Source organism: Desulfobacter curvatus DSM 3379 (assembly GCF_000373985.1).
GTDB lineage: Bacteria > Desulfobacterota > Desulfobacteria > Desulfobacterales > Desulfobacteraceae > Desulfobacter > Desulfobacter curvatus.
Genome location: NZ_KB893061.1, coordinates 1 through 53,546 on the forward strand (window position 1 = coordinate 1; position 53,546 = coordinate 53,546).

At 48.2% G+C, this 53,546-nt stretch carries 50 protein-coding genes, 2 tRNA genes and 1 pseudogene; 20 read left to right on the plus strand and 33 right to left on the minus strand.

The genetic code is table 11. The features are described from left to right. Positions 1–377: 377 nt before the first annotated feature. Together B147_RS0113650 and B147_RS0113655 are read left to right on the plus strand one after the other, a co-directional pair. Positions 378–707 carry a DUF4258 domain-containing protein gene (locus B147_RS0113650; RefSeq protein WP_020587763.1) on the plus strand — a complete coding sequence of 110 codons (330 nt, stop codon included), beginning with the start codon at positions 378–380 and terminating at the stop codon, positions 705–707. Continuing rightward, the gene (locus tag B147_RS0113655; protein ID WP_020587764.1) at positions 704–919 is read left to right on the plus strand and encodes a hypothetical protein; all 216 of its coding nucleotides are present in this window, start codon (positions 704–706) and stop codon (positions 917–919) included. Before B147_RS0113650 ends, B147_RS0113655 begins: the two co-directional genes overlap by 4 nt. Before the next feature lie 124 nt (positions 920–1,043). Here B147_RS0113655 and B147_RS32915 read toward each other — a convergent pair. Then, a pseudogene (locus B147_RS32915) lies at positions 1,044–1,235 on the minus strand (ISLre2 family transposase); the annotation flags it as partial. A gap of 72 nt (positions 1,236–1,307) precedes the next feature. Here B147_RS32915 and B147_RS0113660 point away from each other — a divergent pair. From B147_RS0113660 to B147_RS0113690, 6 genes are all read left to right on the plus strand, one after another. Further along, positions 1,308–1,970: a transposase gene (locus tag B147_RS0113660; RefSeq protein WP_020587765.1), complete on the plus strand. Its 663-nt coding sequence runs from the start codon at positions 1,308–1,310 to the stop codon at positions 1,968–1,970. A 126-nt stretch (positions 1,971–2,096) separates the two neighbouring features. After that, a complete protein-coding gene (locus B147_RS0113665; RefSeq protein WP_020587766.1) occupies positions 2,097–2,315 on the plus strand; it encodes a hypothetical protein in 219 nt (72 codons plus the stop codon). Positions 2,316–2,616: 301 nt separating this feature from the next. Further along, positions 2,617–3,117 (plus strand): thiol peroxidase, encoded by a 501-nt coding sequence (tpx, locus tag B147_RS0113675; protein WP_020587768.1) that lies wholly within the window; start codon positions 2,617–2,619, stop codon positions 3,115–3,117. Positions 3,118–3,311: 194 nt separating this feature from the next. Beyond that, a complete protein-coding gene (locus tag B147_RS0113680) occupies positions 3,312–5,360 on the plus strand; it encodes an AsmA family protein (RefSeq protein WP_020587769.1) in 2,049 nt (682 codons plus the stop codon). 20 nt (positions 5,361–5,380) lie between these two features. Continuing rightward, entirely contained in the window at positions 5,381–6,151 is a 771-nt protein-coding gene (locus B147_RS0113685; protein ID WP_020587770.1) for a DUF4197 domain-containing protein, read from the plus strand. Between the two features lie 40 nt (positions 6,152–6,191). Then, a complete protein-coding gene (locus tag B147_RS0113690) occupies positions 6,192–7,775 on the plus strand; it encodes an MBL fold metallo-hydrolase RNA specificity domain-containing protein (RefSeq protein WP_020587771.1) in 1,584 nt (527 codons plus the stop codon). 67 nt (positions 7,776–7,842) lie between these two features. Here the strand turns inward: B147_RS0113690 and B147_RS0113695 are convergent, their stop codons facing one another. The 17 genes from B147_RS0113695 to B147_RS0113780 form a co-directional block, all read right to left on the minus strand. After that, entirely contained in the window at positions 7,843–8,145 is a 303-nt protein-coding gene (locus B147_RS0113695; protein ID WP_020587772.1) for an antibiotic biosynthesis monooxygenase family protein, read from the minus strand. A gap of 295 nt (positions 8,146–8,440) precedes the next feature. Then, the gene (locus B147_RS0113700; protein ID WP_020587773.1) at positions 8,441–9,070 is read right to left on the minus strand and encodes a MotE family protein; all 630 of its coding nucleotides are present in this window, start codon (positions 9,068–9,070) and stop codon (positions 8,441–8,443) included. Continuing rightward, on the minus strand, positions 9,057–9,515 hold the full coding sequence (gene fliJ / locus B147_RS0113705) for a flagellar export protein FliJ (protein WP_020587774.1): 459 nt from the start codon (positions 9,513–9,515) through the stop codon (positions 9,057–9,059). The genes B147_RS0113700 and fliJ overlap by 14 nt, the downstream gene beginning before the upstream one ends. A 3-nt stretch (positions 9,516–9,518) precedes the next feature. After that, complete coding sequence (locus tag B147_RS0113710) at positions 9,519–10,886, minus strand: FliI/YscN family ATPase (protein WP_026259653.1); 1,368 nt, start codon at positions 10,884–10,886, stop codon at positions 9,519–9,521. A gap of 8 nt (positions 10,887–10,894) precedes the next feature. Beyond that, complete coding sequence (locus B147_RS0113715; protein WP_020587776.1) at positions 10,895–11,899, minus strand: FliH/SctL family protein; 1,005 nt, start codon at positions 11,897–11,899, stop codon at positions 10,895–10,897. Further along, entirely contained in the window at positions 11,886–12,899 is a 1,014-nt protein-coding gene (gene fliG, locus B147_RS0113720) for a flagellar motor switch protein FliG (protein ID WP_020587777.1), read from the minus strand. The genes B147_RS0113715 and fliG overlap by 14 nt, the downstream gene beginning before the upstream one ends. Before the next feature lie 4 nt (positions 12,900–12,903). Continuing rightward, the gene (gene fliF, locus B147_RS0113725; protein WP_020587778.1) at positions 12,904–14,619 is read right to left on the minus strand and encodes a flagellar basal-body MS-ring/collar protein FliF; all 1,716 of its coding nucleotides are present in this window, start codon (positions 14,617–14,619) and stop codon (positions 12,904–12,906) included. Positions 14,620–14,639: 20 nt separating this feature from the next. Beyond that, a complete protein-coding gene (fliE, locus tag B147_RS0113730; protein WP_020587779.1) occupies positions 14,640–14,936 on the minus strand; it encodes a flagellar hook-basal body complex protein FliE in 297 nt (98 codons plus the stop codon). A gap of 23 nt (positions 14,937–14,959) precedes the next feature. Then, positions 14,960–15,457: a flagellar basal body rod protein FlgC gene (gene flgC / locus B147_RS0113735; protein WP_020587780.1), complete on the minus strand. Its 498-nt coding sequence runs from the start codon at positions 15,455–15,457 to the stop codon at positions 14,960–14,962. A gap of 3 nt (positions 15,458–15,460) precedes the next feature. Further along, the gene (gene flgB / locus B147_RS0113740) at positions 15,461–15,874 is read right to left on the minus strand and encodes a flagellar basal body rod protein FlgB (RefSeq protein ID WP_020587781.1); all 414 of its coding nucleotides are present in this window, start codon (positions 15,872–15,874) and stop codon (positions 15,461–15,463) included. Positions 15,875–16,019: 145 nt separating this feature from the next. Further along, positions 16,020–17,393, minus strand: coding sequence for a sigma-54-dependent transcriptional regulator (locus B147_RS0113745; RefSeq protein WP_020587782.1), 1,374 nt, complete (start codon positions 17,391–17,393; stop codon positions 16,020–16,022). A 15-nt stretch (positions 17,394–17,408) separates the two neighbouring features. Then, a complete protein-coding gene (locus B147_RS0113750) occupies positions 17,409–20,087 on the minus strand; it encodes a tetratricopeptide repeat protein (RefSeq protein WP_020587783.1) in 2,679 nt (892 codons plus the stop codon). Between the two features lie 220 nt (positions 20,088–20,307). Next, positions 20,308–21,363 (minus strand): sigma-54 interaction domain-containing protein, encoded by a 1,056-nt coding sequence (locus B147_RS28380; protein ID WP_020587785.1) that lies wholly within the window; start codon positions 21,361–21,363, stop codon positions 20,308–20,310. 9 nt (positions 21,364–21,372) lie between these two features. Further along, the gene (locus tag B147_RS0113765; RefSeq protein WP_033397397.1) at positions 21,373–21,747 is read right to left on the minus strand and encodes a response regulator; all 375 of its coding nucleotides are present in this window, start codon (positions 21,745–21,747) and stop codon (positions 21,373–21,375) included. 39 nt (positions 21,748–21,786) lie between these two features. Further along, positions 21,787–22,248 carry a chemotaxis protein CheX gene (locus B147_RS0113770; RefSeq protein WP_020587787.1) on the minus strand — a complete coding sequence of 154 codons (462 nt, stop codon included), beginning with the start codon at positions 22,246–22,248 and terminating at the stop codon, positions 21,787–21,789. A 64-nt stretch (positions 22,249–22,312) separates the two neighbouring features. Continuing rightward, positions 22,313–22,666 (minus strand): PilZ domain-containing protein, encoded by a 354-nt coding sequence (locus B147_RS0113775; RefSeq protein WP_020587788.1) that lies wholly within the window; start codon positions 22,664–22,666, stop codon positions 22,313–22,315. 92 nt (positions 22,667–22,758) lie between these two features. Then, complete coding sequence (locus B147_RS0113780; protein ID WP_020587789.1) at positions 22,759–24,285, minus strand: HD domain-containing phosphohydrolase; 1,527 nt, start codon at positions 24,283–24,285, stop codon at positions 22,759–22,761. 239 nt (positions 24,286–24,524) lie between these two features. Between B147_RS0113780 and B147_RS0113785 the strand changes: the two genes are divergently transcribed. The 3 genes from B147_RS0113785 (at position 24,525) to B147_RS0113800 (ending at position 28,281) form a co-directional block, all read left to right on the plus strand. After that, positions 24,525–24,983 (plus strand): Lrp/AsnC family transcriptional regulator, encoded by a 459-nt coding sequence (locus tag B147_RS0113785; protein WP_020587790.1) that lies wholly within the window; start codon positions 24,525–24,527, stop codon positions 24,981–24,983. Positions 24,984–25,007: 24 nt separating this feature from the next. Next, a complete protein-coding gene (locus B147_RS0113790) occupies positions 25,008–26,276 on the plus strand; it encodes a diaminopimelate decarboxylase family protein (protein ID WP_020587791.1) in 1,269 nt (422 codons plus the stop codon). A gap of 106 nt (positions 26,277–26,382) precedes the next feature. After that, positions 26,383–28,281 (plus strand): bifunctional acetyl-CoA hydrolase/transferase family protein/GNAT family N-acetyltransferase, encoded by a 1,899-nt coding sequence (locus B147_RS0113800; protein WP_020587793.1) that lies wholly within the window; start codon positions 26,383–26,385, stop codon positions 28,279–28,281. Between the two features lie 4 nt (positions 28,282–28,285). Here B147_RS0113800 and B147_RS0113805 read toward each other — a convergent pair whose 3' ends face one another. Beyond that, positions 28,286–30,052, minus strand: coding sequence for an acetate--CoA ligase (locus tag B147_RS0113805; RefSeq protein ID WP_020587794.1), 1,767 nt, complete (start codon positions 30,050–30,052; stop codon positions 28,286–28,288). Between the two features lie 175 nt (positions 30,053–30,227). Here B147_RS0113805 and B147_RS0113810 point away from each other — a divergent pair, with 175 nt between their 5' ends. Continuing rightward, entirely contained in the window at positions 30,228–31,217 is a 990-nt protein-coding gene (locus B147_RS0113810; protein ID WP_020587795.1) for a tRNA dihydrouridine synthase, read from the plus strand. Positions 31,218–31,522: 305 nt separating this feature from the next. Next, entirely contained in the window at positions 31,523–31,879 is a 357-nt protein-coding gene (locus tag B147_RS0113815) for a hypothetical protein (RefSeq protein WP_020587796.1), read from the plus strand. A gap of 111 nt (positions 31,880–31,990) precedes the next feature. On the opposite strand, the gene B147_RS0113820 is transcribed toward B147_RS0113815, so the two are convergent. Genes B147_RS0113820 through B147_RS0113830 form a run of 3 tightly spaced genes read right to left on the minus strand, consistent with a single transcriptional unit; the run spans position 31,991 to position 36,364 of the window. Then, positions 31,991–32,908 carry a formate dehydrogenase accessory protein FdhE gene (locus B147_RS0113820; RefSeq protein ID WP_020587797.1) on the minus strand — a complete coding sequence of 306 codons (918 nt, stop codon included), beginning with the start codon at positions 32,906–32,908 and terminating at the stop codon, positions 31,991–31,993. Positions 32,909–32,936: 28 nt separating this feature from the next. Then, positions 32,937–34,937, minus strand: coding sequence for an oxidoreductase (locus B147_RS0113825; RefSeq protein WP_020587798.1), 2,001 nt, complete (start codon positions 34,935–34,937; stop codon positions 32,937–32,939). Then, complete coding sequence (locus B147_RS0113830) at positions 34,934–36,364, minus strand: sigma-54 interaction domain-containing protein (RefSeq protein WP_020587799.1); 1,431 nt, start codon at positions 36,362–36,364, stop codon at positions 34,934–34,936. Before B147_RS0113830 ends, B147_RS0113825 begins: the two co-directional genes overlap by 4 nt. A gap of 349 nt (positions 36,365–36,713) precedes the next feature. On the opposite strand from B147_RS0113830, the gene B147_RS0113840 reads away from it, so the two are divergent. From B147_RS0113840 to dusB, 3 genes are read left to right on the plus strand one after another with little or no spacing between them, the layout of a single operon-like run. Then, a complete protein-coding gene (locus B147_RS0113840; protein WP_020587800.1) occupies positions 36,714–37,100 on the plus strand; it encodes a hypothetical protein in 387 nt (128 codons plus the stop codon). Between the two features lies 1 nt (position 37,101). Then, a complete protein-coding gene (locus B147_RS0113845) occupies positions 37,102–38,007 on the plus strand; it encodes a DUF1848 domain-containing protein (RefSeq protein WP_020587801.1) in 906 nt (301 codons plus the stop codon). Between the two features lie 38 nt (positions 38,008–38,045). Beyond that, a complete protein-coding gene (dusB, locus tag B147_RS0113850) occupies positions 38,046–39,014 on the plus strand; it encodes a tRNA dihydrouridine synthase DusB (protein WP_020587802.1) in 969 nt (322 codons plus the stop codon). Here the strand turns inward: dusB and queF are convergent. Next, positions 39,004–39,405 (minus strand): preQ(1) synthase, encoded by a 402-nt coding sequence (queF, locus tag B147_RS0113855; protein WP_020587803.1) that lies wholly within the window; start codon positions 39,403–39,405, stop codon positions 39,004–39,006. The genes dusB and queF overlap by 11 nt on opposite strands. A gap of 385 nt (positions 39,406–39,790) precedes the next feature. Between queF and B147_RS0113860 the strand changes: the two genes are divergently transcribed. Beyond that, complete coding sequence (locus B147_RS0113860) at positions 39,791–40,588, plus strand: hypothetical protein (RefSeq protein ID WP_020587804.1); 798 nt, start codon at positions 39,791–39,793, stop codon at positions 40,586–40,588. 43 nt (positions 40,589–40,631) lie between these two features. On the opposite strand, the gene B147_RS0113865 is transcribed toward B147_RS0113860, so the two are convergent. The 9 genes from B147_RS0113865 to B147_RS0113905 form a co-directional block, all read right to left on the minus strand. Continuing rightward, entirely contained in the window at positions 40,632–40,952 is a 321-nt protein-coding gene (locus tag B147_RS0113865; RefSeq protein WP_020587805.1) for an HNH endonuclease, read from the minus strand. Positions 40,953–41,039: 87 nt separating this feature from the next. Next, entirely contained in the window at positions 41,040–41,924 is an 885-nt protein-coding gene (gene era, locus B147_RS0113870; protein WP_020587806.1) for a GTPase Era, read from the minus strand. Beyond that, the gene (yihA, locus tag B147_RS0113875; protein ID WP_020587807.1) at positions 41,925–42,554 is read right to left on the minus strand and encodes a ribosome biogenesis GTP-binding protein YihA/YsxC; all 630 of its coding nucleotides are present in this window, start codon (positions 42,552–42,554) and stop codon (positions 41,925–41,927) included. It abuts the gene before it with no gap. Next, positions 42,551–43,708, minus strand: coding sequence for a pyridoxal phosphate-dependent aminotransferase (locus tag B147_RS0113880; protein ID WP_020587808.1), 1,158 nt, complete (start codon positions 43,706–43,708; stop codon positions 42,551–42,553). The genes yihA and B147_RS0113880 overlap by 4 nt, the downstream gene beginning before the upstream one ends. Before the next feature lie 2 nt (positions 43,709–43,710). Beyond that, a complete protein-coding gene (hisG, locus tag B147_RS0113885; RefSeq protein WP_020587809.1) occupies positions 43,711–44,586 on the minus strand; it encodes an ATP phosphoribosyltransferase in 876 nt (291 codons plus the stop codon). Then, a complete protein-coding gene (hisI, locus tag B147_RS0113890; protein WP_020587810.1) occupies positions 44,586–44,960 on the minus strand; it encodes a phosphoribosyl-AMP cyclohydrolase in 375 nt (124 codons plus the stop codon). The genes hisG and hisI overlap by 1 nt, the downstream gene beginning before the upstream one ends. Positions 44,961–45,182: 222 nt before the next feature. Further along, positions 45,183–46,232 carry an ATP-binding cassette domain-containing protein gene (locus B147_RS0113895; RefSeq protein WP_020587811.1) on the minus strand — a complete coding sequence of 350 codons (1,050 nt, stop codon included), beginning with the start codon at positions 46,230–46,232 and terminating at the stop codon, positions 45,183–45,185. Next, positions 46,232–46,951 (minus strand): GTP-binding protein, encoded by a 720-nt coding sequence (locus B147_RS0113900; RefSeq protein ID WP_020587812.1) that lies wholly within the window; start codon positions 46,949–46,951, stop codon positions 46,232–46,234. Before B147_RS0113900 ends, B147_RS0113895 begins: the two co-directional genes overlap by 1 nt. 6 nt (positions 46,952–46,957) lie before the next feature. Further along, the gene (locus B147_RS0113905; RefSeq protein WP_020587813.1) at positions 46,958–48,166 is read right to left on the minus strand and encodes an ABC transporter substrate-binding protein; all 1,209 of its coding nucleotides are present in this window, start codon (positions 48,164–48,166) and stop codon (positions 46,958–46,960) included. Between the two features lie 570 nt (positions 48,167–48,736). Between B147_RS0113905 and B147_RS0113910 the strand changes: the two genes are divergently transcribed. From B147_RS0113910 to B147_RS0113920, 3 genes are all read left to right on the plus strand, one after another. Beyond that, entirely contained in the window at positions 48,737–51,142 is a 2,406-nt protein-coding gene (locus B147_RS0113910) for a penicillin-binding protein 1A (protein WP_026259656.1), read from the plus strand. Positions 51,143–51,365: 223 nt separating this feature from the next. Beyond that, positions 51,366–51,441 (plus strand) — tRNA-Lys (locus B147_RS0113915). A 25-nt stretch (positions 51,442–51,466) separates the two neighbouring features. Continuing rightward, a tRNA-Glu gene (locus tag B147_RS0113920) sits at positions 51,467–51,544 on the plus strand. Here B147_RS0113920 and B147_RS33520 read toward each other — a convergent pair. After that, positions 51,504–53,117, minus strand: a complete 1,614-nt coding sequence (locus tag B147_RS33520) for a recombinase family protein (RefSeq protein ID WP_425387028.1) — start codon at positions 53,115–53,117, stop codon at positions 51,504–51,506. The genes B147_RS0113920 and B147_RS33520 overlap by 41 nt on opposite strands. Between the last annotated feature and the right edge of the window lie 429 nt (positions 53,118–53,546).

Here is a 53,546-nt window from a genome sequence, read left to right on the forward strand (position 1 = left end):
AAGCCTGGATACAAGCGTAGATGGACTCACCCAATTGAAAGAGCAGTCAAAAGGATATCGAACAAGATGGGTTAAGCGTAGGCAGAGAATTCTGTAGGCCGCAGGGGAGACCGCGCTCCCTGAAGTGCTGGTACAGCTTCGAAAGAGCAACTTGTGGACGCCGAGGGTTTTAGCGGTCACCGAAGGCAAAACTGAAGCATCCGTTAAAGGCAAGGATGTGAAGGTCCGCGCGGAAGCGAGTCTAACCGAAGAACCGGATGCGGGAAAACCGCACGTCCGGGACTGTGCGGGAGGCGCTGGGTGACCGGCGTTCCTACCGCGAGATCTGAAAAAAATAACGCTCCGTTGCCGATGTAACTTAAAGGAATTATGGTATAATGGAAAATAGCAAGACACTTGAGCAGATTATGGCTTTAGTCAAGCGTAGAGAAGTGATGATATCAGACCATGGATATGATGAGCTTGCTGAAGATTCAATTTCTGTTAAGGATATTATATCAGGTGTCATGAATGGTATTATCGTTGAAGATTATCCCGATTATTTTAAGGGGCCTTGTGTTTTGGTTTTACAAAAAGACAGTCAAGGTAATCCCATCCATGCAGTATGGGGAATACCGAAAGACTCTTCATCGCCTGCTGTTTTAGTTACTGCATACAGACCCGATCCAAACAGGTGGTTAAATGATTTTATGAGGAGAAAACAATGAAAAAAAGACATCATCAAAAACTAATCCATGAAGGACAGTATGTCGCTAAGGTCAACATTGAACTGGTTGACACTGACGATGGTTGGTCTCCCTATTTATCACTTGATGACGCACTAAAATTGGATGATGTTCGAGATGCTTTAAGACGAGGGGATGTAAAAACTGCCACGCAACTTGCAGATGTTTTTACTCTTACCCCAGTAGCTGTTTAATCATGACAGAGAATCGGGATAGGACTCCCCATCACTGAGGAGCCCTCCCACACCACCCGGCATATGGATCACGTACCAAGGCGGTTCGGCTGATTTAAGGAAGGGCGCATTCCCATTTTCACGGTTATGCAGCTAACAATGAAATATGTGAATTGGCCATTTGTTTCAGACAGTTCCATCGTCCCGATTTATAGTATGAGCGCAGCATGAGCATTTTCTCCGCATTTTCTTTATACCAAAAAATGCAGGGACCCTTGAGCCTCAAATTGACAACTCTTCGAATCGAACTTTCAATCGCACCACTGCCAATCGGCAAATTCAAGGGGGAATCTGGGGACACCATACTTATTTATTGACAGGAATTAGACTACATGCTTAACTCCATTTCATGGCACGAATGGCAAGGGCAGTGGCGCCGGGTTTTCCCCATCACATTACACAAAGGGGGAATAGACGGCAGCAGACATTTTTCAGCGATCAGGACTTTAAAGCCTATCTGGCTTTGATGGCGGAATGGTGTTTGAATTATAAGGTTGATATATGGGCCTATTGCCTGATGCCCAATCACATTCACCTTATTGCAGTTCCTGAAACCAAGGATGGATTAAATCTGGCCGTCGGGGAGGCACACCGGCGATATACGAGAATGATCAATTTCAGGGAAGGCTGGCGCGGTCATTTATGGCAGGGGAGGTTCGCATCATTTATCATGGAAGAAAGTTACTTGTTGGCATGCACGCGGTATATTGAGTATAACCCCGTCCGTGCCGGTCTTGTAAAACGTCCTGAGGATTGGAAATGGAGCAGCGCCGGGGCACATATGGATGGGAAGGATGACATTCTTGTCAAAACAAGACCCTTGCTTGAGATTGTTAATGCGCCGTGGGGAGATTTTTTATCTTCTGACATTAAAGAGTCTGAAATCGAATTGTTCAGAAAGCATGAACGTAACGGCCGACCGTTGGGAAAAACGACTTTTGTAAAGAAATTGGAGACTATTTTAGACAGACGACTCAGGCCAAAGAAGCCAGGTCGAAAGAAAAATGTGTAAAGTGTCCCCAGATTAATGTCCCCAGATTAATAAGTAGGTTATCTCAACGATTTTATGAGAGTTTTTGAGCTTTAAAAGCTTGACCTCAGATCCCCGTTCCGTTGGACTTACACGTAAGGAGATAACATGGGAACACAAAGTACTGAAAGCATCCCTGGGAAGGCTGGAAAATGGCTTGCCATGATTTCAGCAATATTAACGATAGCTTTGACGATACTTAATTCATATTGGTCCCGCGAGATTAGCAAAGTTGACCAAAATCTAAAAATAAGGGAATCTGAACTAAAGGAGCAGCAATTACTGTTAGATGCAGAGATCGTAGTTCACGCGGAATTGCTGCGATAGGTGATCAGACCGAAGAGGCTTTAACGAGGCTCTCAGCATTCTTAAGCAATGTACAAAAATAGGTGCCCATATGATTGCATTTCTTGAAATGTCAAACCGGCGTTGTTTTACGTGGCAAGGCCGGGAAAGCTTTATGGCATTGGCGGTGACTTTTTTTGGGACTTCGGAAAACTTGAAATATCAGATATAGCCATTATTCTTTACAAAATACAGGCATGGAAGATATTATGGTGCATAATTTTTCCAAACCGACCACGATTATCCAAACCGAAACGTATGAAAACAAAAAAGGAGAACTTTCATGGGATCTATTACACTTGGCGGCAACCCGGTAACTTTGGCTGGTGATTTTCCTAAGACAGGTGACAAAGCAAAGGATTTTACCCTTGTGGGGCAGGATCTGTCAGAAGTCAAACTGTCTGCGTATGCCGGTAAACAGGTGGTGCTCAACATTTTTCCAAGCCTTGATACCCCCGTTTGTGCCACAGGCGTTCGTAAATTCAATGAAACAGCAGGCACCAAGGAGAATACGGTTGTGCTCTGCATCTCAGGGGATCTGCCCTTTGCCCACAAACGGTTCTGTGTCGCCGAAGGCATTGAGAATGTTGTGACGGCCTCTGCCTTCCGTAGTCCCCAGTTCGCCCTTGACTATGGTGTGGCCATGCAGGATGGTCCGCTGGCAGGCCTTACGGCCCGGGCCGTTGTTGTTCTCAATACATCCGGTGAGGTGGCTTATACCGAGCTTGTGCCGGAAATCAAACAGGAACCTGATTATGACTCTGCGTTGGCTGCATTGTCCTGATAAGTCAACTATAGGGACTTGGTAAACAAAAAAATACAGCCCATTCGGAAACCGGCTGAAAAGATTATTTTCGGATGGGCATGCCTAAGGAATGAGTCCGAAACCACTTAACCTGGGGACGCCCGCGCTCCCGGATATAGCAAAAGGGGCAATTTATTTAAGAGGCGTTCCTAAATACCTCAAGGGGGGTTGGTATGGTCAGATTCTTAAAGTGGGTCATCGTAACAACAGGCATTCTCGCCGGTCTGATTGTCGGGGCTGCTGTACTGGTTCCCATGTTTGTGGATGTCAAAAAGTATCTGCCGGATATCGAAACCATGGTAACCCGGCAGACCGGACGCAGTTTTTCCATGGGGGATGATGTTAAACTCTCCCTGTTTCCCTGGGCGGGAATCCGGCTGTCTGACTTAACCCTGGACAATCCTGAAGGATTTGAAAAAGAGCCCATGATTTCGGTGAAAAGCTTTGAAGTCAGGGTAAAAGTCCTGCCCCTTTTGTTCAAGCACATTCAAGTAGAAAAATTCATTGTGGAGTCGCCCAGTATTGCGCTGGTAAGAAACAAGGCAGGGTTAGGAAACTGGGAACATATAGGCCCCCAGGATACTAACGGTTCGGATCAGGGTAATGAGGCCCAATCCACCCCCCAGGATACTGCTTCAAAACCACAAACAGACAGTACGGACCTTCCCATTGAGTCGCTTCTCGTTGACCGGTTTGCCGTCCTCAACGGGTCCCTTTCCTATGTGGACAAAGGCAGCAGCCTGTCCAAAAAGATTTCAGATATTAATTTAGATCTGTCCGGCATCACCCTTGATAAAGCCATTGACATCAACTTAGGTGCCAAATTGGACGGAAATCCCGTCTCTTTGACCGGAACAGCCGGGCCTGTGGGGCAAAACCCCGGTGCTGCGGATATTGATTTTGACTTGATGGTCAAGGCGGTGGACCAGTTGGCTTTTTCCCTTAAAGGCCGGGTGATTAAACCCATGACCGAACAGACCTTTAACCTGGCCGTTGATCTGGCACCATTTTCGCCCAAAAAGCTGTTTGACTCTTTGGGGCGTCCGTTTCCAATTAAGACCAATGATGCCTCAGCACTGGAAAAGCTTTCCCTGAAGGCTGCCGTCAAAGGGTCAGCCCAGGCTGTGGAGGTTTCAGACGGGGTCCTGGTGCTGGATGATTCTACCATGAATTTCAGGGGCCAGGCCCAGGCGTTTGAAAAACCGGACCTCAAATTTGTACTTACCCTGGATAAAATTGATGTGGACCGGTATCTGCCTTCGGCAACAAAAAATGATTCGGAAGGGGGGGCTTCACCCAAGATCGAGTCCTCTGCCATGGGTTCAAATAAGGGCAATGGAAAAGCCGGCACCGTTGATTATGCCCCTTTGCGCAGGCTGGTACTGGATGCAAAGGTGAACATCGGCAGCCTTAAGGCTGCGGGATTAAGCATGGCCAATATGACAGTTGCTTTGGTAGGCGAAAACGGGGTATTTACCCTGGATCCGCTTTCCATGGATCTGTACCAGGGAAAGGCGGGGGCAAAGGCCAGGATTGATGTGCGCAAAAAGAACCCGATGACAACCCTGCACCTGACAACCAGTAACGTTCAGGCGGGCCCTGTCATCCGGGACAGTATGGGCAAGGATATGATTGAAGGGGCATTGACCTCGGATATCTCCCTTTCCATGACCGGAGACACGCCGGATATGATTAAAGAGAGCCTGGGCGGCAAAGGGCAGCTTAAATTTATTGATGGTGCTGTTGTGGGTGTTGATATTGCCAGAACCATTCGTAATCTTGGCGCAGGCCTTGGGCTGGGCGAAGCCACCGCGGAAAAACAGAGGACCGATTTTGTCGAACTAAATATTCCATATACGGCTGCTAAAGGCCTTGTGAAAATTTCGGAAGCCACCCTTGTCTCTCCCCTGTTAAGGCTTGTTGCCAAGGGCCAGACCCGTCTGTCAAAAGAAAGTCTGGATTTCAGGATTGAACCGAAACTGGTTGCCACAATTAAGGGGCAGGGGGATACAAATGACCGTTCGGGGATATTGATTCCCTTTGATGTGACAGGGACGTGGGAAAATCCAAAGGTACGGCCGGATCTTGACGCCATATTAAAAAACCAGCTGCCCGACACCGATACGCTTAAACAACTCATTAACGGTGACAAATCGGACTCTGGTGAGAAACCGGATATGAAGGATACAGCCAAGGAGCTGATAAAGGGTTTATTGAATTAATTATAGGAGAATCGTTTAAAATGTGTAAAAAAAGAATCAGCGTTGCAGCAGTCGCTTTTGTTTTTACCTTTATTCTGGGGGGACTGGTGCCTGTTTGGGCCGGAAATTCCCTGCTGGATCAGGGCGCTTCATTGATTAACTCCCTAAACAAAAACGGCAGTGGTGAAAGCAGTAACAGTTCAGCCGACAGCCTGACCAACAGCGAAATTATTTCCGGTCTCAAGGAGGCGCTGGAAATCGGCGCAGAGAACGTTGTCGGCCAGTTGGGTGCTGAAAACGGATTTAATTCCGACTCCAGTATCCATATCCCCTTGCCTTCCTATCTTTCCAAGGCCAAGATGTTGATGGAAAAAGCCGGCCTGGGATCCTATGCCGAGGATCTGGAACTGAAGCTGAACCGGGCTGCCGAAGCGGCCACACCCAAGGCCAAGGCGTTGTTTGTAGATGCCATTTCCCAGATGTCCTTTGATGATGCCAAAAGCGTTCTCAATGGCGGGGATGATGCTGCTACTCAGTATTTCAAGGAAAAAACGTCTGACGATCTCACCGAAACTTTTACACCGGTGGTGGAGAAAACCCTGGAAGAAATCGGGGTAGTGAAATCCTATGACCAAATGATTGAAAAATACAAATCCCTGCCCCTGGTTCCCGATGTAAAGGGCAATCTGACGGACTATGCTGTTGAAGAAGCCCTGAACGGCATTTTTTATTATCTGGCAAAAGAAGAAAAGGCTATCCGGGAAAATCCGGCAAAGCAGACGACGGCATTGTTAAAAAAATTATTTAACTGATGTTTGAGCTCAAACTTTTTTTTAAGAAGAGGACGCACCTATGGTTGAAGTTGGATTTTTCGGAGCAACAGGAGAGGTGACCGGATCCATGCATGTGCTGGATACAGGCGTTGATAAGATTTTAATGGACTGCGGCATGTTCCAGGGCAGAAGAAAGGAGAGCCGGGAGAAAAATGAGAACTTTCCCATAAACCGGTCTGAAATTACGACCATGATTCTTTCCCACGCCCATATTGATCATTCCGGCCGGATTCCGCTGTTAACAAAAGATGGCTTTGCCGGTCGGATTGTCACCACCCGCCCCACCAAAGACGCACTGAATTACATGCTTCTGGATTCAGGGCATATCCAGGAATCTGATGCCCTGTACCTGAACTATAAGGCCCTGCGTGCGTTTCTGTATCAGGCTGAACAGTCCAAAACCAAACAGCAGATTTCCAACAAGGAAAAAGCCAAGATTAAAAAGCTGCTGAAAAAAGGCCCCCATGAACTGGATGTGGATGCCATTGCCGCACTTCACAAGGAGCACGGCCTTGACATGGTGACGCCGTTGTATACCCAGGAAGATGCATTGGAATCCCTCTCCTTTGTTGACGGATACCCATTTGATTCACAAGTGACCATCGGCCAGGGAGTCACTGTGAAATTTTATGTGGCCGGCCATATTCTCGGGTCCGCCTTTTCTTTGATCACGGTGAAGCCCGAACACGGCGGTAAACCTCTTAAAATCCTTTTTACCGGAGATATCGGCCGGTTTGAAAAGCCCATTTTAAAAGACCCCACCCTGGAATTTGATGAAGAGGACAGGGACATTGATCTGATGATTATAGAGAGTACCTACGGGGACCGTGAGCATGCGCCGGTGGCCGATCTTGCGGGCAGCCTGAAAGAGACCCTGATCCGGGCAATTGAACGGGGTGGCTCCCTTTTGATTCCTTCTTTTGCCTTTGGCAGAACCCAGGAGCTTATTTATGTGCTTCACCAGTTGTATGAATCCGGTACTGTTCCCAAAGTGCCCGTTTATGTGGATAGTCCTCTGGCGTCAAATATCACAAAGGTCTTTGGGGAGCATCCTGAAACCTATGATAGAGAAACCCATAAGATATTCCTGGAAAAGGGCATCAACCCCTTTTATTTTAAAAACATCAAGTTTGTTGAGTCTGTTGAGGAATCCATGCGTGTCACCCAGGACGATACCCCGCATATTGTGATCTCGGCATCCGGCATGTGTGAGGCAGGCCGGATTCTCCATCACCTGCGTTATAAGATCCATAACCCCAAACATACCATCCTTACCGTGGGGTATATGGCCCAGCACACCCTGGGCCGGCGTATTGAAGAACTCGGGTTGCAGGAAAATCAGGATGCAGACAAGGCACCGGAAGTTAAAATTTTGGGGAAATCCTATCCCCTGAGAGCCCATGTGGAAAAAATCGGGGGGTTTTCCGCCCATGCAGACCGCCATGAATTGATGCGGGTGGTTGCCGACTCCAATCTCCGGATAAAAGATATTGCCGTTGTCCACGGTGAAGCTGAACAGAGCGCGGCATTTGCCCGGCGGCTTAACGAGAAAGGATATAATGCCTTTATCCCCAAACCTGGAGACCGGTTTAAATTGCGGTGACTCACTCCTGCATTTTTGGATAGGCCGGCAGCAAAATAAACGGTTCCCTGCCGGCCGCCATAACTATTTATATATCTGTTTTTGCGTCCTCATAGATTTCATATACTGTTTTAACACCTGGAATTGCATCAATTTTAGATTGCACGTCACTCCTTTCTTCACTTTCGTACCATTTCTGCCAATCTTCCAAAGAGTCCCAGGTGCTGATAGCAACAATGTCTTTTGGTGGGTCTATTTTTTTTACATATCTGCTTGAAAGATAGCCTGGTTGCAGAGGAACAATAGTTCTAATTTTTCGTACCAGAGAGATCAGTTCTTTTTCCTTACCGGCATCTTCACAGATTCGTTTGATAAAAACTTTAATTGCCATGTCAATCTTCCTTTCGTGGTTTTTAAATTTCACTGCATAAATAAATTGTTCGACCTGAGCAGAATGATTTTTTTTCAACGTTTACTGACAATTTGAAATTTTTGAAATTACAGGTTTTGATTCTGTTGCCCAATGGGGTGCGCACAAAAATTATGATTACAGGATATTACCGAATAGACCGCAAATCTATATTATCAGACTACGAGAACCGCTAACAAAGATCAAGAAATATTTCAAAACCCTCTCTGCGATATTGGGAAGACGGCAGTATGGTTCAATTAAAAATCGGAATCTATCAGCGTTTTCTAAAGGCCAGCCGTTCGCTGATTTTTGCGGCCTTTTCGGACTCCACAAAAGCCAGAATCTGGGAGGCGGAAACCTCGCGCATTCTTAAAAATATTTCATAGGCAACGGAAAGTTCCATCTTGTTTACAATTTCTGCCGCCGCTTTGGGTTTCATGCTGGCATACATTTTAACCAGACGGTTCATCTTTGCCTCAAATGCGGCCGTCTCTTGCCGTTCTTTTGCGCTTTTCTTTTCTTCAAGCCGGGCCATATCCGCTTCGATCTGCTTTTTGAGGGCCGTCAGCGACTCTATTTTTTCATCAATCTGTGCCTCATAGGTTTCCAGTTCTTTTTTTTCCTTGGCAAGCTTTTCACTGGCTTCGGCCACGGCTTTTTTTTTATCTTCAAGGCCCTGGAGAACAACCTTGGCAGGATCGGGGCACTCGGGGCATTCCGGACAGGGAGCAGGCGCACCTTCTGTGTTTTCGCCTTCAGCCGATGCCGTTTCTGGTTTCTCCGGATCTGCTGCCAAAACCGGTGCAGGCTGACCGGAATGCATATATGAAACACCGACAAAGGCGATTGTAACGATAATCAAATTGACCAAAAGACCCACCACCCAGCGTTTAAGTGTGTTCATTGTTCACCTCCCTGGCCGTTTTCAAGGATGCAATTTCATCCAGACCCTTCTGCTCTTCCCGTAGCATTTCATGGGTATATTCCCGGTCTTGTTTTTCCCGCAGCCGCTCCAGTGATTTTTTGTCAATGGTTCTTTGTTTAAGAGCGTTTCGCTTTTCATCCAGAATTTTTTCAAGTTCGATTTTTTTGTTACGTTCAAGAATGATCGTCTGGTCTATGGCCGTAATAAATTGTCTGTACCGGTTGAACTGGCCTGCCCCCATCCCTTTTTCCACCAGGGTATCAAGCTGTTCCGTCGCCGAGATTCTGTCGTTTTGCAACCCTGTGATTCGCTGCTCACAGGCCAGGACATTGGCTACGGCTTGGGCCATTTCCTGCTTGGCAACCTGCTCAAGATGGCGTTTGTATTTTAAAAGGCTTTCCAGTCTGAACCGAAATTTTTTCATATATTAGGCCTTGTTCTTTTTGGGTTCAGTCGGGGCGCCCTTGATTCCCAGCGCTCTTTTCAGCCCGGCGACACTGGCCTGCATATCCATTTTCTGGCCAATATTCTGGCGCAGCAGCCGGTTGATGCCGGGCATCAGTTTTCTGGCCTGGTCCACATCGGGATCTGATCCGTCCACATAAGCACCGATGGTGATCATGTCCTCTGCATTTCGATATGACGCCATGATATTGACGGCTTTGTCCCGCATGGCCATATGTTCGGGTTTGCTGACATCCCGCATGACCCTGGAAACACTGGCCATGACATCAATGGCCGGGTAGTGTCCGCGATTGGCAAGATCCCTGGACAGGACAATATGGCCGTCCGTTATGGAACGGACCGTATCGCCCACCGGGTCGTTCATGTCGTCACCTTCCACCAGGACCGTGTAAATGCCGGTGATTGAACCGCCGTTTTCAAGGACGCCGGGGCGCTCTAAAAGGATGGGGATCTGCACAAAGAATGAGGGCGTATATCCGCGGGTAGTCGGTGGTTCACCGGCAGCCAATCCCACATCCCTGGAGGACATGGCAAACCGGGTAATGGAATCCAGCATGAGCAGCACATCCTTTCCCTGATCCCTGAAGTACTCGGCAATGGTGGTGGCCAGATAGGCCCCCCGCATACGGGTCAACGGCGGGGAGTCCGATGTGGCCGCCACGAGGACAGCCCGCTTGAGCCCCTCTTCTCCCAGGGTTTCCTCCACAAAATCCTTGACCTCCCGGCCCCGTTCCCCAATCAGCCCGATCACCACCACATCCGCATTGGTATGTTTGGTCATCATGCCCATGAGTACACTTTTTCCCACGCCTGAACCGGCCATGATGGCCACCCGTTGCCCCCGCCCCAGAGTGATCATGGAGTTAATGGCCCCGATGCCCACATCAAGAGGCTCTTTGATCATTTTTCGTTCCAGGGGCCCCAGGGGCTTTCCATACAGATAATAGGAGGTTGAACCTGAAATCGGCCCCTTATTATCAATGGGATTTCCCATGCCGTCCAGCACGCGCCCAAGCATGTCGTCACCCACCGGCACCATGGGGGAGGAGGCCACCGGTACAATCCGGCTTCCCATGCTGATGCCCCTGATATCACCAAAGGGCATGAATAATGCTTTTTCCTGCCGGAAGCCCACCACTTCAGCCATCACGGCCATGCCATGGTCATTGATAATGCGGCATACACCGCCCACGCCAAGGCCCAGGCTGTCCCCTTCGGCAATCAGCCCGATCACCTGGGAGACACGGCCTTCGGGGATCACGGTCCTGACCTTTTCCACGGCATTGGCATAAATGCTGAAATCCACTTTTTCAAAAAGATCGCTCATCATATCTCCATTTAGCTCCCCGCCTGGGCAATGGCGTCGTAAACCGCCTTGAGTTTAGACTCGGGATCTGTCGCAATGGTGGCACCGGCGCTTTCAATGCGGCACCCCCCTTTGGGAATCATGGCGTCGGTATTCACCGTGATATGGGTCAGGGAGCGTACAGATTCAAAAAAGGTCTCTTTAACCATTTCTACATATTCATAATCTTCTGCAGCTACATTCAGGGTGATTTCCTCCGGGGAGGCAAGCTGGGACAATGCGTCCAGGATTGTGTTCTTGATCACGGCATCGTCCGAGTCCAGTTTGGCCAGTACCACTTTTCCGGCAATTTGACAGACAAGTTCAACCAACTGGGTTTCATATCTTGCCAGCATGTTTTCCAGCATCTGATCTGCGGTTTCCAATGCCTGCCGGAAAGGGTCCAGGACCTGCGGCATTTCCTGAATAATCTCCTGTTTGCCGGCATCACGCCCCTCTGCCATCCCCTTTTCAAACCCTTCGGCCTCGCCTTTGGCAAACCCGTCGGTCTCGCCTTGTTTAAATCCCTCTTCCCTGCCTTTTTCCAACCCCTCTTCATAGCCTTTGGCATGGCCGGCAGCCTCTCCTTCTTCAAGCCCCTGGGCCATCCCCTGTTCATAACCTGCGGCAAAGCCCTGTTCTTCAGGTGTGGGGCCATCTTCGGGCTCATCCTCTTCTTCAGTTTCCGCCATGGGATCCGGGTCATTCTTTTTATCACTGTCGGCATCCACATCCGCGCCCTGGATCAAGGGTTCGAACAGTTCCTCTTTAAGCTGCTTGGTTACTTTATAAACGGCCTCAAATCCGCCTTCTTCCCTTTGAACTTCCAAAGGATCAAATAGAAGCTTAAACCGGTCAAAATCAGGCTCGGTATCCGGCGTCTTAAGTGAGATCTCTTCATTAAAACTGTCAAGGGCGCCCACATCAATGGCCTTGAATTCATCATCTTGTGACGACAAAGATCCCTCTTTATGTTCATCTTGATCAGACAAGGACATCATCCTTTCCTTTACCCAGGGTTATGGTGCCGTCGGCCTCAAGCTCTTTGGCTGCCCTGACTACGGCCTGCTGGGCTTCTTCAACCTCTGCAAGGCGAACAGGACCCATGGCATCCAGATCATCCTTGAGCATTTCACCGGCCCGCTGGGACAGGTTGGCGAAAATTTTGGACTTCATATCTTCGGTGGCGGTCTTCAAGGCGTAGGTCAGCTGCTGGCCTTCAACCTTCTTGAGAATTTCCCTCATGGCCGTATCATCCACATTGGTCAAATCCTCAAATACAAACATGAGTTTGCGTATTTCATTGGCCATTTCCGCATCATCTTCCTCAACATATTCCATAACCGCATCTTCGGTGGATTTGTCCACACCATTGATAATATCCACCAAAACTTCCAAGCCGCCGGCCTTGCCTCCGGGGCCGACTGCGCCACTGAGCTCATATTTCAACGCCTTATCCACGTCCCTGACAACGTCTTCGGAGATCTGGCCCAGCCGGGCGATTCTCATGGAGATATCGCCTTTGAGTTCATCCGGCAGATTCATCAAAATTTCCGCTGAAATCTCTGCAGGCATATGGGCCAGGATCATGGCGATGGTCTGGGGATGTTCTCCTTCAATATATGTAGATAACGTGTTCGTATTTACATTCCGGCTCCATATAAAGGGTTTGGCCTGTTTCTTTTTTTCCAAATCGTCCAGGATGGCTTTGGCTTCCTTGTCCTTCAGTGTCTTGGTGACCACATTCTTGATAAAGGAGTCCCCTTCAACAATCATCTTGGACTCTCCTTCAAATTTGACATTGAAATCAGCACACACAACCTTGAGTATATCCGGTGTAATCTGATCAACCTTGGACATTTCAAAGGCGATTTCTCCAATCTCCTGCTCTTTCATTCTTGAAAATACCTGGGTTGTATATTCTTCTCCCATGTACATGAGAAATATTGCTGCCTTTTGACAACCATTTAGGTTTTCCGGATCAATTGCTTTGGGCATGGAATTATTCCTCCTCTTCTTCCTCTACTTCACTGAGCCATCCCTTGATGATATTCACGGTCCTGAACAGGTCTTTTTCCGCATAATACCGGGCCCTTTCCTGGGCACTCATATTGGCTATATATGCGTTCCGCTCAGCTGCAGTCATTTTCTGGATGAAATCTTCTTTCTGCTCCTCGCTCATCATTTCAAAGAATTCACGCTGCTGATCCGCATCCATCTCAATAAAGGTAGGTTCTTTCTTTTCTGTTTCAAGCTGGGCAAGTTCTTCCGGTGAAGGCAATGCTTCTTGTTCCACCGTCACCTTGATATCGCGAACCGTTTTTATAATCGGCCGAATGATGAACAGGAACAATACAAAGACCAGCAGCAAATTGGCAATGAGACGCCCGTATTCCTTCTGAACCATGCGCCAGCCAGTAAGTTTTACCTGGGTGCCCTGCATATCGTCAATGGAAGCAAAGGGAAAGCACTCCATGGAAACCTGATCGTTGCGCTCCTCGTTATACCCCATGGCTCTGGTTACAATGCTTTGGAACTGCTGCATCTCTTCGGCAGATCTGGGCATATACACCCGTTTGGTGTCGCCGTTGTCATCTGTCTGGAATTCGTATTTACCGTCAATCACAGCTGCGACGGAAAGCCTTGTGAGTTCTGCCATGGGTTTCTGGGTTTCCCTGACCCGCCGGCTGATTTCGTAATTAACCGTATCATCATGCTTATTGACCCGCTCCTGGTTTTTATTCGCGGCCTGGTTTTCGTCTGTGATGGGGTTGACCGATGACGGGATACCGACCTGTTCATCAAGCTGAACCACCTTTTCAGCTCTGTTTTTCCGGCTGCGTATGAATTCCCCGCCCCGCTCAAACGGATCATAAATTTCTTCATTCATGTTATTTTTGGAAAAATCCATTTCCGAGGTAACCCGGACAATGGCTTTATCCGTACCCACGATGCGCTCAAGCATGGTCTGAATTCTGTGTGTCAGGTTCTCTTCAAACCGAACTTTATACTGATACTGGGCATCTGCAAGATTTTCTGCATCAATCCGGGCCTGTTCTGCTTCGGATTTCCCCTCAAACAGAATCCGGCCGGCAGTATCCACAATGGTGACAAGTTTCGGGGTCAGATCCTGGACCGAAGACGCCACCAGATGTGCAATGGCCGCCACTTCCTCTTTCTGAAGATCAGCGACCAGCTCCAGCAGAATGGATGCCGAAGGCTGTTTGGTCTCCTCCACAAAAACAGATTCCTTGGGCAGTACAATCATGACCTTGGCATCCTTAACCGCCTCAAATGCCGCAATGGTGCGTGCCAGTTCCCCCTGAAGCGCGCGTTTTTTATTGATTTTCTGAACAAACTCGGTGGTGCCGAACTCGCTTTTATCAAAAATCTCGTATCCAACTCCTGCGCCTTTGGGAATGCCTTCTTTGGCCATGGTCAGCCGGACATCATACACCATGGGTTCCGGCACCAGAATAGTGGTCCCGTCACCGGTCAGGCGATAGGATGTCTTGGAGGATTTTAACATTTCCACGACAGCGGCGGCATCTTCCTGGCTCAACCCTGAATATGCAGCTTTATAAGTGGTTTGATTGGCCCATACAAACATGGTGATAAACCCAGCCACCACCACCAGGACCAGTCCGCCCAGGAGAATTTTTCGGGCCATGCTCATCTCTTTGAACATGGTAATGATTTTTTGAATTACCGGATTCATTTAGCGGCTCCTGACAGAAATTATACTTGCATACGCATGATTTCTTCATAGGCACTCATGGCCTTGTTCCGGACCTGTGCCAGCACTTTAAGGGAGGTGGAGGCTTTGCCCAGCGCCATCATGCCTTCATGGATACCAAGCCTGCCTTCAATGACGGCCTCAACAGAATCATCTGCCACATGCTGATTATTATTCACTTCCAGGACGGCTGATTCCAGACGTTCCATGAATTCTGGGCTTCGCTTGGCTGCCCGGTTTGCCACAGATTCCCTGTACAAGGAGAGTTTGCCGGGGACTTGAGTGTTTATTTCATCCATTGGTTCACTCCTTTATCCTAAAATTATTTGCCGATCTCAAGGGCTTTGCTGATCATATTTTTTGTGGTGGAAAGCGCCGTGACGCTCGCCTCATAACTGCGCCGGGCCACCATCATGTCTGAGATTTCGGTTAAATGATCCACGTTAGGCATTTTTACATAGCCTGTATCCGGATCTGCATCGGGGTGGGCCGGGTTATACACCAGATGAAAATCTTCCTGGGACCTGACAATCTGATCCACTCTGACACCTGTGCCGTTATCCGGTTTTTTTTCATCCTCAAACTCAATGGCGGATAATTCAATGTTGCCGGACTGCTCCTTTCGAATTTTTTGCTGCACCACACTCTCAAAAGAGTCGATATCGTCACCTTTGAAGACCACCATTTTTCTGCGATAGGGTCCGCCGTCTTCGCTTCTGGTGGTATCCACGTTGGCCAGGTTTTCAGCAATGACGTTGAGTTTCATACGATGGGCGGCAAGGGCCGTTCCGCTGATTTTTGATGCATTCATTAAATCCATGGATTATTTTCCTCCCTCATCAATGGCATAGTTGAGTATGGTCATTTTACGCAACAGCATCTCGGCCGTGGATCTGAATTTCACATTGTTCTCCATCAGATTCATCATTTCCGTATCAATGTTCACCGAATCCAGGTGATAGATATCCACATCCTCGCTGTCCATACCGTTAATCTGCCCGGCAGACCCGTCAATATTGCCGGGTAGATGTTTTTCATTGGTTTTGTCCAGATAATCGGGTTCCGGTTCCGTCATGGCCCGTTTGAGCGCACTTTGAAAATCTATATCGCTGGGCGTATACCCGATGGTGTCCATGTTGGCGATATTGCCTGCGATCAGGTTATGCCGCCGGGTTGAGATGTCCATACTCTTTCCGATCATCTCATAAGTGTGCCCGAAAATTCTTGAATCGGCCATGTTAACCTCCGTGTTTTAAATTTACGCTCCGGGTCATTCAAAGGTGATATTTTTCTTTGGATATCCGGACAAGAGAGCCTGAATATCAACATTATAAACGGGAAAATGCAAATTACATGCCTGAAATAATAAACAGCGGGGATAATCAGAGGGGTTCTTTGTATTCGTTCAGTTTATTACGAAGGGTTCTGACACTGATTCCCAGAATTTTTGCCGCATGGGTCCGGTTTCCTTCGGTTTGATCCAGTGTCCTGAAAATCATTTTCTGTTCCATCTCTTTGAGGGAGCCTGCGGAAAAGTCCTCATTGGCAATGGATTCTAAGCCGGTATCATCATCGCCAAGGGGTATGTTTGCGCCATCATCCATGAGCAAATCCGAAGGGGTGATCATATCGCTCTCAGCAAGAAGTACGGCACGATGGATCACATTTTCAAGTTCCCGGACATTGCCGGGAAAGGCATGGGTTTGGAGCACGGAAAGGGCCTGATCTGTCAATCCTTTGACAGACCTTGCGTCAATCCTGCAGTATTTTTCTATGAAAAAATCGCATAAGGGTTGAATGTCCCGACGACGCTCCCGCAAGGGTGGGATAATCAGGGGAATGGTATTGAGACGGTAAAACAGATCCTCCCTGAACTCCTGGTTCTCTACGGCAGCTTTGGCATCCCGGTTGGTGGTGGCGATGACCCGGACATCCACATCCACGGGCTGGGTCCCCCCCACCCGGTCCACCACCTTTTCCTGGAGTACCCGCAGGAGTTTGGATTGAAGGTGAAACTGCATCTCGGTGATTTCGTCCAGAAACAAAGTGCCCTTATCAGCCAGTTCAAACTTTCCGGCTTTTTTTGCCAATGCGCCGGTAAACGCCCCTTTTTCATGGCCGAACAATTCGCTTTCCAAAAGATTTTCCGGCAGGGCTGCGCAGTTGATGGCGATAAACGGCTGATGCCGGCGGGCACTTTTTTCATGCAGAAACCTTGCAAGCAGTTCCTTGCCGGTGCCGCTTTCGCCCTGGATGAGCACCGATGCCGACGAATCCGCCACCCGGGCGGCAAGTTTGAGCATACGCGCCATTCCGGGGTCTTTCGTAATGATTTGAACCGCTTTATGCTTGATTGTTTTCTCTTTCTCCGGGGGCAAGGGCGCAACGGCAGTGGCCAAAGATTTTTTAACGCTCAGTTCCAGCTGTCTTGGGTCAATGGGCTTGATCAGGTAATCCAAGGCACCGTGCCGTATCAGGCTGACAGCATAATCCATCACAGGATCCGGAGTAAGGATAATGGTCTTTGGCACTCCGGTATCGGAATCAGCCGCCTGTTTGAGAAAATCCAAAGCGGAGAATCCCGGCGTACTATCGTCGGCCACAACCACCGCAGGTTTTTGGGAAAGCAGGTGGGTGAGCGCATCCGAGCCTTCGGGCACGGCATCAACCAGAAAACCCATTCCCTCGAACAGGTCGGTATAGGTCATGCGCTCTTTGGGGTTTTCAATGATGAGGAATAATCGTTGTCCAGACACGTTGGCAAAGCATCCTTATGAATTTATCATTTTTTCAGCCAGTCCTATCGTACTCAGCCGCTGCCGGGCAAGCCGGGCCCAGACCGAGTCGTAGGACTGTGCTACCTGCTCAAAAGTTTCTTTTGCCTTATCCAGTGCATTGCCTTTCTGGTAGGCGTCCCCCAGCAGGAAACCGATATTGGCCTTGGCCCGGTCTCCTTCTGAAAAATCCAGGGCTTTGGCAAAGGCATTGGCTGCCTGGCCATAGGATTTCATTTCCAGGTAAGTTGCCCCCAGCGATTTGTATGCGCTTGCCAGTATCTCGTAATTTTCGCCGGGAGATGCGGCGAACGCCTTCACTGCACGGGCCTGGAGTTCGGACGCCGTTTTTAAGTCTGATTTTTTCCGGTAAACGCCTGCGCGAAGCATGAGGATCTGCCCCTTCTCCAGTGCGTCTCCCCCCGCCTTATATGCCGAGACCAAAGTATCATTTGCCTTTGAAAAATTACCTTTTTCCAGATAGATTTGTCCGATTCGGGTAAGGGCCTCTACCCGGTTTTTATCCTTTGGGAATCTTTTTGTAAAAGCATACAATAGTTTTAACGCATCGTCATCTCTGCCGGACTCATCCATGGCTTTGCCCAGTCCAAACAGAAGTGCCGCCGGCCGCTCTGCTCTTTTATAAAGTTTATAGGCGGAAATCAACTGATTAAATGCCTCTTCATAAAGCCCGGCCCGTAAATATGCCCTGCCTACATAAAAGGGAATCAGTCGGCCCCCCATTTTATTTAACTTGACCTGTTCTCTTTCATACCTCATCAATACGGAGGTATATTCATCGGCCTTCAATTGTTCTTTGAACAACGCCTCGTAGGCTTTTTGCATGAGCTTAACCGCCTCGTAGCGCAACCCCCTGGGATGGGTGGACAACAGATCCTCAATTTCCTTGATGCACTTATCATACTCTCCATTTTTCTGATAAATTTCAGCCAGGCGCATCATGGCAATCCGGGCATAGGTATTTTCAGGAAACCGGGACTTGATCATTTCGTAAATATCAATCTTTTCAGCATCCGTTTTTAAATACCTGGCAATTCCAATGGAGGCATTGATATATCCCGGGGAGTCAGGATATTTTTCCCGGACCAGTTCGTACAGTTTGATCGCCTTTTCTTCCTGATTCTCCATGCCGTAAGCATCGCCGGCCTTACTTAAGGCCATATCAGGATCTTTGATATCGGGATAAAGATTCAACAGCCGGATGTAATTTTCCCGGGCGCCTTTACTTAAGCCCAATTCAAAACTGGCATCTGCCGTGTATCTAAGCAGGTCAGAAGATTCATAAACCTTTTTCACATCGTTTTTTATGACATAATTAAGAACACTCAACGCGTCATAATACCGCAGGTTTCCAAAAAGGGCCTTACCATACCCCACGCCTGCATCCGCTATATAGCCGTTGCTTATTTTGGACTCAAATACCTTTTTATACAGATTTAATGCTTTGTCGTTATATCCTCTGTCATTATAAATTTCAGCAAGATGATACTCCACCTCAGGCATACCGGAATAGTCGGGAAAGTCTTTGGTGATGATATCAAAATACCCTTCGGCGGTTGCGCTGTTGTGCAAACGGGTATGAATCAATCCCATGGCGGCATAAGCATAGGGAAGATAGCTTGATTTGGGAAAGGCGACCATGGCGTCCTGAAACATGCGTTCTGCAGTCAAAAGCCCTGCCGGGTCATTGTTCTCAACACCCATAAAATTGACATAGGCCCTTAAATAGTAGACCTGTTCCCGGCAAAAGGGGTTTTCTTCAAACAAATATTGCTCCAGAATGGCGCCGGCTTCTTTGTACAACTGTTTTTTAACCAGAAGCATCGCATTTTCGACTGCATTGGCCTGGCAACCCTGCAACGGATCATCGCCCCGGTACATATCGCTGATATCGCCCTTAAAACGGCTGGCCTGGCGGGTTGGCGGTATATAAAGCGGTGGTTCCTTTAGTCTCTTTTGGGCTTTAGCCGGGCCGGAATCTTTTTGGGTGGCAGTGTCGGTTTTTTGGACAGTATCGGGGGGCTGTGCTTTTGCTGCCGGTCCGGCTTGGGGCTCGGGCGCAGGGACTTGTATTGCCGGATCACCAGTGGCCTGGGCAAGGGCTTGTTTCTCCCCGGGCTCTGTTGCCGGAACTACCGCCTGTTTCTCAGGTTGGGAAACAGCAGGAACTGCCGTTGCTGAAGGTTTCATGACAGTCTCCGGCTGGGGCGGCGGGGTAGATTGGGGAACGGAAGGCGTAAGCATTTGGGTTTTGTTTAACACCACCGTCAACTGGTTATTGGTGGCATCAAAAGAGAATTTAATTGTTTCTTCACTGGCGTGCTTGCCCGTCACCATCAGGGCGACCACGTTGCCTTCAAGGGTTTCCACATGGACGGATTCAAGATTGGGATTATCCTTTCCGCCAATGACAAGTCCTCTCGTAAGCGTTGCATTTTTAATGGCCACCAGGACTTCCCGCTCTCCGACACGGATAACTTTTACAGGCGCTTTTCCGGTCATATCAACCGTCACTGAAAAGGGATGATCCTTGACATGGATTGCTTTGACAACGGGGTGTGCGGCCATGGTTGTTGCTGTTTGAATGAACACGCAGAAAAATACGGTCCAGGCCGATGATAAAACCTTCAGGTATGTAGGGATTAATTCTCTCATGGCATATTAATATCCAAAAGGGTTCATGGTTGGAGAATTAAACAGCAAGTAATGTGCCATACCCAGACTTATTGTGACTTTCATATAAACAGCCATGGGCTGATCTGACATATCAGCTGCCAGGCATAGTCCACAACAAAGCTTGAAAGATCTGAGTAACTTACCCAGACTTTCTTATAAAAAAACCTGGACAGGATGTGGGGATTTCCGGCGGCAGGTGTCAAAAAACCGGCATCTCATCTTCCGGTTCAATATCCATTTTTTTTATCTTCTCAACCAGGGTTGTCCTGTTCATTTTCAGCATTTCGGCGGCCTTGGCTTTTACCCATCCGGTTTTATTCAAGGCATGGGTAATCAACGCCTTTTGATACGATTCCACTGCCTCATTAAAACCGATGTCGTTCCGGAATACGCCAGCCACACATATCGGGGTGGCATCTGTCCCGGCATCGGTCATACAGCCCGGCAGATCAGCTATGCTGACGGTATCTGTTTCCACCAGGACCGACAGCCGTTCCACCAGATTTTCCAGTTCCCTGATATTGCCGGGCCATTCATAGGTCTGAAGCACCTGTTTTACCGAATCTGGAAATATTTTGGGCTTGTATTCGGTATTGCGCCGTGCGAAACCGGACTGGAAATGGTCCACCAGGGGCATGATATCTTCAGGGCGTTCCCGCAGGGGCAGGATTTTGATGGGAATCACATTAAGGCGGTAATACAGATCTTCCCTGAATTCGTTATCCTCTATGGCGGCGGTCAGGTTTTTGTTGGTGGCGGATATTACCCTGATATCCACCGATATGGTCTGGGAGCCGCCCACCCGCTCGAACCGTCTTTCCTGCAAAGCACGTAATAGTTTTACCTGCAGATCCGGGCTCATGTCTCCGATCTCATCCAGGAAAATCGTCCCTTTATCGGCAATTTCAAATCGTCCGGTCCGTGCCCGGTGGGCGCCGGTAAATGCGCCTTTCTCATGACCGAACAACTCACTTTCGAGAAGTTCGCTGGGAATGGCCCCGCAATTGATTACCACCATGGGGCCGTCTTTTCTTGCTGAATTTTTGTGGATGGCCCGGGCAATAAGTTCCTTGCCTGTACCGCTTTCTCCCGTGATAAGCACTGATGCGTCAGAGCGCGCAACTTTACGCACCCGTTCGAGCACGGCCATCAGTCCTTTACTCACGCCGGCAATGCCGTTGCGGTTAAAACCCGATGCATTTCTCGGCGATACATCAACAGCGCCTGTTGTTTTTTCGGCAGTTGCTTGGACCATAGGGCTTTATTACTTAAGGATCTTTTTGAGTTTGTCGGAAATCGCCTCTGCCGTAAACGGCTTGACCACGTAATTGGAGACACCGGCTTGTACGGCTTCTATGACGTTTTGTTTCTGGGCCTCTGCCGTGACCATCAAGAAAGGTGCTTTTTGGTACTGGGTGCTTGCCCGCACCTTTTTGAGCAGTTCCAGGCCTGTCATTTTGGGCATGTTCCAGTCGGAAATAATCAGATCAATCTCCTGGCTTTCAAGGACGTCCCACGCCGTTGTTCCATCATCGGCCTCCACCAGATTTTTAAAACCAAGCTGTTTTAAAATATTCTTCAGAATACGGCGCATGGTCGCAAAATCGTCAACTATCAAAATCTTGATGGATGTGTCCATTGCCACATTTTCCTCCTTAATTGGATTGAAACCCATCTTCTATCTTTCAAAACATACCTCAATTGTAAATTCTCCACCATCGGTCTGGAAAGGGATCGCGATTTTAGGGCCATTCCCATAGTGCCTGATGGTATGTCTTCTCCCCGTGATCACTGATGGTATGGCAGCCTTGAACACCTTGCCTATTTCATCAAGTTCCCGCCGGGCCTGTCCTGAAATCATATTTGTCAATTCCCCAACGGCATCGGCGATATCATCGTTGAGCGTGTCTATTTTTTCTCCGAACATGTTGGAGACAACCGTTAAAATACATTTTTCTTCAAAGGTTACGGCAATGGTGCCTTGGGCGACGCCGGTCAGTCCCATGACGCCGGTCACATCACCCACGGCGATATTATCTTTTTTTAAATAGGGTTTTCCCGCCGAAACCGTTATAAAAGCCATTGTTTCCAATACGTTAATGGTTGCATTGATGAATGGATTTATCAGTGTAACATCCAATGAACAACACCTCCAGCCAGTTTAAATTTCACCCGACAACCTGATTTATATGACGTCAGGGCAATTAATCAGAGCCTTCAATATTATACAAAACCAACGTTTTCAGATGGGTATACGTATCTACGTCCATGGACTCAAACTCTACAGCGAATCCGGCGTCCGTGTGCCTGACGATTCGTCCCTGAATTTCCAGTTTGAGATCGTCTAATCCTCCGGACAGATAAACATTCACCTGGCACACCGTGTCCAAGGATGGTCGCTTGTCTGTCTTGACAAACACGCCCCTCTGGCTCAAATCCTTTGAATGGGCCTCAAACTGTACTTTTTGTTCGGACTCATCAAGCATATGGATTTCGATTTTGGTTGTAAAAAGTACCCTGGAATATTTTCGCCTGTCGTCTTTGTCTGAAATGCTCAATGCAATTTAACTCCACGCTGAAAGATATAAATTGTTTTAACTCAATAAATTTCTAGGTTAGATTAGCATATTTCATTTTCAGGCTCAAGCCATTAAAAATCATCCGGCAGGTCTTGATTTGCCACCTGCAGGAAAACATCTACCACATCAGGGTCAAACTGGGTACCTGAATTTTTAATTATAATGTCGATGACGACATTCTTATCTATTTTTTTCCGGTAGGCCCTGTCCGAGGCCATGGCGTCATAACTGTCGGCAACCGATAATATCCTAGCAAGCTTAGGAATCTGTCCGCCTTTAAGGCCGTCGGGATATCCCCTGCCGTCAAAACGTTCGTGGTGATGCCGGATAATCTGCGCTTCTCTGCCCCACAGCCCCAGCTTGCTTATAATATCAGCGCCGATGGCAGGATGCTCTTTTATTTTTTCGTATTCATCTCCGGTAAGGCGTCCGGGCTTTAAAAGAATATCATCCCTGATACCTATTTTACCGATGTCATGAAGGCTGCCTGCCACATTGATCATGTCCAGTTCTTCTTCAGTACATCCCATTTCCTCGGCAATGATATGGGCGACTTTGGCTACTCTGGTGGAGTGCTTGCGGGTGTAAAGATCCCGGACCTCAAGGGCCGTAACAAACGCAAACAGGGTTGAAAACAAATTTTCATATATATTTTCATATAAAGCGATATTCTCAATTCCCGAGGCGGCTTTCTGGGTGATAAAGTTTAAATAGTAAATATCCTGCTCTCCAAAAAAACGCGGTCCTTGGAAAATATACGCCGAAACAACACCGAAAATTTTATCCCGGATTTTCAATGGCGCAACCATAAAGGAGCCCACCTGACCTTCCATTGATGGGATGCCTGTCGCATTTGTGATAAGACAGGGCGTGTAAACGCTTCCCAGCGACTCTATGATAAATGTTTTTTCCTGTTCGGGAATATCTATGGAATGGGATACCGGGCATTTTTTATTTTTCGCACCGGCTTTGTCTACAAGGACCAGGGAACTGTCCTGTTCTGAATAAACATGAAAGAAGACCCGGTCCGCCTTGAGTTCTTCGACGCCTAACCGGACGACCTTGTTAAAAATTTCGTAACTGGAATCAATGGCGGCAAAATCCTCCATGATCCGGTTTAAGGTGTTGACTTCCGCTACTTTTTTGACCAGCTCGTTGTTGAGCCGGCGCAGGCGTTCCTGACGTTCCACCTCTTCCTTTAGGATCAGATTTTCAACAAAAAGCCCGCGTTCCCGCAATATCCTGCGCAGAGTCAGCTCCATCTGTTCGAGGTTCACCGGCTTGATCAGGTAATCCACAACGCCGTTTTTCAGGGTCTGGATGGTATTTTCAAGGGAAGGATACCCGGTCATCACCACAACCGGCAGCGTACTGTCAATATGGCGGATTTGTTCGGCCAGTTCGAGTCCGTCCATCACAGGCATATTGATATCGGTGAAAACGCAATCTATTCTTTCCCGGTTAACAATATCCAGGGCGTTTTCCCCGTTTCCTGCAGTATATATCTGGTAGCCTTTTCTTTCAAAAAATCCTTCGGTGACATCCAGAATGCCGCTTTCGTCATCCACCACTAGGATTTTAATATTGTCCTTGTCCATCCATCTCGACCTGTTGTTAATCGGAATTCACCTAAAATTTACATGTATACGAAACCCCATCTTTTATCAACCAAAATCAAATTGTCTAAGATTCCAACGAAGTCTGCGCAAAGAGAATTTAATTTGCATTTTTTGTATTTGCTAAGAATAATATTCTTGACTTTGTGTAAAACAGAGAATATCCTTTCACAAACATAAAACTTATGTGATAAATTTAACATAAATTGAATATTATTGGTATGGATAAAACTGACCTGGAAATTCTTAAAATCTTGCAGAAAAAAGCCAGGATCCCCAATGTTGAGGTTGCCAGAGCCATTGGTATGGCCCCGTCTGCAGTGCTTGAGCGAATTAAAAAACTGGAGGCAAAAAAGATTATCCAGGGCTATGAGGTGCGCCTGAACCCGGATATGTTCGGCGGTGCCATGACCGCCTTTGTCAGCATCCAGGTGACCCGACCGTCCAAGATCCGGGAAACCGGCGAACAGTTGGCAACCATTGAACAGGTCCAGGAAGTCCATTATCTGGCAGGTGGAGACGCCTTGATGATTAAAATAAAAGTGTCCGGCAACAATGAGCTGGACGAACTGATACAAACCCGGATCGCCGATGTGAGCAGCGTAAAGGCGACCAAGACATCTATTGTGCTTTCCACATTTAAAGAAAGCGCCAAGATTAAACTGCCGGATGACGTCTAATTTAAAAATAAAGGAATTATTATCATGCCCATGTCACCTGAATTCAAAGAGAGGCTATCAAAGGTGGTTCTGGATGCCGTAGCAGCCTTTGGCAGCCCTTTTCACATCTACGATGAAACCGGGATCGTTCAAACATGCCGGGCCCTGAACAACGCATTTGCCCCTATTGACGGATTCAAGGAGTATTTTGCCGTAAAAGGACTGCCGAACCCCACGGTGATGGCGCTTCTCAAAGCCCAGGGGTTTGGGTTTGACTGCTCTTCTGTGCCGGAAATAGAGCTGGCTCGTAAAGTCGGAAGCAATGCCGACGATATCATGTTTACCTCTAACAACACCACCCGGGCACAGCTGGAAGCGGCCATGGACAATGGCGGCAGCATCATAAACCTGGATGATATCTCCTTGATTGCAAAACTGCCGGCTGTACCTGATTTGCTTTGTTTCAGATACAATCCCGGCGCGACACGGCAGGGGAACGACATTATCGGTAAACCTGAAGAAGCCAAATACGGTCTGACCCGGGACCAGATTTTTTCAGCCTATGGCCAGGCCCTGGACCTTGGCGTCAGGCGTTTTGGTCTGCATACCATGATGGCCTCCAATGAACTTAATTACCAATACATGATTGACACGGCGGACATGCTGCTGGAGCTGGTGGAAGATGTAAGCAGTGCCCTTGATATCCGGTTTGAATTCATTAATATCGGCGGCGGGTTAGGCATTCCCTACACCCCGGATGCCAAACCATTCAATCTGGAAGGTATGGCCGGCGGCATTATCGCTTCCTTTGAGGCTTTTAAAGCGAAAAACGGCTGGGTACCCAAATTGTATATGGAAAGTGCCCGGTATATCACCGGTCCTCACGGTGTCCTTGTCACCTCGGTGATCAATCATAAAAATACCTACCGCAACTATGTGGGTGTGGATGCATCCATGTCGGCATTGATGCGCCCCGGGATGTATGGGGCATACCATCACATTCACATCCATGACAAACCGGAATCAGCCCCCTTAAAAACAGTGGATGTCGTTGGTGCACTATGTGAGAATAATGACAAGTTTTCCATTCAAAGGCAATTGCCCGAAACCCGTGAAGGCGACATCCTGATTATCCATGACACCGGGGCCCACGGACATGCCATGGGATTTAACTACAACGGCCAGCTTCGTCCCAAGGAACTTCTGCTTAAAACCGACGGCAGCATTGAACTGATCCGGCGGGCAGAGACCATGGATGATTATTTTGCCACATTAAATTTTGAGCCCAGAGCCATCACACCGAACCAAGGCTGATGATCAAAATAAAAATAATTGATTATCAATCCAAATTGTGGTTTGCTTTAGCCTGTATATGGCCTAAAAATTTCGACTCTGGCATTGACCCGGCAGGAGAAATAGCATGGATTTAAAACAAGTCTGTCCTGATAAGCTACTCACCGCACAAGCAAGTGTAAAAAAGATTCGCAATGGTTCACGGGTATTCATCGGTACAGGATGCGGAGAGCCCCAGCACCTGATCCGGACCATGGTAGAAGACCGGTCCCTCCAGGATATTGTTGTATATCAGATGCTGTCAACCACCCTGGCGGAATATCTCAATGACGACAATTTTTCGTCCCGGTTTTCCATTAAGCTGTTTTTTATTTCCGTTCTGATGCGTAAATTTGCATTTGAAGGAAAAATTGACTATATCCCGGCCTACTTGTCCCAGATTCCAAAGGTTTTCCGGAACAATGAAATCGGCCTGGATGTTGCCCTGGTTCAGGTGAGCCCTCCGGATGCCCATGGGTACTGTTCTTTAGGCATTTCCGTTGACATCACCCTTTCTGGGATGAAAAGTGCCCAGGTAACCATCGCCCAGGTCAATCCCCAAATGCCCAGAACCTGGGGAGATTCTTTGGTGCACATCGACGATATCGATTATTTGGTGGAATACGAAGAAGAGCTTCTGGAATCCCTGCCCAGGACCAAAAATAAAACCGTGGTCGAACGTATCGGACATTATGTCAGCCAGCTGGTGGATGACGGTGCTACACTGCAGATCGGTTTTGGGCATCTGCCCCATGCCATCATGCCCTATCTGGCCGGCAAAAAGGATCTTGGTATCCATACCCAGGTGATCACGGACGGCCTTCTGCCTCTATTCAAACAGAAGGTAATCACCAACCGCAAAAAAAATTTTCTCCCCGAACGGGCTGTTGCCTCCCTGTGCATGGGGTCAAAGGAATTATATAATTATATATCCGACAACCCCATGTTCTATTTCAGATCCTCTGAATTTGTGAACGATCCAAATGTTATTGCCAGAAATGATAACCTGATCTCCATCAGTTCTGCACTGGAGGTGGATCTGACAGGCCAGATATGCACGGACTCAAAAGGGTATCTGTTTTATTCGGGCATCGGTGACCAGGTGGATTTTATCAGGGGATCTGCCATGTCCAAAGGCGGGTTTTCCATTGTTATCATCCCGTCTACGGCCCAGAACGGCCAGGTCTCCAGGATTGTGACGCATTTAAGTGAAGGTGCCGGAGTCGCCACCACCCGGGGTGACATTGACCTTGTGGTCACTGAGTACGGCATTGCAGAAATCCGGCGGAAAAGCATTTTCCAACGGGTTATGGAACTGGCCCAGATTGCCCATCCCAAATTCCGCAAGGAGCTTATTGAACAAGCCAAACAGCGCCATTATATTTTCAGCGACCAGCTGCCGCCCACAAACCAGGATCTGCTGTTCCTGGTTGCATATAAATACAACATGCTTTTGCCCAGCGGAAAACAGTTGGAAGTCAGGCCGCTTCAGCCCTCGGATGAATTCGAATCAAGAAATTTTTACTATTCCCTCCAGGAAGATTCCATCTATTTTCGCTTTTTTAACCGGCGCAAAGTATTCTCAAGGCGCATGCTCCAGCAAATGTGGGCCCAGGTGGATTACAGCCGGAATATGACCCTTATCGCCCTGATGCAGCAGGGCAAACGCAAACAGATTGTGGCAGTGGCGTCTTATGCGGAAGTGGACCCCAAGAATGCGGAAGTGGCATTTCTGGTGCAGGAGGAACTGCATGGTCAGGGGATTGCCACCTTTATGCTGAACTGCCTTGAAAAGATTGCCCGTAAGAACAATTATTCCGGTTTCACAGCCCTTGTCCTGGCCGAAAACCGGAAAATGATCAGTGTGTTTAAAAACACTTACCCCCATGCAGAATTTATACGGGGGGAAAGTGGTGAAATTGAAGTGACCATGCCCTTTGACATGAATAGAAAACCGGATATGGATGATGATCAGTCCCTGGAATAAATATTTATTTGTTTTTTGCGCTTAATTCGGGAAAATCCCAGTAAAAATACTCTTTGACAGGCGCTTTTTCAACCCCTTCGCTTCCCCGCCGGTCAGCTTCGGCATCCCGCAAGTCAATACGGCGAATTTTTCCGGAAATGGTTTTTGGCACTTTATCAACAAATTCAATTATCCTCGGAATCTTAAACTTGGCAAGAATATTCATGGTGTGCCTGAACAACGCCAGGGCCAATTCCCTGTTGCCGGTTTCACCCGGACTGAGAATAACATAGGCTTTGACCAGTTGGTACCTGTTGGGATCAGGCGTTCCCACAACTGCGGCCTCGTCTACGGCAGGGTGTTCTATAAGCGCACTCTCCACTTCAAAGGGGCCGATGCGGTAATCGCTGGATTTAATGACATCATCTGCCCGCCCCACAAACCACCAATACCCATCGGCATCAAAGGACGCCCTGTCTCCGGTGTAATAATACGGGTCTACAAATACGGCATCCATCTTTTCCGGATTGCCGATATACTCCTTAAAAAGTCCCACCGGCATCCATTTGTTTATTTTTACAACAATGTGCCCCACCTGATCCGGTTGCGTAATTTCGTTGCCGTCATCATCTGCCAAGGCCACATCATACATGGAAGACGGCATACCAAAAGATCCTGCCCGCATATTTTCGGCCATCCATGGCGGATTGCCGATCATGGCCGTGGATTCTGTCTGCCCGTAAAAATCCCGGATACGGGTGGCGGTGAAGCCATGCCAGCGTGTAATGACTTCCGGATTTAAAGGTTCTCCGGCAGACACGGATTGACGCAGACAGCGCAGGTCAATACCGTCAAGGTCTGCATTTACAAACATGCGCCAGGCCGTAGGCGGCGCACAAAGGGTTGTGACCTTTTGTTTTGCAACTGCGTCAAGGTAAGTTTTTGCATCCAGAGAATCAAACCGGAAGGCCGTTACTGTGGCCCCGACATTAAAGGGCGCAAAAAAAGAGGACCAGGCCCATTTACCCCATCCGGGCGCACTGAGATTATGATGGGTGTCATCGGGTGTCAGCCCAAGCATGACCGTGGTTGACAGATGCCCCACAGGATAGGAGACTGCCGTATGCCCCACCCGTTTCGGCAGGCCGGTGGTGCCGGAGGTAAAAAAGCAGAACAAGATATCATCGGATGCTGTGTCTACGGCATCCGCCGTGTCAGATTCACTTTCCACCTCGTCGTAGGAGATCCAGCCCGGGGCCTTCCCAAGCACCAGTTTAACCTTGGGGACAATACCGGTTTCCCGGATAGCGTTTTCAATAATGTCAACATTGGCCATGTCTGCCAGAATTACATCCGGTTTATAGGTGCCAAACCGGAATTCCAGTTCCCTTGCGGTCATGGTGGTGGCTGTGGGCACACTGACAATACCGGCCTTGATGCAGGCAAGGCTGGCAAACCATATCTCAGGACACAGGGGCACCATCATATACATATTATCTTTTATGCCAACGCCCCTGTTTGCCAGAAAATTGATCAGCCTGTTGGCCCGGCATGACAGGTCAAAATAGGAAAACCGGCTGGATTCAAGGGTGGTCAGATCTTCATACACCAACGCTGTTTTATCCGGTGTCCGGGCCACATGAATCCCTTCAAATACCTGGCTTGCCCAGTTGAATGAATCCGGCATTGTCATGCTGTTCAAAGAATCAAAAAATGCCTTTACCCGGGCCTGTTTTTCAGAATCATCCGGCATCCGGTTGATATGGATGATCTGTTTGTAAAGTTCTCTCATGCTCTGGGAAACACTCCTTGCAATCCAAATTAATCTTATGTATAGCTGAGCAAAAAATATTGATTCTATAATGGATCATCCACGGGTTTGTCAAAATATTTTGCGCAACAGGCTATTACAGAACGTCACTTTTTGCAGCAGCCTGCCAAGGCCTGTAAATCAAGGAGCCCTCCTCATGACAGATAATCCTCCCGTTTTGATACTGGCCCCTTTGCAGGGGGTCACCGATGTGGTGTTCAGACAGGCGTATGTCCGGCATTTTTCCGGCATTGACCAGGCCATGGCCCCGTTTATCTCCACCATGAGCAGCAGGCGCCTGAAACCCTCCCGACTGAAAGACGTGGATCCGGCCCTGAACACAGCCCTGCCTGTCATCCCCCAGATTCTGGGTAATAATCCGGATGATTTTATCTATCTTGGGAATTACCTTTTTGACATGGGCTATGCCCAGGTGAACTGGAACCTTGGATGCCCCCATTCAAAGATTGCAAAAAAACTGCGGGGCTCGGGCCTTTTATCCCACCCGGATAAAATAGACGCCTTCCTTTCCCGGGTCATCCCGGCCATGAAGCCCACGCTAAGTGTTAAAATCCGCCTGGGCCGTAAAGCTAAGGAAGAGATCCGGGACCTGATTGCAATGTTTAATACCCACAAGCTTGACGAAATCATCCTGCATCCCAGAACCGGGGAGCAAATGTATACAGGCGCTGCTGATGTTGACGCATTTGAACAGGCCATGAACGACTGTGGCCATCCCATGGTATATAACGGTGATATTGTGGATTTGGTATCATGGGAAAGAATCCGTCAGCGTTTTCCGGAAATCAATCGTTTCATGATCGGCAGGGGCATTCTTTCCAACCCATTTTTGCCCGAGCAGATCAAAGGGGTGAACATTGATTCCAAACACACCGACGCCCCAATACATGAACGATTAAAAAATTTTCATGCGGATCTTTTTAACAGTTATAAACAAGTCTTTTCTGGTCCGGGGCACCTTATTGGACGCATGAAGGGATTCTGGAGCTATCTGGGGCCTTCCTTTGAAAACAGCAAAAAATCTTTGAAAAAATTGCTCAAATCAAATTCGGAGCAGGGTTACTTAGACCGGGTCAATGAATTTTGGGACATGAGCTTAAACTTCGGCCCGGGCAGGATAGAATGACACGTCGGCCCGGATACCTAGTGCCCGACCGAAAATCGTAAATGTTGCCCCCGCCTTGTACTCGTGACATTTTGATGTTGATGCCGTTCTTAAAAAACTTGGGGCTTGCTTCTAACTGGGGCAACCATAACTATCATAAAAGCTTAGGAAACCATGTAACAAATTGAAGAAAAAATTTGCAAGCCTTCCCAGATGATGTTAACAATTTTATTGTTGATTCTCTAAATAGTTATCCAGAGCTGGTCATTTTTATTTTTTAGAGGGTATCCTGTTAAATAGTGGTTAAAAAAAAATCAGGAGGAATAATGACTCAATCCGATCCGAATAAACTGTATATTGATGCAGACAATAGAGTCAGTGCCGCAGGTGAGCAACCACGACCGAAAAATGCTGCAGCTTTTTTACAGATTCCGGCAGCGTTGGAAGATGAAGTGAATGCTTATGTTAATAATTTAGCCAAGGAAAAGAATATAGAATGGGAAGATGAAGAGGGTGGAGACAAATCTCTTTTTCAATCACAAGGATGTTTTCTCGTTATATCTTTGGAAAAAATTGAAGCGGTAATGAATGCAATCAATAATTGTTTTTCTTTGAATGAAGGTGATATGGATGAAATAAAAAAAAATTTAAGACAAGCCATGAATATTATTAATGGTATGTAATTTAAAATGAACGCGTCATTAAGTGATGATACCGGGGTTTGGGGACATGTTGGATTTTTCAACTTAGTCTTGTTAAAAATGGCATCCATGTCCCCGGGATTCCAAAACGTGCTATTCCATTAAATTCCAGAGCATTGCAGCTTGCGGCGAAAACCCCTTTCCCCGGGCCTGGTTTTCCAGTCCGATCATACCCATGGCCGCAACATCCATGTTCACCGGACCAGTAGGCTGACGCAGGGCTATGGTCAGAAGATAGGTGTTGCATAGCTTGCAGACGCTCACCCGTTCTTCGTCCTTGGCAGGGCTGTCCTGGTCGAAAAAATATTCAAGACTACTCTGTTCATTATTTTCGCATCGGGGGCAGGTGTGGCGGCTAAATCGCCATTCATGGGCGCATACAGAACACTGCAGCCAACGCGCCTCCCCTTCACCGATGAGCCCTGCAACAGCCGGGAATGATCCGCACATCGGGCAGTGCCCGTGCGGCCACTGATGGCCCTCTATCAGAGGGGAGAAGGCCCGGGCCTGAATCTCCTTGAACGGTTCGGCAATCTGGGCCAGGGCAAACCTGAAAATGTCAGGACTGGTTCCTGCCCGGGCAGCAAATGCGGTTATGTTTCGGGTGTAGTTCTTCACAAACGCCTGGACGCAGTCGTCGGCATCAAGGCTGTCGTCCGCAATGTTGCGTTCAATTGCTTCAATGTCCGCCCCAATGCCTGAAAATGCCTCTGCAATGGGCGGTAGAATCATGTGGGCTGCCTGTTTAAACTCCTTTTGGAAATCCATAAGACCTGTGATGGCAAACAAATGCACCCCTTTGGAAAAACGGATCCAATCAGATTCAGGAATATCTGGTTTGTTTATCTCATCTTCAGACAGACGTTCCGTCAATTCAGCTTTTGCCACAAGCACGGGACCAAATGCAGAAACAAGTGAGGATAACCCAGGTTTGCGCACCGCCAGGTCGTCAAGGGCTGTTTGAATGCCTTTGGGCGTTTTTTCATGGCAGATACGTTCATTTTGATTCATAATGTTTGACCTCCTTGTGTTTTGGATATTAAATAGAAAGAGCCGCCTCATAGCCCCCATGCACCGCATCGAACGCCGTACCCACCTTTAAGGCATCACCCGCGACACGGTACTCAATGCCGAGTTGTTCAGCGATTTGCGCCAATGGATTGTACGACACCGCGCCGGCAGCCACCACAACTGTGTCAACGTCCAGGGCAGTGATTTCGCCATCTTTTTCTATTTTAATGCCTGCTTCCGTGATTCGCAACACTTTAGCGGCGATGACGGTTTCCACATTAAAACGCTTAAGATCCTGCATCATTCCCCACCGTGTTGATTTACCTATATCCTTTCCAATTCGATTTGTCATCTCAATGAGATACACTTTTTTGCTGCCTCGGGTGGCCATGTCAAAAAGTGCTTCCGGAGGTTCGGCCTTGTTCACCAGCAGAAACTTGATGGTTTCCGCCGACACGGTGCCTTTTTCCGCAAGGAACAATGCCGTTTCAACCCCCACAGCCCCGCCGCCGATGATGGCCACATGTTTGCCGGTTCCCACCTTGCCTTCAAGGACATCCCAGGCCCCTGCCACATGGGGGAAATTCATGCCGGGGATGGGCAGTTCAAGGGGCATCGCACCAGTGGCAAGGATCAGGGTATCGGGTTTTTCCTTTGAGATGCGAGTCTTGCCGACCCTGCAATTTAATACAACTGGAACTTTTTCCACAGAGAGCTGGGTTTCAAGGTCATCTGAAAACCGGGCAAAGGACTTTCGGCCCGGTGGAGCGGCCGCCAGGTGGAGTTGACCGCCCAGGCGCCCGGAATGCTCATACAGGGTTACATCATGTCCACGCCGGGCACAGGTCAGCGCGGCAGTCATACCGGCAGCCCCGCCGCCGACCACCATTACTTTTTTGGCCGCCCCAGCGTTATCTGCCTTGCCCCGGTACTCATGCCCGGCCAAAGGGTTGCAAAGGCACTCCACATGTCTTAGCCTGAACAGATTGTCAAGACAGCCCTGGGCACAGGCAAGACAATGGACAATCTCCTTTTCTCTACCCTCACGAGCTTTTTTCGGCAGATCCGGGTCTGCGATCAGGCTGCGCCCCATGGCAACCATGTCGCAAAATTTTTGATCAATCATCTCCCTGGCGGTTTCAGGATCATTTATCCTGTGACTTGCGATCACAGGGACATCTACAGCGGCCCGGATATCCCGGGCAAGATAACCGAATGCGCCTCTGGGCACCTGGGCCACAATCTGGGGCACCCGGGCTTCATGCCATCCCACATTGATGCATAGGGCATCCACAGGCCCTTTGGACAGTTGCTTTGCATATTCAATAAGATCCGACCGTTCATTGCCTCCCGGCATAAAATCATTGCCGTTCATTCTTACGATCAAGGGATAGTCCGGCCCCACGGCATCCCGAACCGCCTGGGCCGCTTCCATTCCAAATCGCATGCGGTTTTGAAGGCTGCCGCCATATTCGTCGGTGCGTTGATTGGTCAGCGGAGACAAAAATTCGGAGATAAGATACCCCGTGCCCGACAGAATTTCCACCGCATCAAACCCTGCCTTTTTCACCCGGGTGGCGGCATTTGCAAAGGATTCGATGGTCTGCTGTATCTCACTGATTTCAAGGGCTCTGGGTGTCTCCCTTGTCATCTTGGACGCAACGGCAGACGGGGCTACAGGCTGTTTGCCATTAATCAGAAATGAAAAATTATACCGGCCGGCATGGTTGATCTGCACGGCACAACGGCTTCCATTTTCCCGGATGGTATCTGCCAGCCGGGTCAGTCCCGGGATAAATTTATCATCATGGGCACCAATGTTCCGGGTGTTGCCGGACAGTTCGTCCACCGTTGCATACCCGACACAGACCATGCCCGGCCCTCCCTTGGCCCGTCTTTTGTAAAATGCTACGATTTGATCCGTTACTTCATAATTCTGTGCCATGCCCAGGTGCATGGCCGGCATGTAAATTCTGTTGGGAATGTTTAATTGATTGATTTGAATGGGAGTAAACAGGGGATCTTTCATTGGGCTTCCTTTATCGTTTGGGATTCACCTCGCTTAAGTGGAATATCCCATTTTTTCATGTGCTTCCACACAAGAGTCCTGCTTTTCCCAAGTTGTCTTGCCACCTCAGCCTTATTCCAGTTGCAGGCATCCAAAAGCGATACCAGACGTTCCCGGGTCAAGGGTGCCGGAGAAAAGGATGGCTGATTTGAGAGTGAGGCGCTTTGTGGCGGCATCGCATAAGATTGATTCTGGCTGTGAATCTCGTCAGGTAGATCGGCACACGTTATTTCCCGGGTACGGCAGAGCACAAAGCCATGGGCAATGGCGTTTTCCAGTTCCCGCACATTTCCCGGCCAGGGATAGGCCATCAGCGCTTTCATGGCCTCCGGGGTTACATTCCGGATGTCCATGCCCTCGTGTTTATTTCCTTTTTCAATGAAGCTGCGGACCAGCAAAGGAATATCCTCCAAACGCTGACGTAACGGCGGAAGCCGGATGGGAAAGACCTTAAGCCGGTAATACAAATCTTCACGAAACGCGCCCTCCCGGGTCAGGGTGCTTAAATCTTTGTGGGTGGCAGCAATAATTCGGATGTCAATTTTCTTTTTCCGGGTGTCTCCCACCCGCTCAATTTCCCTCTCCTGGAGTACCCGCAGCAGCTTTACCTGCATATAGGGCGTCAGTTCCCCGATTTCATCAAGAAATATGGTGCCGGTGTCTGCCTGTTCAAATCGCCCGATCCGGTCTTTATGCGCACCGGTAAACGCGCCCTTGACATGACCGAACAATTCACTTTCCAACAGCGTTTCGGACAATGCCGAGCAGTTTACCGTTACCAGGGGGCGCTGCTGTCCTCCGGTCGCTTCATAATGTATGGCCCGGGCCACAAGCTCTTTGCCGGTGCCGCTCTCCCCCTGGATCAGGATGGTGGCCCGGCTGTCTGCTGCCGCCCGGATGGCATGGAACACCTTTTCCATGGCCGCTGATTTTCCAATGATATTGCCAAGGGCGTAACGCTTTTCAAGTTCTTGCTTGGCAGAGGCTTCCCGGGCCTTGATGGCTTTGATTTCCGTTAAATCGGTCAAGGTTTCCACAATGCCCAGCACATTATCTTTTTCATCCCGGACCAGTCTGGCGTTCTTGATCACCGGCACATCATAACCGTCCTTGTGCCGGATAAAACACTCCTTGGCTTCTGTTTTGCCGTGCGTCAGTACCTTGCATTGGGATATATCCGCCGGGTTTGTTTGATCATAACACCGGCTGCACTTGATCAGGCAACACTTTTGCCCTACTGCCTGTTCGGCGGTGTAGCCGCTGATCTTCTCCATGGCCCGGTTCCAGGCTGTAATTTTACCGTCCTGGTCCAAAGTAAACAGTCCTTCAGCCATGGCATCTAAAATATGGTTTAAAAAATTAAGGTTCCAGATCCCGTGGTTATTCATATTTCATCCGTATAGTTACTGTTCGACACCGGGTAATGATAAAGTAACGTTACTTAACAATCAATTGTTATCCTCAAACCGATTGTTTTTTTTCTTTTTGTCTGTCACCTGACAGGCATCGCGCATTCAGGTGGATACACCCATTTTAGGAAGAATATAAATTTGAAGCAGCAGATAAACTGCAACAAACCCGATCATAATCAAAAATTCCATTCACTATCTCCTTCCGAGTTACAATGTTTGATAATTTTACGTCTGTGGTATATGGTTCTGGTCGGACGCTCTTTAATATTTAAAGTTCGACCGGAAATAAAATTTTAACATACCAACGCCTGATTATGGAGGCCTCATGGCTGAAATACAAGATATTGTACTGATTTACATGGAAGACGCCCCTCTCAGTTTTGCCAGAATTGAAGATATTGTGCCGGACCATAAAAAAGACTGGTATCAGATCAGATTGCTGATGCTTCAGGTTCCAGTGCAGGTCGTTACCTGGATTTTAAAAGCGGAATACATCAATGGAGAGGTCTTTTCCATGAACGGCAAAAGCATGCGGCTGGAAAAAGTGGTTGCCCCTGTCCTGCCCGGTGAACATGACGACGAACCTGAAACATTACCTGAAAACGGCAAAAAGCCTGAATCACTTGAATCGGGTGATCCGCCCGAAAAAAATAAGGGCAACATCATCTCCTTTTCCAAACGAAAAAACCATAAAAACGGGCAGGAGCCATAGATTGACCGGCCCGACCGGCATTTTGTCCGCCTCCAGGCGTACGGATATTCCAGGATGGTATACCTCCTGGTTTCTGGATAGAATTGAAAAAGGCTATTTTATTGTGACCAATCCATTTAACAGGCAGTCCAGAAGGATTGGCGCAACCGCCAAAGACATTCATACCATTGTTTTCTGGTCCAAAAACTATGGCCCGTTCCTGGACTTGAGCGCCCATAAAATTTTAGCCCATAAAGGATTCAATCTGTTCTTCAATTTTACCATCAATACACCTCTAAAAGAGCTTGAACCCGGTTTGCCTGATCTGTCAGCACGTTTGGAGCAGGCACGGCGTATTGCCCGGGACTTCAGTCCCGTACAGATTGCCTGGCGCTTTGACCCCATCTGTTTTTATGAGAAGGGCGGCAAGGTGTTCGACAATCTTGATGCCTTTGAATATATTGCAGGGCAATTGTCACAAATGGGTATCAAAAAATGTATTACCAGTTTTTATGATCCGTACAAAAAAGTAGCGGCAAGAATCAAACGCATGGCTGAGCCGGGCAGCCCCATAATCAAATTCATAGATCCCGGCATGGAGCGCAGGGCAAATATTATCCGCAGTATGGCCAAATTCCTAAAACCCCTTGGCATGGGCCTTTTTTTATGCTGTGAAAAAGAATTGATGGACGCAGCAGGATTAGACACATATGCATCCCCGAGCGCCTGCATCAATGGGCGCCTTTATAAAACCTTATTTGGGGGGAATCCGGAAACCCGCGGCGATTATGGACAACGGCGTAAAAAGGGCTGTCAATGCACAAAATCGTTTGATATCGGTTCCTATGAAGACCATCCTTGTTTCCACAACTGCCTTTTCTGCTATGCCAGAACGGGCCTTGACATCACAAAACCGTCCATGGATTGACCCGCCCTGTCAATCCCCCAATTAGCCTACAATAAAATATGAAAATAAAAGACTTGGAAATTAACGGCATCACCTTTCTGGCGCCTCTGGCAGGGATTACCAATCTGCCCTTCAGGCAGCTGATAAAAGATTGCGGGTGCGCTGTGGTATGCTCGGAGATGATCAGTGCCAAAGGCATATTTTACAACTCGGGAAAAACGGTAACCCTGCTTAAGTCACAGGAAAGCGAGCGGCCTTTGTCCGTCCAGATTTTTGGGTCGGAGCCGGTGTCCATGGGGCAGGCTGCCGCATTTATCACTGATCTTGGCGTAGCGGATATTATTGACATCAATTTTGGGTGCAGTGTCAAAAAAGTTATTAAGCAAGGCGCCGGTGTCGCGCTGATGAAGGAGCCCGTCCTTGCCCAAAAAATTTTAAAGGCTGTCAGGGACGCTACACCTCTTCCCTTTACCATAAAAATACGCAGCGGGTGGGATGCGTCCGGGGATCAGGCCGTGAATTTGGCAAAAATCGCCGAAGACCAGGGGGTCGACGCCATTGCCTTTCACCCGAGAACCGCAACGCAGGGATTCAAGGGGAAGGCGGACCGGCACCTGATTGCACGGCTTAAACAGGCTATCCGGATTCCCGTGATTGGAAACGGCGATATCATTACCCCCCAGGACGCAGGCGAAATGCTTTCTCAAACAGGCTGTGACGCCGTCATGGTGGGAAGGGCGGCCATGGCCAATCCGTTCGTCCTTTCACAGATCGAACAGTATGTGGCCCATGGCACATTCACCCGACCTGAGCCTTGGGCCATCTTCAGGAAAATGGAAGCGCTGACCCAGGGGTATGTATCCTATTTCGGGGAAACCACGGCATGCAGAATGCTCCGGGGAAGGCTTGCATGGTTTATCCGGGGGTTGCCCGGAGCTGCCGCGTTCCGCAAAGAATTATCCACCCTTTCAAGCAGTGCCCAGGCCCTTGAGATGATCCGGGATTTCGAGGCGGGCCTCAAGGCTTGATATATTCGGCAGATCCCACGGACGAAATCCCCCCGCGGGGAGTGAATTCGCCGGTCACCTTCATGTAAAGGGGATTTATGACCGAGACCAGATCGTCCAGAATTTTATTCACTACATGCTCATAAAACATTCCGACGTTTCTGTATTGCATCAGATAATATTTAAGTGATTTTAATTCCACCAGATGGGCGTCCGGGCGGTACTCGATAATGATCGTCCCGTTATCCGGCAAACCTGTCATGGGGCAGACCGAAGTGTATTCGGGCTGGGTAATTTTAATATCAATGCTGCGTTTGGATTTATATGCATATTCAATGGGTTCCAGCAGATCCGATGTAATGACATCAGCCGTATCCACTGTAAAAGGGATGTCGTAGTGCTTATTTTTCATCTACACGCTTTCTTCGTAAATCTTTACAATTTTTACCCGAAAATTTATTTCTGACGGGTTGCCAATCTTTCGGAGATTATGTTATCATACACCATCGAAGTATTCAATATGCTTCGAAACAGACTGCCGACGACAAGCTTGCTTTTGATGAACATTTAATCGACAAAATCCTGATCGTGCAGTATTAGGATTTTGTTAAAATTTTTCTTGACAAGCGGTTTAAAAAATACGATAAGAGCGATTGCGATATACCCAAAGAAAATGAATTATTAAATCCTTATTATTGCTCGCATTAGTTGATTAAGGAAGACCAAGGCACCTCCCGGGCCGATAAAAATTTAAACATGCGGCATAAGGGGAATCAAGGAGAAAGAGGTTATTTATTATGAACGATTTTTTACAAAGCCTTCGTAACGGCCAGGCTGAGAAGGCGAGAACACCTAAAACAAGAAAGAATTTTGACAATTCGTACTATTCCAATACATCCCGGTTCAATTCATATGGGGGATCCGGTTATCCCAGTAATAATAGATCCCAGCAAATGAAACGTCCCATGCCTCCAGGAGGACCCCAGACACCCGGCAACCAGGTACCTGAAGATCCCAATACCGTTCTTTTGGCCGATATTCTGGATAATTTAGGCACCCAGGTTGATATTCTGATTAAAAACCAGGAATATATGATTACGATTCAGGAAAGAACTGCAGATCTTCTCCAGCGCCAGGCTGACGCCATTGAGATCATCATGGACCGCCTGAATCTTTCCCCGGACCAGGAGATGGATATCGCCCCGACGTTTGAGCATCATTATATATCGTCCCAGGCTCCGGATGAAGAAGAAGATGTTGACGGCACTGTGGAAGATCTGCTCAAAGCGGAGATGGCTGAAGAAGAACGCCGGAGGGCAGCAGCTCAAAATGTCAACCAAGACAATAGTATTGTAAAAAAACGCAGAAAGATTGTTACATCACCAACACCAGCAGCACCGTCAGAATCATCATCCGGTGAAGCCGTAGATCTGATGCCCAGAGAAGAGATTATGGAGATCATCAACACCATGCGTGAACAAGGGGCCACCTATGACCAGGTTGCCAAGTATCTCATAGATCTTGGACAGCCCACCTTTTCAGGTCGTGGAGAATGGCATGCCCAGACCATCCACAGACTGTGCAGCAACAAATAGCAATTAATCATTAATTGTACAAAAATATAAAAACCGACCGGATTCACTCCGGTCGGTTTTTTTTATCAGCCTGTAGGCGTACCATATATTCATCCCACTCCGCCGGCAACATTCGTTGCTTTTGAGTATTGCATTCCTTGCAGCAGGGGACCAGGTTAAATTTTTCCGAGTGCCCTCCCCGGGAAAGGGGAATCACATGGTCCATGGTCAACTCTTTGGGGGGAAATTTTTTCCCGCAATAGTGACATATCCCCACCGATCGTTTTCGCTTCCACCATTGGCTGCTCCGAAGCTGCCTGGCCTTAGCCCGTTCCTTTTTCAATACCGTATCGTCGGGAAAAGAAAAAAAATTTATGTCAGTCATATCGTCAGTCCTGTGTTTGGATGAAAAGTGGCCCGGATGCAAATTTTTCTGTAACACGGCTGGTGGATTATTTTTCGTTCAAACGCGTTAATATCCGAATTCACTGAGGTGGCGCTTATTGGACACCCAATCCCGGGTTACCTTAACAAAGAGTTTAAGCAGCACCTTGCTGCCCAGCATCTGTTCAATATCTTTCCTGGCGTTTGATCCGATTCGCTTGAGCATACTTCCGTTTTTTCCTATGACAATACCCTTTTGGGAATCGCGCACCAGATGAATGCTGGCATGGATGACGATCAGCTTTTTTTCCACGTCAAAAGCATCCACCGTTACAGCGGATGAATAGGGGATCTCCATGCCGGTGAGTCTGAACACCTTTTCCCGGATAATTTCGCTGACCATATATTTTTCGGAAACATCGGTAAAGGTCTCCTCGGGATAAAGGGGTGGCCCCTGGGGCAGGCGGGATTCCACTTCATCAAGGAGCAGATCCACCTGAATGTTTTTTCTGGCAGAGACAGGTACAATCGTCTCAAACGCATACATATGCCGGAACATCTCCACCTGCTCATATACAGCCGCTTTTTTGGCCAGATCAATTTTGTTCAGCGCCAGAATGACCGGTTTGCCCACGGTTTCAAACCGCTTTACGATCATCTTTTCCGACGCATAGTTCCGGGATGCCGCATCCACCATAAAAAGAATCAAATCCACATCGCCCATGGCCTGGACCGCCTGGTCCACGATTCGCTGATTAAGCAGGGTTGTGCTTTTGTGAATTCCCGGCGTATCCAGAAACACGATTTGGGAATGGGGACGATTCACGACACCAAGGATACGGTCCCGGGTGGTCTGGGGCTTTTTGGATGTAATTGAAATTTTTTGACCCAGAACCTGATTGAGCAGGGTGGATTTCCCGGCGTTGGGCGCGCCGATAATACCAACAAATCCCGAACGGGAGATCTTAGACATCTATTCTTCCTCCTGGTACCAATCAATGAGGTTGTGGATTTCATCCCATATGGTCTGGCGGCCCTGGCGGGTCTTAGCCGAAAAAAGAACGATCCCGTTCCGGTCCCGGTTAAACGCCGTGCAGGCGGCATCCAACTGCTTTAACTGTTTGGTTTTTGATAATTTATCCGCCTTGGTCAACACCAGAAGACAGGGCATCTGCTTTGATTCAAGCCAGCGGACCATATCAAGCTCTTCTTTGCCGGGGTCCCTGCGGATATCCATGAGCAGAATCAGCCCCAGCAGATTATTGCGCGTCCCTACATATGTTTCCACCATGGGCTGCCATTGTGCCCTGATTTTTTTGGACACCTTGGCGTACCCATATCCGGGAAGATCCACCAGGGACAATTCTTCCTGGGGCGCATCCCCCTGGGGCATATCTCCACTGACCAGAAAAAAATTAATCAGCTGGGTGCATCCGGGCCGGGAACTTGTTTTGACCATATCCTTGCGGTTAATCAAGGTGTTGATCAAAGAAGATTTTCCCACATTGGATCTGCCCGCAAACGCAATTTCCGGGAAATCGTATTCCGGATAATGGGCGGGCTTTACCGCACTTTTTATAAATTCAACGGCACGGATTTTCATGCGTACTTTTTTAAATATCCTTCCAGACGGTCCATTCCGATTTTAAGGTTGTCCAGGGAATTGGCATAGGAGAATCGTATATACCCTTCACCATTGGCACCGAAATCAATGCCCGGGGTAACCCCGATGTGCGCCTTTTCCAGGATATCAAATGCCAGGGCATAGGAATCGGTGGATATATGTTTAAAGCTTACAAAAACATAAAAAGCACCGGTGGGCTCCACCAGCATTGAAAGCCCCATCTCTTTAAGCCGCTTGATCATGAACTTTCTGCGCTCATTGTATGTATCGCGCATGGCCTGGGTTTCCTTATCCGCATCGGTCAGTGCTGCTGCACCTGCCAGCTGGGTAACCGAATTGGCACAGATAAAGAAATTTTGCTGCAGCACCTGAAGGGCCCGGATAAATTTGGGGGGCGCAATCAGGTAACCCAGGCGAAGCCCTGTCATGGCAAACAGTTTGGAAAACCCATTGAGAACAAATGCCTGGTCGGTAAATTCCAAAATGGAGTGGTCTTTTCCTTCATAGGTCAGTCCATGGTAAATTTCGTCGGAAACAATATACAGACCATGTTCTTTGGCAACGTCAACAATCTCCTTCATCCGGTCCTCGGAGATGACGGTCCCCGTTGGATTGGACGGGGAATTGATAAAAATAGCCTTGGTCTTCGGTGTAATTTTTTCCCTGATCGCTTCGGGTGTATAGATAAAGCCGTTCTGCTCATGCACCTTGACAAAAACAGGTTCCCCTTGGACATACCGGATGAAATTGGCATAGCAGGCGTAATGGGGGTCTGAAACAATGACCTCATCACCGGGGTTCAGCAGTGCGCTGAACACCAGAAGCATAGCCGGGGAGGTTCCGTTTGTTACAAGGATCTGGTCGGGATCCACATCTGTGCCGTAGATGCGTTTGTGATAATCACTGATGGCCCGGCGCAGGCGAAGATCTCCCAGGCTGTTGGTGTAGCTGGTTTCGTTCTGTTCCAGCGCTTCGACACAGACCCTGTTGACGCATTCAGGCACATTAAAGTCGGGCTCTCCGATCTCCATGTGAATCACGTCAATCCCCTGGGCTTCCATCTTATGGATCTTTTCCATCACGTCCATGGCAATGAACGGTTTCATCTGTTCACATCGTTTGGCCACAGTCATTTTCAGATTACCTTATTTAATGCACATTCAATGATACCTTCAGCACCTGCCTTCAACAGTTGGGGGATCAGATCCCGGACCACACTGTTTTCAACCACGGTCTCTACGGAGAACCAGTCGGATTGGTAAAGGGAGGCCACGGTGGGGGCGTTCAGGCTTGGCAGAAGGTCTACCACACCAGCAATTTTTGATTCAGGGACATTCATTTTAAGCATTACAAGCTTTTCTGCCACAAGAGCTGCCTGGAGCAGCATGGCAATCTGCTCAATTTTTTCCCGTTTTATAGGATCTTGCCAGGCGGTTTTATTGGCAATGAGCTGGGTGTTGGTTTTCATGATCTCGTGGATCACTTTTAAATTGTGCGCCCGGATCGTGCTTTCGGTCTCCGTGATCTCCACAATGGCATCGGCAAGGCCGGATACGATTTTGGCTTCTGTGGCACCCCAGGAAAATTTAACATTCACATTAATGTTACGGGATTCAAAAAAGCGTTTTGTAAATTTTACAAGTTCCGTGGAAATGGTTTTGCCTTCCAGGTCCTCAAGGGTGTTCATGTCGGAATCACCAGCCACGGCGACCACCCAGCGGGCCGGACGGGCTGAAACCTTTGAATAAACAAGATCAGCCACCACATGGACATCAGACTCATGCTCCGCCACCCAGTCAAGGCCGGTCAGGCCGGCGTCAATAACCCCGGATTCCACATTGATGGACATTTCCTGGGCCCGGCACAGGGCGCATTCAATGGTGTCATCATCAATGTCCGGGAAATAGCTTCTGCCTTCCACGTTTATTTTCCATCCCGAACGTCTGAACAGGTTGACGGTCGCATTTTGCAGGCTTCCTTTGGGAATGCCCAGCTTTAACTTCTTATTCATTATTTGTATACCTTTTCCGGGTCAAAGACCCGCTGTTCAACTATTTTGAATTCATTGTTTTCAACAACCTTGTAAAAACAGCTCTTGTACCCTTTGTGGCAAGCGGCACCGCCTATCTGGGTTACCTTAAGAAGCACGGTGTCATTATCACAGTCCACCCGGATCTCCCTGACTTTTTGAACGTGTCCCGAGGTTTCTCCCTTTTTCCATAATTTTTTTCTGGACCGGCTGTAATATACGGCATTGCCGCAGGCAAGTGTTTCTTCAAAGGCCTCCTGGTTCATATAGGCCAGCATCAGCACCTCACCTGTATCTGCGTCCTGGGCAATGGCGGGGATCAGCCCGCCGGTTTTGTCAAAATCAAGTTCCGGCATGACTCTTCTGTCTTCCTTATAATTTTGAGTGTTCGATAAATTGAAGGCGGCAAGTGCCGCTTGAAGCCGGGTCATTAAGGCGCCCAAACATTTGGAAGCACTTTAATATTATACATATTTTATCCGACCAACCATATCAAAACTTAAATATTTAATGGGTTGGGCACAAAATGTCAATTTGAAAATAGAATTAAGAAGGATTCATGGAAGAACTGCTATGGATCAAGAATGGTCAAAGAAAAAATTTTGGTCAAAAACCAGGTGTTTCCCCTTTCGAACCCGTTCCCGCAAAAGGCCCAGCTTTTTGTCCAGGCCGGACAGGCAGGCAGCGCTTTTTTTCTCCGCCTCTAACGTTTTGACCACATCGGCAATACTGCCGTTTTTTATCACAATACGCCGGTCGCAGGACAGCGCAAGCAATGGATCGTGGGTGGCAATCAGGACAATTTTGTCCTTGTTGAGCAGCAGGGAAACCGCTTTGACGCGGTCTATGCCCGCATTTTCAATTTCATCAATCAACACCACGGGGGATGCACTCAGATAGGCCACATCAGCGATCATCAGCGCCCGGGACTGACCGCCGGAGAGAGACGTAATGGCTGTGTCCAGGGAAAACGGTTCGCCGGCAAGCATGACGGCAGACTGGTAGATCTGCTCTATTTTTTCAGGAATATTGTCAATCAGGCGGCTTTCGGCATGCATTTGCAAAAATGCCTCCACGGTCAGATCCATAACAAAATTCATGTTCTGGGAAAGCTGGGCCACCAGTCTGAACTCGCCGGAAAAACGCGACTGTGCATCCAGCGGTTTGCCGTCCGGCAACACGTTTCGTCCCGAAGGGGTATCCCCCTGGGCCAGGCACTCAATATCCGAGAGAAGCTGGCTTTTGCCGGAACCGGTGGGTCCCACCACACTGACCACCTCACCGGGAAAAAGGGTGATTCCCATTGCTTCCGGATGCCCGTTTTTATCGAATCCGGCCTCAATGACCAGGTGATCCAGGCTATCATGGCGCTTGTGCCGGCACTGTTCCATCTTTGCAATAAATTCAAGAATCTGGGTGGACAGGGATTCGTGGTCCAGGCCAAATTTGCCCAAATGGTCCGGTGACAGGTTTTCAATGACCATGGCCAGTGTCTTTTGCCCCGGACAAGGATCAATCTCAAGGGCGCTGAAAAAATCCGTCAGATATGGATATTTTCCTATCAGCGTATCAAGACCAAGATTTAAAATGTCTCTATCCGTGTTCTCTTTTGTGTTCACGTTTCCCATCACGTAAAATCCATGGTTTTGACATTGCCGATCTGGCTGTCAGGCCCGATCCTGGTCTCTCCTAAACAATAGGAACACAGGGCGGCGGGCATGGTAAAACGAAGACGCATCCCGTTAAGTGAATGAATGGCGGGCGCTGTTTTAAAATGACCGGCAGCCAGAAGAGATCCCTGGCCCGTTAACCCATTGACCGGCAGTACCGCAGCCTTTGCATTGGCCTGGCGGACACGAAAGGAAAAGACTTCCCGTTCAGCCTGGGAAACAATGTCCCCCTTGGTCAGTACCACAAGATCGGCGTTTTTCAACATGGGGCCGATTTTTCTGGGTGTATTCACACCGCTTAAATGATCAATGACACACACGGCCAGAACCCCTTTAATATGGGGAGAACACCGGTTGCAAAGCCCTGCACTTTCACTGATCAACAGGTCAAAGCCCTGGCTGAGACCCCATTGCACACAAGCCTCAATATTTGCAATAAAGAAATGATCCGGACACAGCCCTCCGGCCAGCCCTTTTTTCACAGGCAGGCCGGCGCACTCATATCTTTTGTGATCGTCTCCGGTAAGGCAGTCGAACTTGATGATACCGATACGAAGCCCTTGGTCCGACAGCACTGCTGCCGTATGCAGGATCAAAGAGGTTTTTCCGCTTGAAGGCGGTCCGGCTACCGTTACCAGCCTGATAGACGAATCCGCTTTTTTCAATACCTGGTTCATGGAACATCAAGGAGCCAGGGGCGTGAAGATTTTATCAATTTCAACATTTAAGGCAGGCAGGTCATTCTGTTTTAAGAAATCCCACCCCAGCCATTTCAGTGGTTTTGTCTGGACATCGGCGGCCACATCTGCATGGGGCACGGGAAATCCGGCACCTGCAAGGATCTGTGCAAGCTGATTGCCCACAAGATAATCAAGAACCGGTTTGAGTTCCTCTTTTTTTTCAGGTTTGACCTGGAGAATGACCGGGCTTGCAAGGGCCCCGTCATCCGGCCATATCCTCTTAATTCGCTCCTGGTGGCGGATGCGGTCGGCAAAAAAAGCCGGCATCACATAAAGTGCACCCGGACCGTTATTGTCTATCCGGTTGACCATCTGTGCCGGATGGAGCCCTTCAAGCACATTGCCTGCCAAGGCCTCTAACCCCTTGTTGCCGAATTCCTTGAATATGGGCAGCAGAACCGCGTGACAATAAAATCCGTCTCCTCCCCTGATGATCAGGCTTTTTTTCCACTCCGGTGCTAGCATATCTTCCCAGGTGCGCGGCAGTTCTCTGTTTTCCAGCTTATCAAGGTTGGCGATCACCACCAGAGGATTTATGCACAAAATGGTATATTCGTTTTTGGGATCTAAAATTTGCGCATCTGAAAAATTGGGTCCGGCAGATAGTTCGCCATAGCCTGTAAAATGTCCCGGAGCTACAAAATGGTTGTAAAACCGCCGGCCTAGAAAAACATTAAAATCAGCTGACACAATAATATCAGGAAGTTCATCTTTGGATTCAATGGTGTCAACATAGGAATAATAAGACAGTTCCTGGTTTACATTCCCTTCAACCGCCGATTGAATGCCAAGCCCCTCTTGGGTTTGGAGTTCGTTTAAAAATTGGGAAAACGCCCGGCTAAAGGGCATTTTTAAACCACAGGGCATAAGCCCCAGAAAGCTCAAGTCTTTCTGGGCTTCCATGGAGGCCAGGCCGGGCGTGTCAATTACAGGCTCCCGGGCGATGGCGCCCTCAAGCATCTCAATGAATGCCTCAATGTTGATAAATCGACTTTTTAGCGCGGTGCCCAGGGTTAAAAACGGTGCAAGCACCCGCATGGCATCGTCGCTGACCAGGGCGCCCAGGCCATTTGCCACAAAAACCGACCGGGTCTGGGGAAAGCGCTGGATTATCTCATATATTTTCAAGTCTGCATGAATGTTGGTTGGCATATTATCCGGGTCTCCTTTACTATTTTTTTGATTATCGGGACACTTCTCATAATTGACAGCAATTCTAATGCCAGGCGGCTCAAAAACAGTTTCCACGCAATAACTTTGATCATAGAATGTTTGATTAAAGAAGACTACAGCTATAAAATTTTTTAATTTTTATTGTGGACGCCAAATTAACTTGTTGAATTGTAATCATGTTTTGTTGTGGGATGGGGATAGACGTTGATAGGCAGGGTCAGTTCATGACTGTTATAGAACCTTTGCGGTTTTTATGAATCAGAAGAGGTGAACAATAACAATATTGTCATATATGTCAGAGTGGGATTTGTAGCTTCAAAAATAAACACAAATTTGTTATTTAATGGTTTTGGTACATTTAAGTTACATTATTTGTGGATTGCATAAAAAGGCATCTCTCCGGATTTCACACGCTTGCTGAACACCCCCTCAATGTATAGCTCGACGCCGCGTTTCGGACAGATAGGCCTCTGCCTTTCTATTGCCATCTTAATTCTAATCTGATAAAAGCAACTATTTTATCAAAATATAATACTATTTCGAAACCTTATGACAAAACAACAAAGCCGGACCCAGATTTTGAAGAAGCGAAGCAAGAAGAAAGAAAGAAGCACATGGTTCTCCCTTTTCATGTGGCTATTCATCCTGCTCATCCTTGCCGTTATTGCGGGATGCGCCGCCATTACCGCCGGATTTTTTTATCTCAGCCAGGACCTTCCCCAGATCAATACGCTCAATGATTACCGCCCGGCCATTGTGACCAATGTGTTCTCCGATGACGGCAGAAAAATCGGTGAGTTTTACAAAGAGCGCAGAATTGTCATTCCGTTGTCGGATATGCCTGTCAATCTGCTTAATGCGTTTGTGGCGGCAGAAGATTCCCGCTTCAGGGAACACCCCGGCATTGATGTGAAATCCATTGTCAGGGCGTTTATTAAAAATTTTAAGGCCGGTACCATTGTGCAGGGGGGGTCCACCATCACCCAGCAGGTGACAAAATCTTTTCTTCTTACCCCGGAAAAGACGTATGAACGCAAATTTAAAGAGGCGATTCTTGCTTATAAAATTGAAAAAAAGCTTTCCAAAGATGAAATCCTCTTCCTTTATTTGAATCAGATTTACCTGGGACACGGCGCTTACGGCGTTGAAGCGGCGTCTGAAAATTATTTCGGAAAACATGCCAAGGACCTGACCCTGGCTGAATGTGCCATGCTGGCAGGCCTGCCCCAGGCACCCAGCAGATACAGCCCCTTTCATCATCCGGAGCTGGCCAGGCAGCGCCAGGTGTATACCCTGAACCGCATGAAGGAAGAGGGTATGATTTCTAACCTGGAGGCCACCGAAGCCCTGGGTGTCAAGCTTGATGTCAAACCCCGGAAAAACTGGTTCATTGAGCGGGTTCCCTGTTACACTGAACATGTCAGACGCTATGTTGAAAAAAAATACGGTAAGGAGATGCTTTACACCCAGGGGGTGAGTATTCATACGGCAGTGAACATTGAACTGCAGAAATTCGCCCGGAATGCCGTCAATAAAGGCCTGTCAGAATTAGATAAACGTTGCGGATACCGAGGTCCTGTAAAAAATATACCCGCCCTTCAGGTAACGGATTTCAGTCGCACCGTTGCCGAAGAACTGAACGGAAGTCGCCCGGTCAAAGGAGGGGTATATAAAGGGGTCGTCCTGGAGGTGGATGATCGCAATCAGCTTACCCATGTAAGGGTCGGTAATGCTACAGGAATCATACGGTTGGCCACCATGACATGGGCACGAAAACCAAACCCCAGAGTATCCTACCAATATGCCCAAATTACCAAGCCTTCCCAGGCATTAAAAACCGGGGATGTCATCTATCTGGAGGTCCTTGAGGAGATGACGGGGGAAGCGGAATATGAATTTGCTTTATATCAGGAGCCCATTGCCCAGTCCGCACTTCTGAGCATTGAAGCTGAAACCGGCCATGTAAAAGCCATGATCGGCGGAAGAGATTTCAAAGACTCCCAGTTCAACCGGGCATTTCAGTCAAGACGCCAGCCGGGATCCGCGTTTAAGCCCATCCTGTACGCGGCGGCCCTTGACAAGGGATACACGCCGGCTACAATTATTATTGACTCTCCGGTGGTATATGAGGACAGGCTGCATGACAGGGTGTGGAAACCCCACAACTATGCACATAAATTCTACGGTCCTACGTTGCTTCGCCAGGCCTTAACCAAATCCAGAAATATTGTCTCCATCAAAATCCTTCAGGATATCGGTATAGATTATGTCGTCTCTTATGCAAAAAAACTTGGGATCACCGCCCCATTCTCCCGGGATCTATCCATTGCCCTTGGATCTTCAGGGGTTTCCCTGCTCGACCTGACCAAGGCGTATTCAGTATTTTCCAACCTGGGATACCTGATTGAACCGGTATTTATTACTGAAATTTATGACCGGGACAACAGGCTTCTGGAATCTTCAAAGCTGATCCGTAAGAAGGTCATTGATATGGGTACGGCCTATCTCATGACAAGTATGCTTGAAAGCGTGGTGCAGGAGGGTACCGGGCAGAGAGTTAAAGCTCTGAATCGGCCCACCGCAGGTAAAACAGGCACCACCAATGATCTGCACGATGCCTGGTTCATGGGATTTACCCCCAGGTACACCACCGGGGTCTGGGTGGGGCTTGACCAGGGAGCACCCATCGGCAGAGGAGAGACAGGTTCCAGGGCTGCAAGCCCAATCTGGCTGGATTATATGCAGCATGCCCTGGAAGGCAAATCCGTTCGGGAATTCACAGTGCCCGAAGGTATCATCAGCGTTAAGATAGATGCCGAAACCGGCCTTCTGCCCATTGCCCAGAGCCAAAATGCCATTTTTGAATATTTTAAGGAAGGCACGGAGCCAACGCAGTATACGCCAAGTCCGGATGAGGTGTTGAGTACGGAAGAGTTGTTTAAAGAAGTTTTTTAGGAAAAAATGGACCGATATGGAGAGTCTGGCATTCTTTGAAAAGGATCTGGGACCCGAATTTCAGATTTTGCCGACATTGCAGCCATTATGGAAAATTTGGATCCACTTATCTCTGTAGATACTATAAATTTGTTAAAATAAAATTTAAATCAAAAAAATACAAAAAAATAGTTGACAAGCAATCTTAAAATGTATAGATTGCTCCTGTTTTTGGCACTGCCACGGGCCGTTAACTCAGTTGGCAGAGTATCTGCCTTTTAAGCAGAGAGTCGCTGGTTCGAGCCCAGCACGGCCCACCAACTTAATAAGTGCCGAAAGTTAAGTGTCCCCATCGTCTAGCCCGGTCCAGGACACAGGCCTTTCACGCCTGCGACAGGGGTTCGAATCCCCTTGGGGACGCCACTTTTACCCCAGTAAAAGAAACCGAGATGCCTTTGAGTAGCAACAACCTACTCCAGGGCTTTTTCGGTTTTTGGGTTTTGGGACTTATTTTGATTTCCTCAAACAGGTTGTTAAATACCATCCGAAGTTTCTCCGGTGAAGCATGACGTATTTCCTGGGACAGATTGTTAATAACTTCCCGGATGTCATCCTTTGATATTTCGGATACCTGGCTTTCTGCTTTTTCAGCCGCTATATTCTGCTCAAGGTCTGCCTTCTTTTCATTTAATATTTTCAATTCAGCTGCCAACTCACCTTCATCAATGAGGTTTTTCATGTGGAGGGCAATCAGTTTCTTGCGATGGTCTGCCACATCTTCTAATTGTTTGGTCATGGCCGTGAGCCTGGAGGTATCAACCGCTGAAAACCGCTGGTGTATTTTGTCAATGACCCGTTGAAGGTTGCCCACTTTTAATACCACCTGCGTCAACAGGGCTATCAACGCCTGCTCTACCATGCCCTGGGCGATGCCGTTGTTTGCGCACCTGGAACCGATTACGCTCTTTGAATTACACCGGTAATAACCACTGTCGCCCATGAAATTGGCACCACAGACACCGCATTTCAATATCCCAGTGAGGGGATAGGTCTTGGTGTTATATGGGCTATCCCGCAATCCCTTCTCCTTGTTGCTGATGATTATCTGGGCTATTTCTTTGCTAACTAACGGCTCATGGGTGTTTTCGGTGATTACCCATTCCTCCCGCTCCCGGAACTTCTTGCCTTCCTTGTATCCATCCGGCTTGCCGTTTTTCTTCAACCTTTCGTTGTGCCGGTTGAAAACGGTATGGCCAAGGTAGGTTTCGATGTTGTCCTCCATGGACTTGGCTGTCGATACCGCCCAATGAGTTGAACCCGTTGGCGTTGGCACACCTCTCCGATGAAAATCCGTTAGGATGGCTCGTCTTGGTTCATTTTTCGCCCGTCTCTCAAAGCATTCCCTTGCGTAAGGGGCCGTTTCCGGGTCCGGGGTTAGTTTGGTCTTGGTAATGGTGTCCCCGTTGCGGTGTTGGCCGATTGTGATGTCTTCCAGTTGATATCCAAAAGGGGCCTGCCCACCAGCCCGGTATCCGTTCCTGACGTTCTGCTTCATGCTGGCGACGCCCTTAACCTTGCTCTGCTGTGAATGGATGTAGTCCATGGCTGACATGATTTGTTCGAAGGCTTCATCCATAAAACTGCCGGTGTGGGGCATATCTTTGAATACAACCTCTATGCCATGCTTTTTCCTCAACTGCCACAGCAGAACATTCTTTTCTGTGCTGTCCCGCCCAAATCGGCTGGTGTCCTTACATAGGATAGTTCTGAACGGGGGATTGGCAGAGCTGGCTTGGCCTATCATGTCATCAAACTGCGGCCTGATGTCCCTGGTTGATGACAGGGCCTTATCTTCGAAAATGTGCATCTGGTTATATCCCTTGGAAATGGCATATTCTTGTAGTTCTGCTCTTTGTGCCTCGCAGGATACATCATGCCGGTCCTTGCTGGACCTGACATAAATGGCTATCCCTTTGATGTCTTGTTCTATTGTCATAGGTTCGCTCCTTTAATATGGATGCCACCACATCTTCAAATAATGTGGTGGCGTATTCAATTTTATTGTTCCTGGTCCGCCCTAGTTTTATTTTTGAGGATTGATACGACCAGTTCAATTATCATTTCCTCAAGTAATTCTTGGATTTTTTCATCTGATTTTTTTCCCAATAATGTTTACCCCACGTCTTTCAATTTCCCCGAGGCCTTTCCTCGGGCTTGAGGAGTTTTCTTCTCCGCCCAGTTTTTTGAGGTGGGCGCTCAAGCGTGGAGTTTACTGGGGCATAAAAACAAAAAACCCAGATGGCCACTTTAAAATCCCCCACCCGTGGCCGGGTCAAAATCCCCCGGCGGCAGAATATTGAGATCTAAGTTATTCTCTTAATATCTTCCATTTTTTCCTTTTTTCATCCCTCCCTATTGTCGCGCA

Coding starts and splice junctions, on each gene's coding strand:
- B147_RS0113680 (WP_020587769.1), top strand. CDS start 3,312: ATGGTCAGATTCTTAAAGTGGGTCATCGTAACAACAGGCATTCTCGCC.
- B147_RS28380 (WP_020587785.1), bottom strand. CDS start 21,363: ATGGTCCAAGCAACTGCCGAAAAAACAACAGGCGCTGTTGATGTATCG.
- tpx (WP_020587768.1), top strand. CDS start 2,617: ATGGGATCTATTACACTTGGCGGCAACCCGGTAACTTTGGCTGGTGAT.
- B147_RS0113650 (WP_020587763.1), top strand. CDS start 378: ATGGAAAATAGCAAGACACTTGAGCAGATTATGGCTTTAGTCAAGCGT.
- dusB (WP_020587802.1), top strand. CDS start 38,046: ATGAAAATAAAAGACTTGGAAATTAACGGCATCACCTTTCTGGCGCCT.
- B147_RS0113715 (WP_020587776.1), bottom strand. CDS start 11,899: ATGTCCTTGTCTGATCAAGATGAACATAAAGAGGGATCTTTGTCGTCA.
- B147_RS0113695 (WP_020587772.1), bottom strand. CDS start 8,145: ATGGCAATTAAAGTTTTTATCAAACGAATCTGTGAAGATGCCGGTAAG.
- B147_RS0113785 (WP_020587790.1), top strand. CDS start 24,525: ATGGATAAAACTGACCTGGAAATTCTTAAAATCTTGCAGAAAAAAGCC.
- B147_RS0113810 (WP_020587795.1), top strand. CDS start 30,228: ATGACAGATAATCCTCCCGTTTTGATACTGGCCCCTTTGCAGGGGGTC.
- yihA (WP_020587807.1), bottom strand. CDS start 42,554: ATGAAAATCCGTGCCGTTGAATTTATAAAAAGTGCGGTAAAGCCCGCC.
- era (WP_020587806.1), bottom strand. CDS start 41,924: ATGTCTAAGATCTCCCGTTCGGGATTTGTTGGTATTATCGGCGCGCCC.
- B147_RS0113910 (WP_026259656.1), top strand. CDS start 48,737: ATGACAAAACAACAAAGCCGGACCCAGATTTTGAAGAAGCGAAGCAAG.
- B147_RS0113750 (WP_020587783.1), bottom strand. CDS start 20,087: ATGAGAGAATTAATCCCTACATACCTGAAGGTTTTATCATCGGCCTGG.
- B147_RS0113820 (WP_020587797.1), bottom strand. CDS start 32,908: ATGAATCAAAATGAACGTATCTGCCATGAAAAAACGCCCAAAGGCATT.
- B147_RS0113825 (WP_020587798.1), bottom strand. CDS start 34,937: ATGAAAGATCCCCTGTTTACTCCCATTCAAATCAATCAATTAAACATT.
- B147_RS0113880 (WP_020587808.1), bottom strand. CDS start 43,708: ATGACTGTGGCCAAACGATGTGAACAGATGAAACCGTTCATTGCCATG.
- B147_RS0113805 (WP_020587794.1), bottom strand. CDS start 30,052: ATGAGAGAACTTTACAAACAGATCATCCATATCAACCGGATGCCGGAT.
- queF (WP_020587803.1), bottom strand. CDS start 39,405: ATGAAAAATAAGCACTACGACATCCCTTTTACAGTGGATACGGCTGAT.
- B147_RS0113790 (WP_020587791.1), top strand. CDS start 25,008: ATGCCCATGTCACCTGAATTCAAAGAGAGGCTATCAAAGGTGGTTCTG.
- hisI (WP_020587810.1), bottom strand. CDS start 44,960: ATGCCGGAACTTGATTTTGACAAAACCGGCGGGCTGATCCCCGCCATT.
- hisG (WP_020587809.1), bottom strand. CDS start 44,586: ATGAATAAGAAGTTAAAGCTGGGCATTCCCAAAGGAAGCCTGCAAAAT.
- B147_RS0113865 (WP_020587805.1), bottom strand. CDS start 40,952: ATGACTGACATAAATTTTTTTTCTTTTCCCGACGATACGGTATTGAAA.
- B147_RS0113815 (WP_020587796.1), top strand. CDS start 31,523: ATGACTCAATCCGATCCGAATAAACTGTATATTGATGCAGACAATAGA.
- B147_RS0113860 (WP_020587804.1), top strand. CDS start 39,791: ATGAACGATTTTTTACAAAGCCTTCGTAACGGCCAGGCTGAGAAGGCG.
- B147_RS0113830 (WP_020587799.1), bottom strand. CDS start 36,364: ATGAATAACCACGGGATCTGGAACCTTAATTTTTTAAACCATATTTTA.
- B147_RS0113900 (WP_020587812.1), bottom strand. CDS start 46,951: ATGAACCAGGTATTGAAAAAAGCGGATTCGTCTATCAGGCTGGTAACG.
- B147_RS0113660 (WP_020587765.1), top strand. CDS start 1,308: ATGGCACGAATGGCAAGGGCAGTGGCGCCGGGTTTTCCCCATCACATT.
- B147_RS0113780 (WP_020587789.1), bottom strand. CDS start 24,285: ATGGACAAGGACAATATTAAAATCCTAGTGGTGGATGACGAAAGCGGC.
- B147_RS0113895 (WP_020587811.1), bottom strand. CDS start 46,232: ATGGGAAACGTGAACACAAAAGAGAACACGGATAGAGACATTTTAAAT.
- fliG (WP_020587777.1), bottom strand. CDS start 12,899: ATGCCCAAAGCAATTGATCCGGAAAACCTAAATGGTTGTCAAAAGGCA.
- B147_RS0113840 (WP_020587800.1), top strand. CDS start 36,714: ATGGCTGAAATACAAGATATTGTACTGATTTACATGGAAGACGCCCCT.
- fliF (WP_020587778.1), bottom strand. CDS start 14,619: ATGAATCCGGTAATTCAAAAAATCATTACCATGTTCAAAGAGATGAGC.
- B147_RS0113700 (WP_020587773.1), bottom strand. CDS start 9,070: ATGAACACACTTAAACGCTGGGTGGTGGGTCTTTTGGTCAATTTGATT.
- B147_RS0113905 (WP_020587813.1), bottom strand. CDS start 48,166: ATGCCAACCAACATTCATGCAGACTTGAAAATATATGAGATAATCCAG.
- B147_RS0113690 (WP_020587771.1), top strand. CDS start 6,192: ATGGTTGAAGTTGGATTTTTCGGAGCAACAGGAGAGGTGACCGGATCC.
- B147_RS0113685 (WP_020587770.1), top strand. CDS start 5,381: ATGTGTAAAAAAAGAATCAGCGTTGCAGCAGTCGCTTTTGTTTTTACC.
- B147_RS0113710 (WP_026259653.1), bottom strand. CDS start 10,886: ATGATGAGCGATCTTTTTGAAAAAGTGGATTTCAGCATTTATGCCAAT.
- B147_RS0113665 (WP_020587766.1), top strand. CDS start 2,097: ATGGGAACACAAAGTACTGAAAGCATCCCTGGGAAGGCTGGAAAATGG.
- flgB (WP_020587781.1), bottom strand. CDS start 15,874: ATGGCCGATTCAAGAATTTTCGGGCACACTTATGAGATGATCGGAAAG.
- fliJ (WP_020587774.1), bottom strand. CDS start 9,515: ATGAAAAAATTTCGGTTCAGACTGGAAAGCCTTTTAAAATACAAACGC.
- B147_RS0113800 (WP_020587793.1), top strand. CDS start 26,383: ATGGATTTAAAACAAGTCTGTCCTGATAAGCTACTCACCGCACAAGCA.
- fliE (WP_020587779.1), bottom strand. CDS start 14,936: ATGGATGAAATAAACACTCAAGTCCCCGGCAAACTCTCCTTGTACAGG.
- B147_RS33520 (WP_425387028.1), bottom strand. CDS start 53,117: ATGACAATAGAACAAGACATCAAAGGGATAGCCATTTATGTCAGGTCC.
- B147_RS0113765 (WP_033397397.1), bottom strand. CDS start 21,747: ATGGACACATCCATCAAGATTTTGATAGTTGACGATTTTGCGACCATG.
- flgC (WP_020587780.1), bottom strand. CDS start 15,457: ATGGATTTAATGAATGCATCAAAAATCAGCGGAACGGCCCTTGCCGCC.
- B147_RS0113655 (WP_020587764.1), top strand. CDS start 704: ATGAAAAAAAGACATCATCAAAAACTAATCCATGAAGGACAGTATGTC.